The organism is Azospirillum sp. FG154 (assembly GCF_057809575.1).
In genome coordinates this window covers 1-54,842 of the sequence record NZ_JBMDKF010000027.1, presented here as the reverse complement: position 1 = coordinate 54,842, position 54,842 = coordinate 1, and the positions used below count along the sequence as shown (strand labels likewise).

Annotated in this window: 64 protein-coding genes (1 of these 64 running past the window's edge); 55 read left to right on the top strand and 9 right to left on the bottom strand. The window is 65.1% G+C overall.

The window, feature by feature from the left end:
* On the bottom strand, window positions 1–963 hold the 5' portion of the coding sequence (gene ocd / locus ACODS4_RS23485) for an ornithine cyclodeaminase (protein WP_488868097.1). 99 nt of this gene lie to the left of the window's left edge; only the first 963 of its 1,062 coding nucleotides appear in the window; its start codon is at window positions 961–963; the stop codon falls past the left edge of the window.
* A 3-nt stretch (window positions 964–966) separates the two neighbouring features.
* Entirely contained in the window at window positions 967–1,911 is a 945-nt protein-coding gene (gene rocF / locus ACODS4_RS23480) for an arginase (protein WP_488868096.1), read from the bottom strand.
* A gap of 99 nt (window positions 1,912–2,010) precedes the next feature.
* Here rocF and ACODS4_RS23475 point away from each other — a divergent pair, with 99 nt between their 5' ends.
* Both ACODS4_RS23475 and ACODS4_RS23470 read left to right on the top strand, forming a co-directional pair.
* Entirely contained in the window at window positions 2,011–2,493 is a 483-nt protein-coding gene (locus tag ACODS4_RS23475) for an Lrp/AsnC family transcriptional regulator (RefSeq protein ID WP_488868095.1), read from the top strand.
* A gap of 378 nt (window positions 2,494–2,871) precedes the next feature.
* Window positions 2,872–3,768, top strand: a complete 897-nt coding sequence (locus ACODS4_RS23470; protein ID WP_488868094.1) for a LysR family transcriptional regulator — start codon at window positions 2,872–2,874, stop codon at window positions 3,766–3,768.
* Between the two features lie 15 nt (window positions 3,769–3,783).
* On the opposite strand, the gene mmsB is transcribed toward ACODS4_RS23470, so the two are convergent.
* The 3 genes from mmsB to ACODS4_RS23455 all read right to left on the bottom strand — a co-directional run bounded on the left by mmsB (window position 3,784) and on the right by ACODS4_RS23455 (window position 7,952).
* Entirely contained in the window at window positions 3,784–4,674 is an 891-nt protein-coding gene (mmsB, locus tag ACODS4_RS23465; protein ID WP_488868093.1) for a 3-hydroxyisobutyrate dehydrogenase, read from the bottom strand.
* A 183-nt stretch (window positions 4,675–4,857) separates the two neighbouring features.
* Window positions 4,858–6,003 (bottom strand): acyl-CoA dehydrogenase family protein, encoded by a 1,146-nt coding sequence (locus ACODS4_RS23460; protein WP_488868092.1) that lies wholly within the window; start codon window positions 6,001–6,003, stop codon window positions 4,858–4,860.
* 449 nt (window positions 6,004–6,452) lie between these two features.
* Complete coding sequence (locus ACODS4_RS23455) at window positions 6,453–7,952, bottom strand: CoA-acylating methylmalonate-semialdehyde dehydrogenase (RefSeq protein ID WP_488868091.1); 1,500 nt, start codon at window positions 7,950–7,952, stop codon at window positions 6,453–6,455.
* Between the two features lie 190 nt (window positions 7,953–8,142).
* Here ACODS4_RS23455 and ACODS4_RS23450 point away from each other — a divergent pair, with 190 nt between their 5' ends.
* From ACODS4_RS23450 to ACODS4_RS23415, 8 genes are all read left to right on the top strand, one after another.
* Window positions 8,143–10,188, top strand: a complete 2,046-nt coding sequence (locus tag ACODS4_RS23450) for an NAD(+) synthase (RefSeq protein ID WP_488868090.1) — start codon at window positions 8,143–8,145, stop codon at window positions 10,186–10,188.
* A gap of 41 nt (window positions 10,189–10,229) precedes the next feature.
* Window positions 10,230–12,176 (top strand): DUF2491 family protein, encoded by a 1,947-nt coding sequence (locus ACODS4_RS23445; protein WP_488868089.1) that lies wholly within the window; start codon window positions 10,230–10,232, stop codon window positions 12,174–12,176.
* Window positions 12,177–12,192: 16 nt separating this feature from the next.
* Window positions 12,193–12,618 (top strand): DUF350 domain-containing protein, encoded by a 426-nt coding sequence (locus ACODS4_RS23440; RefSeq protein WP_488868088.1) that lies wholly within the window; start codon window positions 12,193–12,195, stop codon window positions 12,616–12,618.
* 149 nt (window positions 12,619–12,767) lie between these two features.
* A complete protein-coding gene (locus ACODS4_RS23435) occupies window positions 12,768–13,535 on the top strand; it encodes a hypothetical protein (RefSeq protein WP_488868087.1) in 768 nt (255 codons plus the stop codon).
* A 74-nt stretch (window positions 13,536–13,609) separates the two neighbouring features.
* Window positions 13,610–13,888, top strand: coding sequence for a type II toxin-antitoxin system RelE/ParE family toxin (locus ACODS4_RS23430; protein ID WP_488868086.1), 279 nt, complete (start codon window positions 13,610–13,612; stop codon window positions 13,886–13,888).
* A complete protein-coding gene (locus ACODS4_RS23425) occupies window positions 13,888–14,199 on the top strand; it encodes a HigA family addiction module antitoxin (protein WP_488868085.1) in 312 nt (103 codons plus the stop codon). Before ACODS4_RS23430 ends, ACODS4_RS23425 begins: the two co-directional genes overlap by 1 nt.
* 356 nt (window positions 14,200–14,555) lie before the next feature.
* Complete coding sequence (locus tag ACODS4_RS23420) at window positions 14,556–16,133, top strand: ATP-binding protein (protein ID WP_488868084.1); 1,578 nt, start codon at window positions 14,556–14,558, stop codon at window positions 16,131–16,133.
* Complete coding sequence (locus tag ACODS4_RS23415) at window positions 16,108–16,296, top strand: hypothetical protein (protein WP_488868083.1); 189 nt, start codon at window positions 16,108–16,110, stop codon at window positions 16,294–16,296. The genes ACODS4_RS23420 and ACODS4_RS23415 overlap by 26 nt, the downstream gene beginning before the upstream one ends.
* Window positions 16,297–16,356: 60 nt before the next feature.
* Here the strand turns inward: ACODS4_RS23415 and ACODS4_RS23410 are convergent, their stop codons facing one another.
* Together ACODS4_RS23410 and ACODS4_RS23405 are read right to left on the bottom strand one after the other, a co-directional pair.
* Window positions 16,357–17,730, bottom strand: coding sequence for a replication initiation protein (locus tag ACODS4_RS23410; protein WP_488868082.1), 1,374 nt, complete (start codon window positions 17,728–17,730; stop codon window positions 16,357–16,359).
* 660 nt (window positions 17,731–18,390) lie between these two features.
* Window positions 18,391–19,143: a TSUP family transporter gene (locus ACODS4_RS23405; RefSeq protein WP_488868081.1), complete on the bottom strand. Its 753-nt coding sequence runs from the start codon at window positions 19,141–19,143 to the stop codon at window positions 18,391–18,393.
* Between the two features lie 138 nt (window positions 19,144–19,281).
* On the opposite strand from ACODS4_RS23405, the gene gcvA reads away from it, so the two are divergent.
* Window positions 19,282–20,208, top strand: a complete 927-nt coding sequence (gcvA, locus tag ACODS4_RS23400) for a transcriptional regulator GcvA (RefSeq protein ID WP_488868080.1) — start codon at window positions 19,282–19,284, stop codon at window positions 20,206–20,208.
* Between the two features lie 137 nt (window positions 20,209–20,345).
* Here the strand turns inward: gcvA and ACODS4_RS23395 are convergent, their stop codons facing one another.
* Window positions 20,346–20,618, bottom strand: a complete 273-nt coding sequence (locus ACODS4_RS23395; RefSeq protein WP_488868079.1) for a hypothetical protein — start codon at window positions 20,616–20,618, stop codon at window positions 20,346–20,348.
* Between the two features lie 552 nt (window positions 20,619–21,170).
* Window positions 21,171–21,722, bottom strand: coding sequence for a hypothetical protein (locus tag ACODS4_RS23390; protein WP_488868078.1), 552 nt, complete (start codon window positions 21,720–21,722; stop codon window positions 21,171–21,173).
* A gap of 118 nt (window positions 21,723–21,840) precedes the next feature.
* Here ACODS4_RS23390 and ACODS4_RS23385 point away from each other — a divergent pair, with 118 nt between their 5' ends.
* The 44 genes from ACODS4_RS23385 to ACODS4_RS23170 all read left to right on the top strand — a co-directional run bounded on the left by ACODS4_RS23385 (window position 21,841) and on the right by ACODS4_RS23170 (window position 54,798).
* Window positions 21,841–22,155 (top strand): helix-turn-helix domain-containing protein, encoded by a 315-nt coding sequence (locus ACODS4_RS23385; RefSeq protein ID WP_488868077.1) that lies wholly within the window; start codon window positions 21,841–21,843, stop codon window positions 22,153–22,155.
* A gap of 257 nt (window positions 22,156–22,412) precedes the next feature.
* On the top strand, window positions 22,413–22,886 hold the full coding sequence (locus ACODS4_RS23380) for a hypothetical protein (protein ID WP_488868076.1): 474 nt from the start codon (window positions 22,413–22,415) through the stop codon (window positions 22,884–22,886).
* Between the two features lie 3 nt (window positions 22,887–22,889).
* Entirely contained in the window at window positions 22,890–25,055 is a 2,166-nt protein-coding gene (locus tag ACODS4_RS23375) for a Mu transposase C-terminal domain-containing protein (protein WP_488868075.1), read from the top strand.
* 77 nt (window positions 25,056–25,132) lie between these two features.
* A complete protein-coding gene (locus tag ACODS4_RS23370) occupies window positions 25,133–25,897 on the top strand; it encodes an AAA family ATPase (protein ID WP_488868074.1) in 765 nt (254 codons plus the stop codon).
* Entirely contained in the window at window positions 25,894–26,475 is a 582-nt protein-coding gene (locus ACODS4_RS23365) for a hypothetical protein (protein WP_488868073.1), read from the top strand. The genes ACODS4_RS23370 and ACODS4_RS23365 overlap by 4 nt, the downstream gene beginning before the upstream one ends.
* Window positions 26,472–26,822: a hypothetical protein gene (locus ACODS4_RS23360; protein ID WP_488868072.1), complete on the top strand. Its 351-nt coding sequence runs from the start codon at window positions 26,472–26,474 to the stop codon at window positions 26,820–26,822. The genes ACODS4_RS23365 and ACODS4_RS23360 overlap by 4 nt, the downstream gene beginning before the upstream one ends.
* A complete protein-coding gene (locus ACODS4_RS23355) occupies window positions 26,819–27,163 on the top strand; it encodes a hypothetical protein (RefSeq protein WP_488868071.1) in 345 nt (114 codons plus the stop codon). Before ACODS4_RS23360 ends, ACODS4_RS23355 begins: the two co-directional genes overlap by 4 nt.
* Entirely contained in the window at window positions 27,160–27,552 is a 393-nt protein-coding gene (locus ACODS4_RS23350) for a hypothetical protein (RefSeq protein WP_488868070.1), read from the top strand. Before ACODS4_RS23355 ends, ACODS4_RS23350 begins: the two co-directional genes overlap by 4 nt.
* Window positions 27,549–27,737, top strand: coding sequence for a hypothetical protein (locus ACODS4_RS23345; protein WP_488868069.1), 189 nt, complete (start codon window positions 27,549–27,551; stop codon window positions 27,735–27,737). The genes ACODS4_RS23350 and ACODS4_RS23345 overlap by 4 nt, the downstream gene beginning before the upstream one ends.
* A 3-nt stretch (window positions 27,738–27,740) precedes the next feature.
* On the top strand, window positions 27,741–28,553 hold the full coding sequence (locus tag ACODS4_RS23340) for a DUF3164 family protein (RefSeq protein ID WP_488868068.1): 813 nt from the start codon (window positions 27,741–27,743) through the stop codon (window positions 28,551–28,553).
* An 8-nt stretch (window positions 28,554–28,561) separates the two neighbouring features.
* On the top strand, window positions 28,562–29,143 hold the full coding sequence (locus ACODS4_RS23335; RefSeq protein ID WP_488868067.1) for a hypothetical protein: 582 nt from the start codon (window positions 28,562–28,564) through the stop codon (window positions 29,141–29,143).
* On the top strand, window positions 29,143–29,532 hold the full coding sequence (locus ACODS4_RS23330) for a hypothetical protein (RefSeq protein ID WP_488868066.1): 390 nt from the start codon (window positions 29,143–29,145) through the stop codon (window positions 29,530–29,532). The genes ACODS4_RS23335 and ACODS4_RS23330 overlap by 1 nt, the downstream gene beginning before the upstream one ends.
* Entirely contained in the window at window positions 29,529–29,687 is a 159-nt protein-coding gene (locus ACODS4_RS23325) for a hypothetical protein (RefSeq protein ID WP_488868065.1), read from the top strand. Before ACODS4_RS23330 ends, ACODS4_RS23325 begins: the two co-directional genes overlap by 4 nt.
* Window positions 29,688–29,691: 4 nt before the next feature.
* Entirely contained in the window at window positions 29,692–29,895 is a 204-nt protein-coding gene (locus ACODS4_RS23320) for a hypothetical protein (protein ID WP_488868064.1), read from the top strand.
* Entirely contained in the window at window positions 29,892–30,536 is a 645-nt protein-coding gene (locus tag ACODS4_RS23315; protein WP_488868063.1) for a hypothetical protein, read from the top strand. The genes ACODS4_RS23320 and ACODS4_RS23315 overlap by 4 nt, the downstream gene beginning before the upstream one ends.
* Window positions 30,533–30,769, top strand: a complete 237-nt coding sequence (locus ACODS4_RS23310) for a hypothetical protein (protein ID WP_488868062.1) — start codon at window positions 30,533–30,535, stop codon at window positions 30,767–30,769. The genes ACODS4_RS23315 and ACODS4_RS23310 overlap by 4 nt, the downstream gene beginning before the upstream one ends.
* Window positions 30,766–31,035 (top strand): hypothetical protein, encoded by a 270-nt coding sequence (locus tag ACODS4_RS23305; protein ID WP_488868061.1) that lies wholly within the window; start codon window positions 30,766–30,768, stop codon window positions 31,033–31,035. The genes ACODS4_RS23310 and ACODS4_RS23305 overlap by 4 nt, the downstream gene beginning before the upstream one ends.
* Complete coding sequence (locus tag ACODS4_RS23300) at window positions 31,035–31,304, top strand: hypothetical protein (protein WP_488868060.1); 270 nt, start codon at window positions 31,035–31,037, stop codon at window positions 31,302–31,304. Before ACODS4_RS23305 ends, ACODS4_RS23300 begins: the two co-directional genes overlap by 1 nt.
* Window positions 31,301–31,750, top strand: coding sequence for a regulatory protein GemA (locus ACODS4_RS23295; RefSeq protein ID WP_488868059.1), 450 nt, complete (start codon window positions 31,301–31,303; stop codon window positions 31,748–31,750). Before ACODS4_RS23300 ends, ACODS4_RS23295 begins: the two co-directional genes overlap by 4 nt.
* Window positions 31,747–32,325, top strand: a complete 579-nt coding sequence (locus ACODS4_RS23290) for a hypothetical protein (RefSeq protein WP_488868058.1) — start codon at window positions 31,747–31,749, stop codon at window positions 32,323–32,325. The genes ACODS4_RS23295 and ACODS4_RS23290 overlap by 4 nt, the downstream gene beginning before the upstream one ends.
* Before the next feature lie 73 nt (window positions 32,326–32,398).
* Complete coding sequence (locus ACODS4_RS23285) at window positions 32,399–32,938, top strand: hypothetical protein (RefSeq protein ID WP_488868057.1); 540 nt, start codon at window positions 32,399–32,401, stop codon at window positions 32,936–32,938.
* A gap of 11 nt (window positions 32,939–32,949) precedes the next feature.
* Window positions 32,950–33,438, top strand: coding sequence for a hypothetical protein (locus tag ACODS4_RS23280; RefSeq protein WP_488868056.1), 489 nt, complete (start codon window positions 32,950–32,952; stop codon window positions 33,436–33,438).
* Between the two features lie 11 nt (window positions 33,439–33,449).
* A complete protein-coding gene (locus tag ACODS4_RS23275; RefSeq protein ID WP_488868055.1) occupies window positions 33,450–33,650 on the top strand; it encodes a TraR/DksA C4-type zinc finger protein in 201 nt (66 codons plus the stop codon).
* Complete coding sequence (locus ACODS4_RS23270; protein ID WP_488868054.1) at window positions 33,650–33,955, top strand: DUF2730 family protein; 306 nt, start codon at window positions 33,650–33,652, stop codon at window positions 33,953–33,955. The genes ACODS4_RS23275 and ACODS4_RS23270 overlap by 1 nt, the downstream gene beginning before the upstream one ends.
* Window positions 33,952–34,251 carry a VpaChn25_0724 family phage protein gene (locus tag ACODS4_RS23265; protein WP_488868052.1) on the top strand — a complete coding sequence of 100 codons (300 nt, stop codon included), beginning with the start codon at window positions 33,952–33,954 and terminating at the stop codon, window positions 34,249–34,251. The genes ACODS4_RS23270 and ACODS4_RS23265 overlap by 4 nt, the downstream gene beginning before the upstream one ends.
* A 3-nt stretch (window positions 34,252–34,254) precedes the next feature.
* Window positions 34,255–34,812: a DUF3486 family protein gene (locus tag ACODS4_RS23260; RefSeq protein ID WP_488868050.1), complete on the top strand. Its 558-nt coding sequence runs from the start codon at window positions 34,255–34,257 to the stop codon at window positions 34,810–34,812.
* Window positions 34,809–36,407, top strand: coding sequence for a hypothetical protein (locus ACODS4_RS23255; protein WP_488868048.1), 1,599 nt, complete (start codon window positions 34,809–34,811; stop codon window positions 36,405–36,407). Before ACODS4_RS23260 ends, ACODS4_RS23255 begins: the two co-directional genes overlap by 4 nt.
* A gap of 2 nt (window positions 36,408–36,409) precedes the next feature.
* Window positions 36,410–38,014 (top strand): DUF935 domain-containing protein, encoded by a 1,605-nt coding sequence (locus ACODS4_RS23250; RefSeq protein WP_488868046.1) that lies wholly within the window; start codon window positions 36,410–36,412, stop codon window positions 38,012–38,014.
* Window positions 38,015–38,163: 149 nt separating this feature from the next.
* The gene (locus tag ACODS4_RS23245) at window positions 38,164–38,340 is read left to right on the top strand and encodes a Com family DNA-binding transcriptional regulator (RefSeq protein ID WP_488868044.1); all 177 of its coding nucleotides are present in this window, start codon (window positions 38,164–38,166) and stop codon (window positions 38,338–38,340) included.
* On the top strand, window positions 38,324–39,100 hold the full coding sequence (locus tag ACODS4_RS23240) for a DNA-methyltransferase (RefSeq protein WP_488868042.1): 777 nt from the start codon (window positions 38,324–38,326) through the stop codon (window positions 39,098–39,100). The genes ACODS4_RS23245 and ACODS4_RS23240 overlap by 17 nt, the downstream gene beginning before the upstream one ends.
* The gene (locus tag ACODS4_RS23235) at window positions 39,101–40,402 is read left to right on the top strand and encodes a phage head morphogenesis protein (protein WP_488868040.1); all 1,302 of its coding nucleotides are present in this window, start codon (window positions 39,101–39,103) and stop codon (window positions 40,400–40,402) included.
* A gap of 346 nt (window positions 40,403–40,748) precedes the next feature.
* Window positions 40,749–41,894: a phage protease gene (locus tag ACODS4_RS23230; protein ID WP_488868038.1), complete on the top strand. Its 1,146-nt coding sequence runs from the start codon at window positions 40,749–40,751 to the stop codon at window positions 41,892–41,894.
* Window positions 41,895–41,897: 3 nt separating this feature from the next.
* Window positions 41,898–42,305 (top strand): hypothetical protein, encoded by a 408-nt coding sequence (locus ACODS4_RS23225; protein ID WP_488868036.1) that lies wholly within the window; start codon window positions 41,898–41,900, stop codon window positions 42,303–42,305.
* A gap of 14 nt (window positions 42,306–42,319) precedes the next feature.
* Window positions 42,320–43,219, top strand: a complete 900-nt coding sequence (locus ACODS4_RS23220; protein ID WP_488868034.1) for a Mu-like prophage major head subunit gpT family protein — start codon at window positions 42,320–42,322, stop codon at window positions 43,217–43,219.
* A 14-nt stretch (window positions 43,220–43,233) separates the two neighbouring features.
* On the top strand, window positions 43,234–43,464 hold the full coding sequence (locus tag ACODS4_RS23215) for an HI1506-related protein (protein ID WP_488868032.1): 231 nt from the start codon (window positions 43,234–43,236) through the stop codon (window positions 43,462–43,464).
* Between the two features lie 64 nt (window positions 43,465–43,528).
* Window positions 43,529–43,954: a gp436 family protein gene (locus ACODS4_RS23210; RefSeq protein WP_488868030.1), complete on the top strand. Its 426-nt coding sequence runs from the start codon at window positions 43,529–43,531 to the stop codon at window positions 43,952–43,954.
* Complete coding sequence (locus ACODS4_RS23205; protein ID WP_488868028.1) at window positions 43,954–44,553, top strand: phage virion morphogenesis protein; 600 nt, start codon at window positions 43,954–43,956, stop codon at window positions 44,551–44,553. The genes ACODS4_RS23210 and ACODS4_RS23205 overlap by 1 nt, the downstream gene beginning before the upstream one ends.
* Window positions 44,550–45,017, top strand: coding sequence for a phage tail terminator protein (locus tag ACODS4_RS23200; RefSeq protein ID WP_488868026.1), 468 nt, complete (start codon window positions 44,550–44,552; stop codon window positions 45,015–45,017). Before ACODS4_RS23205 ends, ACODS4_RS23200 begins: the two co-directional genes overlap by 4 nt.
* A complete protein-coding gene (locus ACODS4_RS23195) occupies window positions 45,014–45,187 on the top strand; it encodes a hypothetical protein (RefSeq protein ID WP_488868024.1) in 174 nt (57 codons plus the stop codon). The genes ACODS4_RS23200 and ACODS4_RS23195 overlap by 4 nt, the downstream gene beginning before the upstream one ends.
* 6 nt (window positions 45,188–45,193) lie before the next feature.
* The gene (locus ACODS4_RS23190; protein WP_488868022.1) at window positions 45,194–46,492 is read left to right on the top strand and encodes a hypothetical protein; all 1,299 of its coding nucleotides are present in this window, start codon (window positions 45,194–45,196) and stop codon (window positions 46,490–46,492) included.
* A gap of 26 nt (window positions 46,493–46,518) precedes the next feature.
* Complete coding sequence (locus ACODS4_RS23185; protein WP_488868020.1) at window positions 46,519–47,022, top strand: hypothetical protein; 504 nt, start codon at window positions 46,519–46,521, stop codon at window positions 47,020–47,022.
* A 230-nt stretch (window positions 47,023–47,252) separates the two neighbouring features.
* Window positions 47,253–47,426: a hypothetical protein gene (locus tag ACODS4_RS23180; protein ID WP_488868018.1), complete on the top strand. Its 174-nt coding sequence runs from the start codon at window positions 47,253–47,255 to the stop codon at window positions 47,424–47,426.
* Between the two features lie 89 nt (window positions 47,427–47,515).
* Window positions 47,516–53,236: a tape measure protein gene (locus ACODS4_RS23175; RefSeq protein ID WP_488868016.1), complete on the top strand. Its 5,721-nt coding sequence runs from the start codon at window positions 47,516–47,518 to the stop codon at window positions 53,234–53,236.
* A complete protein-coding gene (locus ACODS4_RS23170; protein WP_488868014.1) occupies window positions 53,233–54,798 on the top strand; it encodes a hypothetical protein in 1,566 nt (521 codons plus the stop codon). The genes ACODS4_RS23175 and ACODS4_RS23170 overlap by 4 nt, the downstream gene beginning before the upstream one ends.
* Window positions 54,799–54,842 lie beyond the last annotated feature (44 nt).

Genomic DNA, 54,842 nt, shown 5'->3' with positions numbered 1-54,842 from the left:
CAGGCCGGTGCCGACGATCTGGTCGCGGACGTAGCGCAGGGCGGAGAAATCCTCCGTCGCGAAGCCCACGGAATCGAACAGGGTGATCTGGCGGGCGTCGCGCCGCCCCTCCGCCGCGCCGGTCAGCACCTGCCACAGCTCCGTCACCGGGTAATCGGCGGGCAATTGCTGGATTTCGCCCTCGATCCGGGTTTGCGGCGGGTATTCCACGAAGATGTCGGAGCGCAGCAGGATGTCGCGGTGCAGCTCCGTCTTGCCGGGGCAATCGCCGCCGACCGCGTTGATGTGGACCCCGGCACCGACCATGTTGTCGGTCAGGATGGTGGCGTATTGCTTGTCCGCCGTCACCGTGGTGATGATGTGGGCGCCCTCCACCGCCTCTTGCGCGCTGCGGCAGGTGGTGATGGAAAAGCCCAGTCCGGCCAGATTGCGGGCGCATTTCGCCGTGGCGTCGGGGTCGATGTCGTACAGGCGCAGCTCGCGGATCCCCAGCAACGCCTTGAAGGCCAAGGCCTGGAATTCCGATTGCGCGCCGTTGCCGATGATCGCCATGCAGGAGGCGCCGCGCGGGGCCAGCGGCTTGGCCGCCACCGCCGAGGTCGCCGCCGTGCGCAGCGCCGTCAGGATGGTCATTTCCGTCATCAGCACCGGATAGCCGGTGGCGACGTCCGACAGCACGCCAAAGGCGGTGACGGTCTGGCGGCCTTCGCGCGTGTTCTTCGGGTGGCCGTTGACGTATTTGAAGCCGTAATTGCGGCTGTCGCTGGTCGGCATCAGCTCGATCACGCCGTCGGCGCTGTGGGAGGCGACGCGCGGGGTCTTGTCAAAGGCGTGCCAGCGGCGGAAATCCTCTTCGATGCAGACCGCCAGTTCGGTCAGAAAGCGTTCGACGCCGATTTTCAGAACCAGCTTCATCATGTGATCGACGCTGACGAAGGGAACGATGTTCAGATTGGGGATCATGATTCAAAGGCTCCGCGCGGGGTAATCCAGGATGCGGCGGCCCAGCAGGCTCGCCACGAGATCGACCAGCGCGTGGGCGCTCTTGCCCCGCTCGTCGAGGATGGGGTTCAGTTCGACGATGTCCAGCGAACCGACCACGCCCGAATCATGCAGCATCTCCATGATGAGATGCGCCTCGCGGTAGGTCGCCCCGCCCGGCACGGCGGTGCCGACGGCGGGCGCGAAGGACGGGTCGAGGAAATCAATGTCCAGGCTGACGTGCAGATGGCCGTTGACCGCCTGGACCTTTTCGATGATCCGGCGCAGCAGGGCGGCCACGCCATACTCGTCGATCAGCCGCATGTCGGCGACGTCCACGCCGCGTGCCCGCAACAACACCCGTTCGCCATGGTCGAGCGAGCGGATGCCGAACAGATGGACTCGCGTCGGATCGACCGGCGCGCGGAAGGCGTCCGGCACGATGCCGTCGAACCCCTCCTCCCCGCACAGAAAGGCGGCGGGCATGCCGTGGATGTTGCCCGACGGCGAGGTCGTCGGCGTGTTGAAATCGCCATGCGCGTCGAGCCACAGCACGAACAGCGGACGCCCCGTCTCGTTGCAATGGCGGGCGACGCCGGAGACCGAGCCGATGGACAGGCTGTGGTCGCCGCCCAAAAAGATCGGAAAGGCGCCGTCCCGCATCATGCCGTAGGAGCGTTCGGCCAGCGCGTGGCACCAGCCGGTGATCTGGGCGCGGCGGTCTTTCGGATCGGTTCCCTCGGGCAGCGGCTTGGGCGACAGATCGCCCAGATCGCGCACGGCGAAGCCCAATTCCTCCAGCGTGTCCAGCAGGCCGACCATGCGCAGGGCCGCCGGTCCCATGGAGGCGCCCTTCTGCCCGGCCCCGACATCCACCGGGACGCCAAGAAGCTGGATCGGGGGGCGCGTCGCGTCGTCCGGCATGGTCATCCTCGTCTCTCCTCCGCGCCGCAGGGCTGGGCGCTTGATTGGCCTGCCCTACAGTATCGCGGGCGAAGGAGGCGATAAAAAGCCAGGAAACTGCCAAAAATGAGCAGGCTTTTTGACATTCTGAGAAGCCTGATTTATCAGATTGGCATGGACGATCTTGATTACCGTCTGCTGTCGCTGCTGCGCGCGGATTCCCGCCGCTCCGTCGCCAGCCTCGCCGACGAGTTGGCCGTGTCGCGCGCCACCGTGCGCGCCCGCATCGACCGGCTGGTGGCGGAGCATGTCATTCTGGGCTTCACCGTCACCGTGCGGTCCGGCGCGCAAGGCCAGGCGCTGCGCGCCATCACGATGATCGAGGTGGAAGGCCGCGCGGCGGAAAGCGTGGTGGCGCGGCTGAACGGCTTCCCGGAGGTGCGGACGCTCTACACCACCAACGGGCGCTGGGACATCATCGCGGAGATCGAAACCGACACGCTGGAAGGCTTCGACGACACCCTGCGCCGGATGCGGCAAATCCCCGGCATCGCCTCCACCGAAACCAGCATCCTGCTGTCCGCCCGCAAATCCACCGTGGGGGGATGACGGGCTGGCCCTCTCCCTCTCCCTCTCCCAGAGGGAGCTACGGCATTCACACATCTTTTTCTTGCTGCAATCAATTGAAATGAAATGGATTTTCCGTCATCCCCGCGCAGGCGGGGATCCAGAGTTTGCCAGACGAACCCTATGGGTAAGTCTGGATTCCCGCCTGCGCGGGAATGACGGAGAAAAGTTCTTTTTCTTCCAATGAGTTGCCTAAACCGAAGATGTGTGAATGCCGTGGCGCAAAGGGGAGAGGGCGGCGAAGCTTGGCGCCCCCAAGCCGCTGCGATGCGCCGCACTTGTCAGGCGGGCGGGTTGGTGGGACAGTGCGGCCCGCCGCCGACCAGGGGGCAACCGCCAGGAATCGCGTCGCCGCCGGACATGTCAGATTTCAACTGGAACGATCTGCGCTATTTCCTCGCCGTCGCCCGCGCCGGGACCTTGACCACGGCGGCGCAGCGGTTGCGGGCCGATCACACCACGGTCAGCCGCCGGGTCAGCGCGCTGGAAGAGGCGTTGCGCGTCACCCTGTTTGAACGGCGGCCCAGCGGCCTGACCCTGACCGCCCAAGGCGAACGACTGAAACAAACCGCCGAGGCGATGGAAAGCGCCGCCTTTCTCGCCCAAAGCATGGTGGCCGACGGCGATCTGTCGCTGTCCGGCGCGGTGCGGATCGGCGCGCCCGACGGGTTCGGCAGTTGCTTCCTCGCCCCGCGCATCGGCGCGCTTTGCCAGCGGCACCCGGATCTGGAGGTGCAGCTCGTCGCCATGCCGCGCGTCTTCAGCCTGTCCAAGCGGGAGGCCGACATCGCCATCAGCCTGTCCTGCCCACAGGAGGGGCGGCTCTACGCCCGCAAGCTGACCGATTATCGGCTGGGCCTCTACGCCTCGGCGGGGTATCTGGAGTCCCATCCGCCCATCGCCGACCGGGCGGATCTGGCGGGTCATTCCTTCATCAGCTACATCGACGATCTGATTTTCGCGCCCGAACTGGATTACGTCCAAGCCATCGGCGACATCGCCCCGCGCATCAAAAGCAGCAGTCTGGTGGCCCAGGTCAACGCCACGGTCGCCGGGGCGGGCCTGTGCATGCTGCCCGCCTTCATCGCGCGGGCCGAGGCGAACTTGCGCCCCGTCTTGCCCGAACAACTGTCGATCACCCGATCCTTTTGGCTGATCGTGCATGAGGACATGCGCTCGCTCGCCCGCATCGCCATGACCGCCGATTTCATCGCCGACGCGGTGCGGCGGGAACAGGCGCTGTTCCTGCCGCAATGACGTCGATGATTTGGCTCAGCCCTCGCCGCGCAGCATGCGGATGACGCCGGAGAAGTCGGTTCCGCCTTCGCCCGCCGCCGCCATCATGGCGTAAAGCTGGGTCGCGGCGGCCCCGAGCGGCGTCGGGGCGCCCGCGCTTTGCGAGGCTTCCTGCGCCAGCTTCAGATCCTTCAGCATCAGCGCGGCGGCGAAGCCCGGTTGGTAATCGCGGTTGGCCGGGCTGGTCGGCACCGGGCCGGGGACCGGGCAATAGCTGGTCAGCGACCAGCATTGACCCGACGCGGTGGACGCCACGTCATACAGGGACTGGTGCGACAGCCCCAGCTTTTCGGCCAGCACGAAGGCCTCGCACACGCCGATCATCGAAATGCCGAGGATCATGTTGTTGCAGATCTTGGCCGCTTGACCGGCCCCGGCCCCGCCGCAATGGACGATCTTCTTGCCCATCGCCTCCAGGATCGGGCGGGCGGCGTCAAAGGCCGCCGCTTCGCCGCCGACCATGAAGGTCAAGGTTCCCGCCGCCGCGCCGCCGACGCCGCCCGACACCGGGGCGTCCACCGCCGCCGCGCCGCGCGCGGTCGCCAACGCGTGGGCCTTGCGGGCGGAATCGACGTCGATGGTCGAGCTGTCAATCAGCAAGGTTCCCGGCTTCACAGCCGCGACGACGCCCTCGGCCCCGTCATAGACGCTCAGCACATGCTTGCCGCTGGGCAGCATGGTGATGACGATTTCGGCCTCGCGCGCCACGGCGACCGGCGAGTCGCCGATGGTCACGCCCGCCGCCTTGGCGGCGTCGATGGCCGCCGGGGACAGGTCGAAACCGTGGACGCTGTGCCCGGCCTTGACCAGATTGGCCGCCATCGGCCCGCCCATGTTGCCCAACCCGATGAACCCGATGACAGCCATGGTCGTTTCTCCCGTTGCGTTTGGTTTGGTTCTGTCTCCCTCTCCCGTTTCGGGAGAGGGTGGCGCCGCAGGCGCCGGGTGAGGGGGAAGCCAAGGATCAAAGGCTGACGTCGTGGTGAACCCCTCACCCTTCCCATGCTGCGCATGGGCCCCTTCCCTCTCCCGAAGCGGGAGAGGGAGATTTCAGGCCATCCGGGCGATTTCGCTGCGCGCGACGATCAGGCGCATGATCTCGTTGGTGCCTTCCAGGATTTGGTGCACGCGCAGATCGCGGACGATCTTTTCCACGCCATAATCGGACAGATAGCCGTAACCGCCGAACAGTTGCAGGGCGTTGTTCGCCACCTCGAACCCGGTGTCGGTGCCAAAGCGCTTGGCCATCGCGCACAGCCGGGTGGCGTCATTGCTCTTGGCGTCAAGGGCCGACGCGGCGCGGTGAACGAAGGTGCGCGCGGCCTCCAGCTCCGTCGCCATGTCGGCGATGCGGAATTGCAGGGCTTGGAAACGGTCGATGGTCTGGCCGAACGCCTTGCGCTCGCCCATGTATTTCAGCGCGGCGTCCAGCGCGGCCTGCGCCCCGCCGATGGAGCAGGCGGCGATGTTGATGCGCCCGCCGTCCAGACCCTTCATGGCGAATTTGAAGCCCATGCCCTCCTCGCCCAAGCGGGCGGAGACGGGGACGCGGGCATCCTCCAGGATCACCGCGCGGGTCGGCTGGGCGTTCCAGCCCATCTTGTGCTCGTTCGCGCCAAAGGACAGGCCGGGCGTGTCCTTGGGGATCAGAAAGGCGCTGATGCCGCCGGGGCCGTCCTCGCCCGTACGGGCCATCACCAAGTAAAGGTCGGAGCTTCCCGCCCCGGAAATGAACTGCTTGGCCCCGTTCAGCACATACTCGTCACCGTCACGCACGGCCCGCGTGCGCAGGGCCGCCGCGTCGGATCCGGCGTTGGCCTCCGTCAGGCAATAGCTGGCGAGCCATTCCATGCGCGACAGATTGGGCAGCCAATGGGCCTTCTGCTCCTTTGAGCCGAAAGCGTCGATCATCCCCGCCACCATGTTGTGGATGGAGATGTAGGACGCGATGGTCGGGCAACCCTGGCTCAGCGCCTCGAAAATCACCACGGCGTCGAAGCGCGACAGGGCCGACCCGCCATACTCGTCCGACACATAGATGCCGCCCATGCCGAGTTCGCCCGCCGCGCGGAGTTTGTCGACCGGGAAATGCTTCTTCTGGTCCCATTCGACGGCGTTCGGGGCCAATTCGTCGCGGGCGAAGGACAGCGCCATGTCGCGGATGGCGCGCTGGTCTTCGGAGAGTTCAAAGGACATCGGTGCACCTCAGAGGGATCGGTACCAAGATTACCAGCCACAGACGCGACATGCCGAGGCAATCCGACAATCGGAGAGGCGCGCGAGAAGCCCCTCTCCCGCGAGGGGCTACGGCATTCACACATCTTTTTCTTGCCGCAACCAATTGAAACCAAATGACTTTTCCGTCATCCCCGCGCAGGCGGGGATCCAGAGTTTGCCAGACGAACCCTATGGGTAAGTCTGGATTCCCGCCTTCGCGGGAATGACGGAGAAAAGTTCTTTTCTTCCAATGAGTTGCCTAAACCGAAGATGTGTGAATGCCGTAGCCTTTGCGGGAGAGGGGTTGGGGTGAGGGGGTGTGAATCTTTCGCCGTTGGCGAAATACCCCTCATCCCAACCCTTCTCCCGCAAGGGGAGAAGGGCTTCCAATCACCCGATCGCCCGGCCCAACGCGTTTGCGACGGCGATCAATCCATCGTCGGAATGGCGAAGCTGGCGCCTTCCTTGATGCCCGAGGGCCAGCGCGAGGTGACGGTCTTGGTCTTGGTGTAGAAGCGCACCGAATCCGGGCCGTGCTGGTTCAGATCGCCAAAGCCCGACCGCTTCCAACCGCCGAAGGTGTAGTAGGCGAGCGGAACCGGGATCGGCACGTTGATGCCGACCATGCCGACGTCCACACGGGCGGCGAAGTCGCGGGCGGCGTCGCCGTCGCGGGTGAAGATCGCCACGCCGTTGCCATACTCGTGCTCGTTCGGCAGGCTCAGCGCCTCCTCATAGGAATCCGCGCGGACGACCGACAGCACCGGGCCGAAGATCTCTTCCTTGTAGATGCGCATTTCCGGCTTCACATGGTCGAACAGGCAGCCGCCCATGTAATAGCCGTTCTCGTAACCCTGCATCTTGAAGTCGCGGCCATCGACGGCCAGCGTCGCGCCCTCCTGCACGCCGAGATCGACGTAGGATTTGACCTTGGCCAGATGCTCGCGCGTCACCAGCGGGCCGAAATCGGCGGCGCCGTCGGTGGACGGGCCGATCTTCAGCGCTTCCACGCGGGGGACCAGACGCTCCATCAGGGCGTCGGCGGTCTTGCGGCCCACGGGGACCACCACCGAAATCGCCATGCAGCGTTCGCCCGCCGCGCCAAAGCCGGCGCCGATCAGCGCGTCGGTCGCTTGATCCAGATCGGCGTCCGGCATGATGAGGGCGTGGTTCTTCGCCCCGCCAAAGCACTGGACGCGCTTCCCGGCGGCGGTGCCGCGCGTGTAGATGTATTCGGCGATCGGGGTGGAGCCGACGAAGCCGATCGCCTTGATGTCGCGGTCGTCCAGGATGGCGTCCACCGCCACCTTGTCGCCGTGGACGACGTTCAGCACGCCGTCGGGCAGACCGGCTTCCAGCATCAACTCGGCCAGACGCATCGGCACGGACGGCGTGCGCTCCGACGGCTTGAGGATGAAGGCGTTGCCGCAGGCGATGGCCGGGGCGAATTTCCACATCGGGATCATCGCCGGGAAGTTGAAGGGCGTGATGCCCGCGACGACGCCCAGCGGCTGGCGCATCGAATAGATGTCGATGCCGGGACCGGCGCCGTCGGTGAACTCGCCCTTCAGCAGATGCGGGATGCCGCAAGCGAACTCGACCACCTCAAGACCGCGCTGGATGTCGCCCTTGGCGTCCACGATGGTCTTGCCATGCTCCAGCGACAGCATCAGCGCCAGCGAGTCATACTCGCGCTGGACCAGATCGAGGAAGCGCATCAGCACGCGGGCGCGCTTTTGCGGGTTCTGCGCGGCCCAACCGCGCTGGGCGATCTTGGCGTTTTCGACGGCGGCGCGCATTTCCTCCACGCTGGCGAGCGGAACCTTGGCCCGCACCTCGCCGGTCATCGGCGAGAAGACGTCGGCGAAACGGCCCGACGCGCCCGCGACCTTCTTGCCGCCGATCAGGTGATGGAGTTCGGTCGTCATTGGTGGTTTTCCTCCCGGATGATGTTGGCCTTCATGTGCGCCATCGCGCCTGTGGGTATCGACAGGAAACTTTGCGCATCGGTTGTGCAAGAATGCGCATGATGCGGCGCGGAAAAGCTGCTTTGTCCGATCTGGAAAAAATCCTGCTATGCTGGCCGCGACGCAAGGGCAGGATTGTCGGGGCAGGGTCATGAGCTTCACCTCCATCTATCGGCATGGTTTCGCGCGGGTGGCCGCCTGCACGACGCGCTGCGCGCTCGCCGATCCGCAGGCGAACGCCGACGCGATTCTGGCGACGGCGCGCGCCTGCCACGATCAGGGGGTGGCGGTCGCCCTGTTCCCCGAATTGTCGGTGTCGGGCTACGCCATCGACGATCTGCTGATGCAGGATCCGTTGATCGACGCGGTGGTCCAGGCGATTGAGCGTCTGGTCGCCCAATCGGCGGATCTGCTGCCGCTGCTGCTGGTCGGCGCGCCGCTTCTGCATGAGGGGCGGCTGTACAACACGGCGGTCGCCATCCATCGCGGGCGGCTGCTGGGCGTCGTGCCGAAAATCCATCTGCCGAATTACCGGGAGTTTTATGAACGCCGCCATTTCGCCTCGGGCGAGGGGATGGCGGGGGGAAGCGTCCGGGTCGGCGGCCTGACCGCGCCCTTCGGCCCCGACCTGCTGTTCGAGGCGACGGACGTCCCCGGCCTGATCGTCCACACCGAGATCTGCGAAGATGTCTGGGTCGCGATGCCGCCCAGCGGCGTGGCGGCCTTGGCCGGGGCCACGGTGCTGACCAACCTGTCGGCCAGCAACATCACCATCGGCAAGGCCGACACCCGGCGGTTGCTCAGCCAATCGCAATCGGCGCGCTGTCTGGCCGCCTATCTCTACGCCTCCGCCGGGGTGGGGGAATCGACCACGGATCTGGCCTGGGACGGGCAGGCGTCGATCTTTGAAAACGGCGCGGTTCTGGCGGAGAGCGAGCGTTTTCCCGACGGCGACCAGATGGCGGTCGCCGACATCGACCTGGATCTGCTGCGGCAGGAGCGGCTGCGCCAAGGCAGCTTCGACGACAACCGCCGCCTGCACGGGGCCGCGACCGACGGATTCCGCCGGGTGGCCTTCCGGCTGGAGCCGCCGCGCGGCGACGTCGGCCTGCGCCGGGTGGTGCCGCGTTTCCCCTTCGTCCCCGCCAACGCCGAACGGCTGGAGCAGGATTGCTACGAGGCCTACAACATCCAGGTGGCCGGGCTGGTCCAGCGGCTGCGCGCGGCGAAGGTCGAGCGGCTGGTCATCGGCGTGTCGGGCGGGCTGGATTCCACCCACGCCCTGATCGTCGCCGCCCGCGCCATGGACCGGCTGGGGCTGCCGCGCAACGGGATTCTCGCCTACACCATGCCGGGCTTCGGCACCAGCGACGGCACCAAGACCAACGCCATCCGGCTGATGGACGCGCTGGGCGTCACCGGGCGGGAGTTGGACATCCGCCCCGCCGCCCGCCAGATGCTGGCCGACATGGAGCACCCCTTCGCGCGCGGCGAGGCGGTTTATGACGTGACCTTTGAAAATGTGCAGGCGGGCTTGCGCACCGATTACCTGTTCCGGCTGGCCAACCACCACAACGGAATCGTGCTGGGAACCGGCGACCTGTCGGAGTTGGCCTTGGGCTGGTGCACCTACGGCGTCGGCGATCAGATGTCGCACTACAACGTCAACGCCGGGGTGCCGAAGACGCTGATTCAGCATTTGATCCGCTGGGTGATCGGCGGGCGTCAGTTCCCCGACCCGGTGCTGGAGACGCTGGACGCCATCCTGAAGACGGAAATTTCCCCCGAACTGGTGCCGGTGCAGGCCGGGCAGACGATCCAAAGCTCCGAATCCGTGGTCGGGCCGTATGATTTGCAGGATTTCACCCTGTATTACGTGCTGCGCCACGGTTTCCGCCCGTCGAAAATCGCCTTTCTCGCCCGCCACGCCTGGGGCGACGCGGCGGCGGGGGATTGGCCGACCGGCTACCCGCTGGACAAGCGGCGCGGCTATTCCCCGGCGGAGATTCGCGATTGGCTGCGCGTGTTCCTGCGCCGCTTCTTCGGCTTTAGCCAGTTCAAGCGCTCGGCCATGCCGAACGGGCCAAAGGTGTCGGCGGGCGGCTCCCTGTCGCCGCGCGGCGACTGGCGCGCGCCGTCCGACGGCAACGCCCGGATCTGGCTGGAGGAGCTGGAGCGCGAGGTTCCGGCGGAGTGACCAAAACCCTGGCCCACCGCCGGTTTCGTGACCGTAAAACGATGACAAGTTTGACAGAATCGGGCGAATCGCTCGCCATGCGAGCGGCCTTCTGGCATGGTGGCCCCAACATTCCGGCGGTGGGTGGAGCGAAGGGCGGGCATGACGGCGCTGTGGGCCTCTCAACGAACGACCGTCCGGGCGGCGCGCTCCCGGCGGGGAACGGCATGACCGGGCGTCGCTGGCGCGCGCTCGCCATGGCGGCGCTGCTGGCGTTGAATCCCGCCAGCCTGCCGCCGCCGTCCCTGCTGTTGGGCGCGGCTGCGGCCAGCGTGACGGTCGCCGCGCCGGGCGACGCCTGGGCGCGTTCGCCCTCCTCCTCACGGTCGTCGGGCGGTTATTCGCGGCCATCCAGTTCGTCGTCCTCGGTTCGCACCCCCTCGACCAGCCGCCCCTCATCCAGCGGGTCGTCCAGCGGCAGCGGCGGCTACAGCAAGCCGTCGGCTCCGCGCACGCCCTCGACCAGCGGCGGCGCGTCGAGCGGCGGCTACGTCCGCCCCGGCGCCAGCCCAAGCCTCGCCGCGCCCGCCGCGCCGCTCTCAGCGGGCGACCGCGCCCTGAGCCAGCAGGGATCCGCCGACGCGCTGAACCGTTACAAGGCCCAGCAGGACGCGAAAAAGGCCCCGCCGCCATCCGCCGCCCCGGCCCCCGTCGCCAACAGCGGCTCGGCGAGCAACAATTCGAGCGGCTCGTGGAATTGGGGATGGGGTGGCGGATCCAGCCGCACGCCCTCCACCCGTCCGGCCCCGGCCCCTTACCAGAACCCCTACAACGCCTATGGCTGGACGCCGCCGCCTTACAGCGTGGCGGCGCCCCGGCGGTTCGGGATTTGGGACGGGCTGTTCCTGTGGTTCATGCTCGACACGCTGACCAAGCCGAGCCACGCCTCCTTCTTCCACGATCAGGCCAACGATCCCGGCTACCGCGAATGGCGGGCCGAGGCCGACCGCATGGCCAAGGACAACGCCGACCTGCGCGCCAAGCTGGCCCAACTCGACCAGAGCCTGAAGGCGCAGGAAGGAACCCCGCGCGAGGCCGGACGGCTGCCGCCCGACGTTCCGCTCAGCCTGGCCCACGCCGACAGCGGCGGCGACAACGCGGCAGGCGCGGGCGACGCCGACGGCAAGGCGGCGGCCAAATCCGGCATGTCCAGCGTCGTCTGGTGGTCCATCCTGCTGCTGGGCGTGGCGATCCTGTTCCTGCTGTGGCGCGCCCGTCGGCGGATGGACGGCGCCAAACCCGGTCAACCCGCCGCATCCAGCGCCACCACCAACAAGGGAGGCTCCGACGTGCGCCTGTTCGGAACGCTCGGCAATTACGTGAACCAGAAGCTGTCCGGCCAGCGTTACAGCCCCTCGCTGTTCCGGCTGGGCATGGCCGTCACCATCGACCCCGCCCCCTTCCTGCTGGCGGAGGGCGTCACCAAGGTCCAGGCCCCGCACACCGGCGGCGACCGTCTGGTCTCCATCGACGGGGTTGGCACGGTGACGTCGGGCAACGCCACGGTGCACCGGCTGCGTCTGCCCGGCGGCGGCTTTTTCCAAATCCATCTCGGCCCCGACGGGCAGCCCGACGAATGCCGCTATTTCACCCCCATCGACAGCGTCGCCCCGGCGAACGAGGACGAATGGTCCTTCTGGTTGGACGAGGCTGAGGGGATGGTCGGCTGGCCGGAGTTCCAGACCAAGGACGGGAAGCTCTACCCCCGCGTCTGGTCGCCGGGATCGGCGCGGATCGCCCCCTTCATCCTGGCGGAATCCTTGCAGACCCTGCGCGGAACCGAAACGCTGACCAGCCACGCCATGCTGTATGGCGCCCCCACCGGCGCGCCGTCCCCCGCGCCGGAGCGGGAATACATCCTGGTGGCGGTGGTGGAGCGGAACGGCGCGGCCTCGGTCGAGATCGCCGCCGGAATCGACGTCAACCCCGCTTCCCTTTCCCTGTCCTGAGTCGAGTGGCGGCACCATGGAAAATCTGTTCGGTTCGATCCTCTCCGCGCTTGGCGCCGGCCTGCCGGTTCTGCTGCTGCAAATGGCCGTGACGCTGGCGCTGCTGGTCGCCGGGGTCGCCGTCTACACCCGCATCACCCCGTTCGACGAAGCCCGGCTGGTGGCCGACGGCAACCCGGCGGGCGGGCTGACGCTGGGCGGCTCCATCGTCGCGCTCGCCATTCCGCTGGCGGCGACGCTGGCGACCAGCACGGTCATCCTCGACATCATCCTGTGGGGCGTGGTGGCGGTGATCCTGCAATTGGTCGCCTTCGCCGTCGCCACCCTGCTGATCCGTGACCTGCGCGGCCAGATCGAGGGCGGCAACGTCGCCTCGGCCACCGCGCTGGTCGGCATCCAGATCGGCGTCGCCCTCATCAACGCCGCCGCCATGGCCGGGTGATTGTGCGCGGGGGGCAAAAAAATGCCCCCAAGAGGTAAGGGCAGGGGTCTGTACAGCGCCATGCCCCCACACCATCTGTGCCTGGACGCGCTGATGACGGCGCGCCCAATGAACCGTTCGCCAACCCGTTCGACAGGAAGAAAAGACCCATGCTCTCCTTCATCCGCAACCTTCTTGGCGTAAAGACCGACCAGGCCGTGCAGGGCGCCGTGGAGGCGCTGGTGCGTTGGGATCCCAAATCCGCGACCGAGGCGGAGTTGCGGACGATGGAGCAGCATCTCGACGATCTGGGCCGTCAGGTCGCCGAGGCCCGCGCCGTCTATGACCGCGAGCAGCGCGAGGCCGACGAAATCAAGACCCTGTCGGCCCAGCGCATGGCCGCCGCCGAGCATCTGCAACGCCAGTTGGAGGGCGAAAGCGACCCGGCCCGCCAAGCGGCGCTGGGCAAAAGCCTGGAGACCATCGTCGCCATGCTGGAAGAGATGGCCCCCGACATCGAACGCGAGACCAAGGACGCGGTGGACGCCCTGCAATTCCTGGAAATGCTGGAAAAGAGCTACGCCGACGCCGGGTCGAAGCTGAAATCGGCCCGCGCCGAGCTGGTGCGCGCGCAGCGCGACATGGGCCGCGCCGAACAGCAGCGCGACATGGCCGAGCGTCAGGCCGAAGCCGCCCGCCGCGCCGCCGGTCTGGCCAGCACCACCAGCGGCCTGACCGTCGCCCTGAAGGCGATGCAGGACAGCGCCGCCAAGGATCTGGCGTCGGCCGAGGCCGCCAACGCCAAGGCCAAGCTGCTGACCCCGACCGCCCCGGAAAAGGACGATCCCAACATCGCCGCCGCCATGGCCGCCGCGTCCGGCAAACCCGCCGCGACCAGCCTGTCCGACCGTCTGGCCGCGCTGAAGGCCAAGGGCTGAGCGTCGCACGTTTCCAACGGATCGCTTTTTCCCTCCCCCTTGACGCCATGTGTGTAAGGCAATACCTTACACACATGGTTCGTACCCTCCGAAACAAGCCGCTTCGGCATTTCTTTGAAACGGGCCATTCCGGCAAGCTCCCGGTTCAGGGAGCCGCCATCGCCCGCGTCAGCCGCGTTCTCCGGGCGCTCGACGCGGCGGGAAAACCGGAGGACATGAACCTTCCCGGCTTTTATTATCACAGCCTGGAAGGGGAGCGTCGTTGGTCGGTGCGCGTGACGGCCAATTGGCGCGTCACCTTCGGCTGGGACGGCGTGGACGCCATCGACGTCGATTTGGAGGATTACCACTGATGAGCGACGCTCCCATCACGCGGGGCCTCCCCGCCATGCACCCCGGCGAGCTGCTGCGCGAGGACATTCTCCCCGCGTTGGGCCGTCCGGTGTCGGACATCGCCAAGCTGCTGAAAGTCTCTCGCCAGACCCTGCACGCCATTTTGCGCGAAGAGGCGCCGGTGACGCCCGCCATGGCCCTGCGGTTGGGCAAGCTCTGCGGCAACGGTCCCGAATTGTGGGTGAACCTGCAAACCCGCCATGACCTGGACCGTCTCGCCCGCGAGTTGAGCGACGAACTCACCGACATTCCCACCCTCAACGCCGCCTGACCAGGGCGATCCTTACTCCTTGGGGGGCGCTCACCGCGCGTAGCAGGGCGCTGCCATAGCATCGGGCGTAGTCGTGGTGCCGTCCTCCATACCAACATGATTAAAAGCCGCGTCAGCATCTTCAAAGGTAGGATGAAGGGTGTGCGCAAGAGGCGCCTACACCGTTATCCGACCGAATTCGATTTCCGCTATAACGAGCGAATCATCAACGACATGGAGCGTACCGCCGCCATGCTGGACGGCGCCATGGGCAAGCGGCTAACCTATCGATCGCCTAACGCGTAACATCTGAGCAATTTTGCTAATAGTCGACGGGAGTCGAGCTTTACGAAAATTGCTACATTGGGAGATGATCGGTGGAAAAGGGGCACCAGCTTTCTCTGTTTGACCTGTTCGAGCGGCCATCCATCGATGCGTTGCTGAAGCCAGACCAAATATACGAGACGGACGACTACACCCTGTTCAACAGGCTTACCGAGGATGACCGGTACGACAGGAAGTCGTGCCGCGAAGATCCACGAGCTTTGGCCATCTGCCTATCCGCGTTCGGCAACGGGCCATCTATCGATGGCGGCGTCATTGCTATTGGCGTGGCCAATAACCGGGAGATCGAGGGGTGTAAGCATCTGCCAGAGAGTCGCCTCCAGGAGCTTGAGTCTGCTGGTGCGAATCGATGCCCATCAGCCAAGTTCCGTACCCGTCGCCTCGCAGTGAAGAACAAGAAAGGCGAAGATGACTTCATCATTCTTCTTAGGATTGTCTACATAGAAGATAGACTTTTAGAACTTACTGATGGAAGCGCCTATATACGCCGAGGGCATGAGTGCAAAGAACTGAAAGAGCATCAAAAGCAAGAGATCCGTATCGATAAAGGTGAGCGCGCATTCGAGCTAGAATTTTGCGGACTTCCGTATCCTGACGAGTTTCGGATTGATGAAATTCGCCGATTCGCAAGAATTGTGCGAGAGCGGAGAGATGGATCAGAGGAAACAAGCGATGAGCAAATTCTAGAGGTGATGCATCTTGGACGGCGGCGCGATGGCGCATTTTTTCCAAACAATGCCTGCGCTCTACTATTTTCTAAAGATCCACAACTGGTATTTCCTGGATGTTACATTCATTTTCTCCGATATGCTGGAGTGGAAGAAGGCACCGGGAAGAATTATAACGTCGTAAAAGACCGGATTATTTCTGGTAGCGTTCTTGATATAATCAAGGGTGCTGCAACTGTTGTTGATGCAAATTTACGAGAATTTACTGAGTACAGGAATGGGAAATTTCATTCCGTTTTAGAATATCCTTCTGATGCATGGTATGAATTAATTGTGAATGCTTGTGCTCACCGCTCATATCATAATAAAAACTCTCCTGTATTCGTTAAGATGTTCGACGATAGATTTGTAGTAGAGAGTCCAGGTGGATTTATGCCGCAAGTTAATTCGAAGAATATTTATGAAAGACACGATCCGCGCAATCCCTTCTTGATGCTCGTTCTACGAGAATACGGAGAAGTGCGTTGTGTGAATGAAGGTACCAAACGCATCAGAAAGGAGATGGCAGAAGCAAACTTGCCAGCTCCCGAGTTCTTTCAGGAAACGCATGGCGGAACTGCCGTTCGCGCTGTTCTTAGAAATGATATTGCTAATAGGACAAACTCGCTGGACAGCGAGGCCTATAAGATATTAGGTGAGGCAATCGCGCTTTCTCTAGATAACGATGACAGAAAAATTATAAATTTTATCATCGACAATGGCTCAATGAACTCTAGCGATGCGCTCCGCATCATGAAGACGACGCGCTGGCACACGGCAAAAAAGAAGATGAAAGATTTAGTGGATCGAGGAATTATTGACTTTGTTTCATCAAAAGATCGAGACCCGAATGCCAAATACTATCTCAGGAAACCATATGGAAAAACTGACAAAAAACTTTAACACGGATAATCAGCACCAACACTTCATGGATACCGCCCGCGAACTCGGTCGCGACGAAGATGAGGCCGCCTTTGAAAACAAGTTACGGCACGAAGCTGAAGCCGAAGGCTGGTACCAAGGCCGAAGACGGCAAAGCCCCGGAGTGACTTCCGGGACTTCTTGATTCCTACCAAACCCACCGCGTGGGCTTGTGAAACACGCAAAGATCCCTTTCCCCCCATCCTTACGCCTTGGGGGCGGTATCCTTCGCCGCGCGGCGGGTGGAAACGGTGAAGTCGACGTCTTCGATCAAGCCGCTGGTCAGCGACGACAGGGCCGATTTGAAGGTCGGCCAATGATTCATCCGCGCGGTGTCGGCCACCGCCGCCTTGCGCACCGTCAGAACCAGCCGCCGCCCGCCCTGGGGCGTGTCCTCGACCCGGTCCGGCGTCAACTCGCTCAGCAGCGGGGCGGGAACCTTGCCCTTCAGGGCGTGCAGCACCGCCGCCCACAGGGCGCTGACGTCGTCGGCGTCGGGCAGGGGGCCGAGATCGGCAAGACCCGTCTCCACCGGGCCGACGGGGGCCACCTGATCGACGGAGCCGATGCGGCGGGCGCGGCGTCCGGCGCTGTGGCGTTCGCGCTCCAGATAGGTTTCGGCGGCCTCCTCCTCGTCCTTGGCGAGGAAATCGAGCGTCACCGCCTCCACCTTGCGGCCCTTCCGCTTCATCTTGTCGTCGGGCATCGTCACCCGGAAGGGGGCCAACTGGTTCACCTCGGCGATGGCGCGGTCGATGGTGCGGGTGCGCAGGATGCCGAAATCCTTGTAGGCGCCCTCCGGCACGTTCAGCAGCTTGCGCAGCGTGTCGATGTCGAGTTCCAGCGAGGGGAAATCCATCTGGTAGCGCTGCATCCCGATCTCGTAGAGCTTCAGCGCGTAGGTGCTGGTGACTTTGACCATCGCCGGCCCCGACAGCTTGGCCCAAAGCTGGGAGGAGCGTTGGATCTCCAAAAAGGCGTCGGTGAATTGGAAATGGATGTCGGCGGCGTCGCTGTCTTCCTCCTCCTCCGGTCGGACGTAGCTGCTGAGGATGCGCAGTTCGGCGCGCGACCGCCGCCCGCGAAAGGGGCCGATGACGACGAGGCTGGAGTCGAAAATCTCCTTCAGCGCGTCGAAAATCCGCTCGTTGCCCTTGTGGTTGCCGCGCACCACCCGTTTGGGCAGCCGGTAGAGCTTGTTGGCGAAATTCTGGCTGCCCGCCAGATGAATCATGAAATTCAACATCTTCTGCGCCGGAAGCGACAGCCGCGTGCCGTTGGCCGGGTAGCTGTAAACCGCCTCCGCCGCCTTGATGAGATGCTTGTAGCCGTCCCGCTCGAACGTCGCGCTCGCCACCCGCGCGGTCAGTCCGGCGTTTGTCGGCGCCTCCTCGGGCGGTAAAACCGCCAGGCTGGGGACCGGCAGCGCGATGGCGGACGGCGGAGCGCCATCCACCGTTCCGTCAATGATCGCCCCGCCGCCGACCAGATCCTGGGGGCCAAGAACGGCAAGGTCGCCCGACGGCGGAGCGTCGCTCCCCACCGCGCCGCGCGCCTTCCTGCGTCCCGTCCCCGCCATGTGACATCCTCCGCCGCGATCACCGGAGGCTAGATCAATCCTTACATCAAAAACAAGTAAGGAAAGGGTTGGCCACGCAAATCCTCCCCACCCTTACCGCTTGGGGGAAACACCCTTACGCCCTGGGGCGTGGGGGAACCGCCCCCAAGCCGTAAGGTCCATTCCCCCAAGGGGTAAGGAAGATTCGCCCCGACTCGTGGATTCCCTTGGGCTTTTCACGCCATGAATCCTTTTAGAACTGGAACAGACTCCGGGCCGTGAAAGCGGATGGCGCAAACAGCGCCGCAAAACGGGTCATGGGTGGCTGGAAAAGCGTCCGATTGGCTGCTCAGGCCGCGAATCGGGCGATTCCTCCCTTACTCCTTGGGGGAAATCAGGGGATGGAACCCGTTGGAAAACCAATCCCATCCCGATCCTCCCACAATCCTTACTTCCTGGGGGCGCAAAACAGCACGATTTCGCCCCCAAGGGGTAAGGATTGAGTCCATCGTGGATTCCCGAGTCGCCAACACCCTACCATCAAGCCCTTCAAGACACACAAGGCCCCCGAGCGGTAAGGAATGAAACGGATTCATCCTTACCCCTTGGGGGCGATTCAGACGCACATCAACCGCACACCGCCAACATCCCCCAAGGAGTAAGGATCCGACTCCACCCCAATCAATGAAGGGCCAACAGAAACACCCCTTGGCTGAGATAGACGCTGGCGGTTCCCATCACCAGATAGCGGCTCCACCGGCGAAATTGAGCGTCGCTCATCCGATCCAGAACCCGACGCGACAGGTTGGTGCCAAGCAAGGCCATAGCGATCGACAACACGATCACCACGCTTTCCACCGCTTCACCGGGCAACTTCGCCACCATCGGGGCGAAGTAAGCGACCTTGACGGCATGGCCAAACACTTGGGTCGTCGCCTTGGTCGCCACCACGTTTTGACGGGTCATGGCCGAACGGACAAAAAAGACGTCCAGCAACGGGCCGGAAATCCCGGCGACCAACTGAATCCCCATGCAGAAAAAGCCCGCCAACCAACCATGCGCAGGCTTTTGCGCGTCCAACGCCCAGCGTTGCGGCACGGCCAAGGCCAGAAAGGGCGTCAAACCCAGGATCAACAACGACACGCCCCGGTCTGGAACCGCGCCAAACAGGGCGAACAGACCACCGGCGACCGCCGCTCCACCGGAAAAGCGCCCGACGATCCGCCACTCCACATGCTTGCGCCACAGCCACGCCCGCCAACCGTTGGAGGTGAATTGCGTGATTCCGTGCAGCAGCATGGCCGACGGCACCGGCAGCAGGATCAGCAACAGGCCCATCAGCACCATGCCGCCCGCCATGCCGAACAGGCCCGACAAAAACGAGGTCACAAGCACGGTGAGGCCAAGCCCCATCATCAGTGGAAGCGTCAGCATGGCGACCTCTCAAACGGCGTAAGGATGGATCAGAATCAGCGTCTGTTTCCCACTCATCGCATGGGACGGGCTTGCGGAACAAACGGCATTGTTCAATGCTCAGCCTCAGGAAAAATTGGGGTCAAGTAAGGATCGCCGATGCGGAAACTGCCCTCGTTGAACGGTCTGCGCGCCTTCGAGGCCGCCGCGCGTCATGGCAGCTTCACCGGCGCCGCCAACGAACTGCACGTCTCGCAGGCCGCTGTCAGCCGCATGGTCAAGCTGTTGGAGGAGCGGATGGGCTTTCCCTTGTTTGAACGGCGGGCCAACGCCTTGACCCTGACCGAACGCGGGCGGGCGCTGCGCCCGACGCTGACCGAGGCCTTCGACAGCGTCGCCCGCAAGATCGATCAGGTCTCTGCGATGCGCTCCGGGCCGGTGTTGACCGTCGGGTTGGGGGCGAGCTTCGCCGTCCGCTGGTTGATTCCCCGCCTGGCGCGCTTCCACATGGCCCACCCCGACATCGAGGTGCGGATCGCCACCGGCGGCGGCGGCGCGCCGATGAGCGAGGAATGGACCTGCGCGGTTTTGTTGGGCGACGGCCATTGGCCGGGCCATGAGGCCGAGCATTTGTTTTCGTCCACCATGCAGCCGGTCTGCGCGCCGCCGCTGGCGCGAAGCCTGCGCGACCCGGCGGATCTGCGCCACGCCACCCTGCTGCACGTCAGCCATTGGCCCGCTGATTGGCCCTTTTGGTTGAACGCCGCCGGGGTCGGGCCGCCCGACACCAACGGCCTGTCCTTCGGCAGCTACGCGATGACCTTGCAGGCGGCCATCGACGGGGTGGGGGTGGCCTTGGCCCCGCAGCCCTACATCATGGACGACATCGCGGCGGGACGGCTGGCCGTTCCCTTTCCGCTGGCGGTGCCGATGCAACACGCGTGGTATCTGGTCTATCGCGGCTCCCGCCGCGAGGCGGCGGGCTTCGCCGCCTTCCGCGACTGGCTGTTCGCCCTCGCCGCTGGGGAGCGCGTCACCCCGGCAAATGCCCCAACGGCAACGCCGTGCGGTAGCGCACCTGTTTGAGCGCGTGTGAAGAGAACCATGGTCTGACGTAGTGGAAACGGTGGGATTTGGTGGGATTATCGGGGATTTGGCGGGACGGACACCTTGCAAACGCTGAGTGTTTGGCCGTTGTCTCGCACCCGACGTCAAACCATGCGTCATTGGCCTGCATCGCCCTGATTCGCGGAATGGTTTGATGGCGATTGGCGGATCAGGCGCAGTTCGTAGACCACGTCCCGCAGGCCAGCGCACAGGCTGCCGAGGCCAAACAGCACAACCCCACCTATAAAGATCATGCTCCCATCTGCGACGCCGCCGGGTACAAGAAGAATGGTAGCAATTCCAGATAGAAAAAGAACGACCCCAATTATTCTTAAGAACCAAGATGAAATTGAAGGATAGCGCACAACTTCTTGATTTTCCTGTGTCATGTTGGTTCCCATTTTGGAAATTTGTTTTGCAAGTTGCGAAAATTGGCGAGCGGATTTTAGGAGACCACTTTCGCTTCATGGGCTGGTGGATAGGTTCGGTGGTAATCATTCTGAGCCGCCATGCGATGGGCTTTCCACGCGCATACCACTGTATGACATGACAAATCCTGTCGCCGCACACGATCCGCCGACAGGCTGCGCAAGATGGCGATCAGTTCGTCGGCCTCGGGCGGTTTGATGGCCGGCGGGTAAGAATACATTGGCACACTCCGTGCTATCCATCCCCTGCCGCGCGGCAAGAGCTGGGGGAGGGGCCTCATCGAGAGACCCTTGATGTTGCTTCTCAAACGGGTGTGCCCATACCCGCGACCGGGATTACCAGTCCCGGCCCCGCTCTTCTATCAGCATACTTACGTATGCCGATAGGTTGTGCGGAGCGAGAATTGTGCCATTGATAAAAGTGGATTTGCAAGAGTGCTGCGCGGCATCGTAGCAATGTTGCGCAAACGCGCCACCTATGCCCGCAATGCGGCCACGCCGCCATCGGCCAAGTCAGTCGATCAAGCTGACGATTTCAGACAAGATCGGGTGAGCGGCGATATCGACCGGATGACCGGCTTCGCGCAGGTGCATCGGCATGTCTGCGCCTGATTCGGCGAGCTGTTCCCGCCAGCGCGACAGGATCCGGTAAAACACCACCGTCATGCGAGCTTTTTGCTGCGGCATGGGCAGCAAGTCCTTGGCCGCCAAATACCGTTCCAGCCCCTCAACCAAGTTCGCCAACAGGGCTTCATCGAGAGACCCGCCGCCACCGGACGCGATGGCGTTCCGCTCTTTCACCAGCATGGCGCCCTGGCCCGTGGCGAGCCAATCCAATGACACGCCCTTCGGAGCGCATAACCGCGCGACGGTGTCCAAAAACGGTCGGTTCAGCGCTTTCAGCTGCCGTGTGAGCTGCTCGGGTGTAATGCCCGCCGTCTTTGCCGCCATAGTTTTCGTGTCATAGAGGCGGACCACCATATCTATGCGGGTTGCCAGTTCATCAACCGAACCGGAAACGCGGGGTTCCAGTTTGCCCCCTTGGCCCTGGCTCGGATTTTCCATTGATTTTCCTTAGTATTTTCGTGGCGACCCACTGGCCAAGGTTCAACCGAACCGGCAACTGTTTCCAGATCGAAAGTTTTCCTTGAAGCCAATAACTTTTCTGGGTAAGACAATATCCATGGAAATTGACGAGACAAGCATGAGAGCCAATCCTCACCCCATCCCCATCCCCATTCCCAACGACGCGGCGCGGCGCGCGCAGTGGATCATCGGCGAGTTGAAGTTGGCAGGCAGCAGCTTGGCGGCCATAGCCCTGGAACTGAATTGCTCACGGCAAGCCGGTGCGTTGGCGCTGCGCATGGGGTCGCAACGCTGGGAGGCCGCCATCGCTGCAAAGCTTGGGCGGTCACTGCATGAGTTGTTCCCGGATCGTTACGACAAAACGGGCCGCCGCCTGCGTCAGACAAGAGGGGTGACGCAGGTCGCCGCTTGAGAGCGCCGACCGTAAAGCCGACCGACGGCGGCTGACGCCTCAGCCCAGCCAAGATGGGCGGCGGCAACATCAACCAAAGCAACGGAGAAGGGGCCACCCACGGCCTGAACAGAGACCGACAAGCTGGCCAGAACGATCACAAGATGCCGCTTCGCCGCTGCCTCGAAAACATTCGGTCCCAGCTTCATTCGATCCTCCTCAGTCTTGTTGGGACGCACGGTCTCAAAGCAACAAACACACGCACAACGGGAACAGACATGGCTAAATCTCCCTATAAGCCTCGCCGCCCTGGCAGCCTGAAGGCGGCGGTCGCGGAATTGATCGAGCGCTGTGGCGGTGTTGTCCGGGCGTCGGAGCTGGCGCGGGTCAGTCGGTCACAGCTTTTCCGATACTCCAACGACAGTGATGACGACGCGAACACCCATATGCCCGCCGACATCGTCGCGGCTCTGGAGCGGTCCTGCGGTCACGCTTTCGTCACAGAATGGCTTGCGGTGGAAGCGGGCTGCACCCTGCTGCCAATCGAAATTGACCCGTCCGACGAAGCGATCCCACAGGATGTTGGATTGGTGGCGCAACACACGTCTGGGCTGTTTCGTGAGTTTGCGGTGGCCTTTTCTGACAGCCGCATTGATTCGATTGAGGCCGCAAAGATGTTGGCTTCGGGCGATGCGATGGTGCGCGCCTACATGCACATGCGTCCGGCGTTGACCGCGCGCATCCAGGGGTGACGCATGGGCGACGACTGGCATTCAGCGGCGGAATGGGCCGACATGGGGTTGCCCGGCGTTCCCGGCAGCAAGCAAGGCTTCCAAAAAAGGGCCGCGCGCGAGCAATGGGGGCCAAGTCGCCCTCGTCAAGATCAAGGCGGCGGCAGGGAATACCACGTCTCAGCGCTGCCCGAGATCGCCCGTCTTGAGCTGGGCCGCCGCGCGGCGTCCACGGCGACGGTTCCGGCTTTGCCCACCGCGACGGCGAAACCCACGGTTCCGGCCCTGCCGATCAGCACGGACGCGCAACTGCGCCAAGACCACAAGCTGGCGATCCTGGCCGCTTTCGACCGTTTCCACAGCGCCAGCGGCGACGCCTTGACGCCTGCCCGTCACAAATTCGTCGGTTTCTACAACGCCCGCCAGATCGACGTGCCGGATTGGTGCCGCGCGGCGTCCCCCACCATCAGCATGTCGTCGTTGGAGCGTTGGGCGAAGGCTCGCGATGCCGGAGACGCGGCGCGACTGGCCGGACGCTACGGCAACCGACTTGGAACGGGCGTTTTGGACAGCGCGGCGAAGGACATCCGGGGGTATTTGGTCGCGGTGCTGGTGGAAAATCCGCATCTGTCCATGCACCAAGTCCGCCGCCTGTTGGTCCAGCGCTTCGGCGACGATGTGGAGCTGTTTGACGGCACCAGCCGACCAATGCCCAGCGAACGCCGTCTGATGGATGTTTGGGCCGCTTGGAAGAAGCAAAACCGTCAACTGCATCTGGCGCTGACCAACCCGGATGATTGGAAGAACAAGCACCGCGCGGCGGTGGGATCGGCGTCCGAAGGGATCGAACGGCCCAACCAGTTGTGGGAGATCGACGCCAGCCCGTCCGACTGTCTGCTGACCGACGGTCGCCATTCGATCTATGTCGTGGTGGACGTTTACACCCGTCGCATCATGGTTTTGGTCACGAAGGTTCCGCGAACCTCGGCGGTCCTGCTGCTGATCCGCCGCGCTATCCTGGCCTGGGGCATGCCGGAGGCGGTCAAGACGGACAACGGGTCGGATTTCGTCAGCCGTGAAGCCGAACGCGCCTATTTCCTGCTTGGCGCGCGGCATCCGACCTGCACGCCCTACTGCCCCGAGCAAAAGCCGCATGTCGAACGCGCCATAGGCACGGTCCAGCATGGGTTCATGCCGCTGCTGCCCGGCTACACCGGCCACAACGTCGCCGCCCGTCAGGCGATCCGGTCGCGTGAAACTTTCGCGGCGCGCATGGGCGAAGCTGACGCCGACGTTTTCAAGGCCCGCCTGACCGGCCCGGAACTGCAAGCCTTGGCCGATGAGTGGGTGGGCAACGTCTACCAGCACAGCCCGCATGAGGGCTTGGGCGACCGCACCCCCTTCGCCCTGGCGGAAGCCTGCGCTGGTCGCGAAGCCCGGCTGGTTGATGAGCGCCAGCTTGACCTGCTGTTGATGCCTGCCCCGGATGGCGGCACCCGCACGGTCGGCAAAAAGGGCATCCGGGTGGAGGGCGCGGAATTCTGGGCGCCGGACCTGATCCCTTACATCGGCACCGGCGACCGTTTTGATGTGCGGCTCGACCCCGAAGACATGGGCCGCGTGTGGGTCTACCACGCCGACCCCTTCGCCTTCCTGTGCATTGCGGAAAACCCGGAACGCGCGGGTCTGTCGCGCGCGGCGCTGGCTGCCGAAGCGGTCGAACTGCAAAAGCGGCTCATCGCCGCAGGGAGGGCGGCGGTCCGCGCCGCAAAAACAAAGTTCCGGCCACAGGATTTGGCCGACGCCCTGATCGGCAAGCCGACGGCCAGCGTCACAGCCTTGCCCAGCGCCGCGCCGCCGCCGTCCACCGTCCAACCGTACGCCGGTCTGATCGCCGCGCAGGACGCCGCCCGCGCGGCCTTGCCCACGCCGCCTCGCCCGCGCGACGACCGCGAAGCGGCGCGCGCGGCGGACATCGCCCGAAGGATCGCCGCGCCGGTGGCGACGGTGGAAAAGCCCGAAGATCGCTGGTGGAGGCGCGCGCAGGACATCGAGGCGCGGATCGCCGCCGACGCGGAGGTAAGCGCCGAGGATCTCGACTGGCTCCACACCATCGAAACCGCCGCTTGGTATCGCGCCCGCAAGAACGACGCGGCGCGGAAGGCCGGGTTTATCCGGGCGGTCGAATGACCGGCCTGCAAAAACGAACGGCCCGCGCGTGGGGCGCGCGAGCCGTCCAAACCAAAACGAACTGAGAAGACCAGACCATGCCGAAAATCACCCGATCCCGCAAGTCCGCCTCGTTCGCCCCGCTGCGCAATCTGACGCTGTTGGAAGAACTTGTTTTGAAACTGAAGGGCCGCAGCCCGGACGTGCCCGGTCTTGGCGTCTTCCATGGCCGCTCCGGCGATGGCAAGAGCCGCGCCGCCGCTTGGGTCGGCGCGTCGGACCACATGGCCTATTATGTGGAGGCGAACGATTTTTGGACGCCACGCGCCATGCTGCGCGCCATCGTTGACGCGATGGGGCTGGCCTTGCCCCCACACGCCACCAACAACGAGCTGGCGGGAAAAATCTCCGAAGAGCTGGAGACCAGCCGCCGCCCGCTGATTATCGACGAAGCCGACCATCTGGCGAAAAAGGACATGATCGACAAGGTGCGGGCGCTGCACGACATGGCTGCCCCCGGCACCGCGTCCATCGTGCTGATCGGCGAAGAGGGCTTGCCGCAGAAACTGCAACGTTACGAGCGGTTCCACCGCCGCATTCTCGACTTCGTGCAGGCCGAACCCTGCGACATGGATGACGCGCGCCAGTTGGCCGCGCTCTACTGCCCCCGCGTGACGGTCGCTGATGACCTTCTGTCCCGCCTGTTGGAACAGACCTACAGCTCGACCGGACGTGTGGCCGTCAACCTGGTGGCCATCGCCGCCTTCGCGGCGGGCGAAGGTCTGAAAAGCATCGACTGCGCCGCGTATGAGGGGCAGCGGATCAACACCGGCGCGGCGCCAGCCGTTCGGCGGTTCGCATGACGAAACCTGCCAAGCTGGTTGGATCCGTCAAAACGCAACGACTGGTCAGCGCGCGCATCGTATGGGCCGAGATCCGCCGTTTGAAAACATTCCGGCTGGCCGACCTTGACGTGCCGAACCTGCGGTTTGCGGCGAATTTTGTCCAGAACGCCTACCGCGCAGGGCTGTTGACGGTTCTTGAACCGCGCCGCCGAGGGAAGACGGGTGCGCTTTACCAGTTGGTCCGGGACGTCGGGCGCCGCTGTCCCCGGTTCTCACGGGGCAACATTGATCCGATGCCCACGCCAGCTGAACGCATGTGGGCTGCTTTTAAGCCGTTGCGCGGTGGGTTTACGGTGCGTGAATTGGCCTCGCTAACCCGCGTCGGCGAAAGCGGCGCGCTCCAGTATGTCAACGCGCTGCGCCGCTATGGCTATCTGGAAGTCTTGGTCGCGCCGGTTGGGCGCAGCAAGCCCGTGGAAGGCCGCTTCCGCTTGGTCGCGTCGATGAACACTGGCCCCGACGCTCCACAGGTGTTGCGCAACAAAAGTGTCTGGGATCCCAACACGGGCGCGCTAGCCGTGATGGTGTCCGAATGACCGCGCACCTGACCAAAGCCAACAGCGCTTGGAACGGCGCGCCGCCGTCCTTTGTGATCGCTCTGGCCGAATTGGCCGACCGATCCGGCTTGGCCGCCGCCGGAGCCGCCATCGGCTACGGCAAGACCGCCATCTCGCTGGTCATATCCGCCCGCTACGGCGCGGGGCTGGGGCGGATCGAACAGGCGGTGGTCGAGAAACTCGGCGTGGTCGCCCCTTGCCCGGTCCTTGGCGAGATCGACGACGCGCGCTGCGCCAGAGAGCGGGAGGCGGCGACCCGCAACCGATCCCTTCTCGGCGGCCTGCTTAGAAACGCTTGCCGAACCTGTCAGCGGAGGAAGCCATGACCCACATCGCGCCAAATTCGGTCGCGAACACATTCGACGCGCTCGCCGACCAAATCGCATCAATGGTTGTGACCCAACAGGCCCCGGCGCAAACCGCCGCTCTGGCCGGTCGCATGGCTGAACTTGGCCGCATGCTCCGCATGTTGGATTTTCGGCGCGGCGTCCGGTTGGGCCAGCGGGCTGAAGCCGTCCAAGGCAGGGCGGTCGCTCGCCCCTATCAGCCCTACACCGCCGATGAGTTGGCTGGGCTGGTGACGGTGCTCCGCGAAAACGCCACTGCGGCCCGCGAGCTTGCCCGAAATCCGGGTGTGGCTGGCGCTCAAGGCGGAGACGCCGCGTGACCGCCCGCGTCCTGCCGCAGCCCGACGCGTTGGTGGAGATCGACATCCCCGCCGACGGACAGGCCGCTGGATATGTCATCACGCGTCGCGTGGTGACGATCCGCAACCACTCAGACGGGCGCTACACCTGCCTGCTGGCCGATCCCTGCACGGGCGATCTGTCCACCGCAACCATCGCCCCGGCGACGGATGGTCACTGGCTGTGCGTTGAGCCGCCGGTGTCGGTTGACGCGGCCATCCACGTCGCCCGGCTGGTGGCGGGCGGCGTCACCACCCACGCCAGCGTCACCAGCCAAATGCTGCTGTTGGCCCACGCGGTTCTGTTCCTGACGGGCCGTCACCGCCCCACCGGGCCGCTGTCGCCAACCCGCATCGTCGGTGGCCCATGAGCGCCGCCGCCATCCAGGCCGCCCTGTTCGGCGCGTTCGGGCTGTCATCGCCCCGCCGCCCGCCGGACCCGGCGACCGCCGACCGCTTTCCGATCTTCACCCGCCCGGCGGTCCCGCCGGTCGCGCTCAACCCTCTGCGTCTCGCCGTCGGCGGGACCGTCACCACCCGTTCCCCCAAGAGGTAAGCCATGCCCGATCAATCATCCGTTTTACCGTTCCAGGTGCCGTTGATCCCCCTGCCGTCGGGCGCGCCGACGCTAGCCAAGCATCTGCACGCGATGTTGAGCATCGTCCGCCGTCACGGGCGTCATGCGGTCATGCTGTCTGAGCAGGAGATCGCCGCCACCGACGCCGCCTTGGCGGCGCTGGCCGGGTTGCCCGCCGCCAAGCCCAGCGTCGAGGTGTTGAATGGCAAGGTGTACTGGCGCGACGAAGACGAGACTTTGACGCTGGAAAGCATGGTCAAGCCCCATCGCTTTTTGGAGGATGACTTCGTCCGCACCGTCGTCACCGCCGCTCTGTCAACGTCCATGACTCTGGCGCGGCTCAAAGCGCTCTCGTTCGCCGAAGCGCAGGCGCTGATCGACACCCTGGCGTCGGCTCATGGCGTGAAGGCGGGCGGCAAGGCCGGAAATGTCTCCTTCGTCAGTTACGACCGGGCCTTCAAGGTTCAGATCGCGGTTCAGGAACGGCTGGCGGTCAACGCCAACATCGTGACGGCCAAGACGGCGCTGAACGATTGGTTGGCCGACGCCGACGCGGGCGACGAGGTCCGCGCCCTCATCAACGCGGCTTTCGGGCTGGGCGATCAGGACGGGGTCCGTGTCGCCGAGCTGGTGCGGCTCAAGCGTCTGGTCATCGACCATCATCTGTGGAAGGCGGCCATGGCCGCGATTGACGACGCCTTGGAGGTGGCGGGCAAGGCCCAATACCTGCGGGTCTACCAGCGCGCGCCGGACGGCAAATACGTCCAAATCCCGCTCGATCTGGCCAGTGTGTGAGGCGCGCCATGGATCACACCGAAGCCGTAACCGATGGCCTGACGATCCAGGTCGAGTTGGTCCATTACCCACAGGCGCTTGACGGCTCATCCGGCCACGCCCTGGCCGCCCTGCTGTCGGAAGTCGCAAGCGCGATCCCGGCGACGTCGTCCGCCAACCCCACGGCGTCGCGCACCTTGGTGATCGACGCCGAACGTGAGGTCGATGACCTGCGGTCGCTGCTGTTCGCCCAGCCGCCCAACCCGGCGGCTCGCCGCTACGCGATCCGGCTGGCGGCCACGGCCATCGCCTTGGTCGTCGCGCTCGACGCCAGCGAGGCCGAACGGAGCGCCTCGCCGTCGCTGGAAAGCGAAGTCATGCATTGGCTCCGCCAGACCATCGGCGAGTTGATGGGCCGCACCGGCGAGGCGGCCATCGCCGCCGTCACGCCCCGGATGCTGGTCAGCGCCGTTCTGGTCGCCCCGACCATGGACGCCCTGGAAGCCAACATCCGGCTGCGCTGGGGCGTGTCTCTGGTCATCGCCAGCAACAACACCGTCGCCGACGTGGCCAAGGCCATTGTCGCCGTCCAAAAGAGGAGCGCCGTCTGATGGCGAAGCCCAAACCTTCCCTTGTCGTTGAGATCCCGCAATCCACAGGACTTTGGCTGAGTGACGCCGCTTGGATGGCGCTGGAAAAGCTGCTGGCCGACGTCGGCGTCATCCTGGCATCCGAATACCATGGCATTGACCGCGCGGGGCTGGCCCGGCGCACCGAAGCCGCACAGGAAGGGCTGTTCCGCGCGTTCAATCGGTCGCTGGACACCGCTCATCAAATCCAGTCGGCCCGTTCGGAGTTCATCGCCGGGGCGGCCTGCATGTTGGCGCAGGCCGCTTCGATTGATGCCGCCGCTCGTGACGCTGTGGCGGCGGGGAAACCCGCACCGAATTCAACCTTTGCTGACGCAAGGTTTGGTCAGCCGCCGGAGGGGTCCGCATGAGCAACCCTCATTCCGACATCCCGGCTTTGCTTGCCGAAGCCGACGAACTGCCCGACCCGCAAAAGTCGCTGCTGACCCACAACGAGCGAGTGCTGATCGAATTCTGCCAGCGGTTGGCGGCGGCCTTGCGGGCTTGCGCGCAAAAGGGGGACTGACGCCATGGCCCTGTACCCCATCCACACCCAGATCGCCGCCGTGGAGGCGGCGGCCAAAGCCGATCCGACCAACCGCGCGCTGGCGCAAGCCGCCTTGACCTTGCGCGCGGTGTCCGCCGCCTACTGGACCGTAAATCCCTGGGAAGTCGAACCGTCGTGGCCGGTCGATGACCGCCTGACCCGCGCCATGGAAGGGCTGATGCCATGACAGCCCCGCTGCCCCGCGACCTGATCTACGAGGCCATGTTTGCAATCCAGGAAGGCGACCGCTGTGTCCAGGCCAGCTTGTTCCTCTTGGAAGCGGCATCGTCTCGCCATCAGGAAGGTCACGCGCTGCTGCACGCCCTCGCCCGCGAGATCGCCAAGGGCGCGACGGTCGAAGCTTTGGCGCTGACCCTGGTCTACGAGCGTCAAATCTACGCCGCCCACAGCGACGACCTTGCCGAGATACAGGCGGACCTGGATCGCATCCGCGACCACCTCAAACCCGAAGTCGCGGCCTGGGCCGTCTTCGTCAAGGCCCGCAACTATCGCGCCCGGCTGGCTGATTGGAAGGGAAGGAAACCAAGGAAGCCGAAGATGGCGGGGAAAAAGACCCGCCGCGCGGTCTCTGGTCTGACGGTTTCTGAGGAAACTCTTCTGGTGGAGATGCTGAAGGATGCGGAGGTCGGCGATGTGACGTGGTTTTTCGACGAGTCAAGCCCGGCGTTGAAAGGGCTTCTGCGCCGTGGCCTTGCCGCCATGTTCACCCCAGCCATTGGTCTGCGCGAAGGCGTCCCCTACGCATTGACCGCCAAAGGTCGCGGCGACGCTCTTGCCGTTCTTCTTGAGATTGGAGAAGCGCCGTGACCATCGCCTTGTCCATTGATCTGTACGACGATGGGGCGGTTCCTGTGTTGCTGGTGGCCGGGTTGCCCGGCCACCACGGACAGATCGCCTTCCTGATCGACGGCGCCGCCGTTCGGACGCTCCGCCCGACGCGCGGGCTGCCCGCGCGTCTGCCCGAGCGCCCGATGGGCCGGGGCTTGCCAAGCCTCGCCGACATCCTGCGGCAAGCCGTCCAACCGGAGGGCCAGCGATGAGCGACGTCAAGCTGGCGATTGCCGCCGGAGCCGCTCTGCGCCGTCTGCGCCGGGGCGACGCGGCGGTGGGAAGCTTCCGGGCCGAGCTGGTCGGCGTGCTGTCGGGCGTCGTCACCAGCGCGGGCAACCGCCCGCAACCGCTGCGGCTCGACACGGATCCGTGCGCGCTGATCGACTTGGCGGTGGAGCTGTGCCGCGACGCGGGCGTGTCCGGTCATGACATGGCCGCGCGCTTCAACGACGCGGTTGAGCGGAGGCGGCGCTGATGGCCAAGCAACTCGACCTGTTCCCCAAGCCGCGCCGTCCAGGCACGCCCAAACCGCGCACCCTGCATGTGTGCGACGCGGGAAACGCCGATGGAGCGGGCCGCTATGGCGTCGTGACGCTGCGTTGTGGCGTTTGCGGCCACGAAACGGACTGGCTGCCCGCCCGCAGCCCCGCCGTCGAACTGAAAGGCCGCGTCTGCCCGAAGTGCAAGGGCGATCCGGCCAACGTCAAACCATCCGGTGGAACCGCCGACAAGGAGCCGACATGACTGAAAACGTCAAACCATCCGGCGTGAAGGATGCCCGGCGCCGTGACCTTGCGGCGATCCACGCGATGCGGAAGGAACTGGCGTTGACCGAAGAGTGTTACCGCGCGCGGGTCGCGCAGGTCTCCGGCGGTCGCAGCGACAGCGCGGGTGATTTAAGCCAGCGGGAGCGCGCCGCGCTCATCACCATGTTCAAGGGGTTGGGGGCTGGGGCGAAGCGCGGACGCCCGGTTCGCCCGACGCTGACCGCGCAACAGCGCAAGGTGCGGGCGATGTGGCTTGCTTTGGCCGCCGCTGGGTTGGTGAAGGACCGCAGCGAGGGCGGTCTCAGCGCCTGGCTGAAAAGCCGCTTTGGCGTTGACGCTCTGCAATGGCTGCAACCGCCGCACGCGGGGAACGCCATCGAACAATTGAAGCGCTGGAACGACCGCGCGGGGGAACCGTCATGAGCCAAATTCCGCGCTTGCCGATCCGCAATCTTCCGGGGGTTCTGGCCGAAGTGCAGCGGCTGTGCGGCGACGGCGTCGCCGTTCGTTTCGCGTCGGTCTTTGGCGACAGAAAGCTGTACATCCCCAAGCTGGCCCGACTGCGCGACGATCACCCGCTGGTGCAAGCGCTGGGACGTCGCGCGGCGCAGATGATCGCGTCCCGGCTTGGCGGCATGGAATACCCGGTTCCCACCGGGCGCTGGTCGATCACCCACCACAACGCCCGCCAGTTGCGTGTGGCGGGCTGGACGTCCCGTCCCATCGCGCGGGCCTTGGCGTTGAGTGGAAAAACGGTTGATCGGCTGATCGACGATCTGCGCCCAGCGTTCCCGGAACCGCAGGCGGTGTCGCTGCGTTGCCCCTGCTGCGGTCGCGTGTACAAGCTGACGCCGCCGCCCGCCGACCCTGTGGCGGTGGTCGAGAACGATGAGGCGTTTCTCGCCCGCCAACCGCCCTTGATGCTGGCCGCCGTCAAAACCGGCAAGCTGACCGTCGGCGATCTGCGAGAATTGGATGAGGAGGCGCGTCGGGTTTGACGCGCGCGAACCGGGCCACCCACCCGCAACTCCAGGGGTAAACCCGCCGTCCGTCATCGCGGATACTGGCGGCATGAACAACGCTTCCTCCGCCACCCCGCCCGGCCTGTCCGTCCGCCACCTCTCGCTGTTCGTGGTGCGCCCGACGCTTGCCGTCCTGTCCGGCCCTGATGTTCCAGGGATCGACGGCGAAGCCGCCGTCGAGCTGTTGCTTGGCACCGCCGCCGTTGAAAGCGGCTTTCGCGCCCTTGACCAGATCACCGGGTCCGGCGACCGGGTTCTTGGTCCGGCTTACGGCCTGTTTCAAATCGAACCGGCCAGCCTCGACGATCTGCACGACAATTTCTTGCGTTACCGCCCGTCGCTGGCTGCGCGGCTGCGGGGGTTGGCCGCAGATTGGCCAGCGCCAGCCATGCAGCTTTGCACCAACCTCGCCTATGCGGCGGCGGTGGCGCGCTTGCTTTACTACCGCTCGTCCGTCCGCCTTGCGGCGCCCGGCGATTTGGAGGGGCATGGGCGTGTTTGGAAGCAGGTCTACAACACGGCCAAGGGCAAGGGTCGCGCGGAGGATTTCGTCACCACCTACCGGCGCTTGGTTGCGCCCTTCCTGTAAGGAACACCGCTTTGCGCGCTTTCACACGGGCGCTGTGCGCCACTCCCGCCCTGATCGTTCTGGCCGCGCCGCTTGCTGCGGTCGCCGCTGACACGCTTTACAGCGTGGCTTTGCCCAAGGAGCTGTATGCGTCCCTGATCGACTATCTGTTCCTCGGCCTGTCCGGGCTGTTGGGCTGGGCGATCAAACGCGGCGCGGCCCTGCTGCACCTGCGCCGCGAAAGCATTCTGGTGGATCGCCTGGAACAGGGCATGACCTATGCCCTGATGTACGCGCGGGAAAAGGCGCTGGAGCAGGGCCAGACCCTGACCGAATTCAAAACCCGTTCCGAACTGGTGGCGGTCGCCGCCGCCTATCTGGCCCCGAAAATGCCCGGCCTGCTGAAGGAACTGAACATTGACCCCAACGGCTTGCGGGAACGCCTGACCGGGCGGGTCGATCTGGTCGCCCCTTTGGGCGCCGGTGGGAACATCCTGACGCAACCCGGCGTCGGGCTGTAAGGGCGGTCTCCGTGGATTTCGCCGACGAAGGAGAGGAGCGCAGCGCGCAGGACCGGACAGCGGGGATCGCCGCTGTCCGGGGGCGGCTGACGCAGCAAGGAACCGCTGACTGCATCGACTGCGAAACGGCCATTCCACCGGAACGGCGATCCGCCTACCCGGCGGCGATCCGCTGCATTGGATGCCAGGAACGATTTGAGCGGAGGCCGTGATGCTGGACGATCTGTGGAAATGGGGTTGGGGGTTGACCCTGCTGCTCAACCTCTTGCTGGCGTGGGCCTTGTGGACTTTGCGCACCGCCTTCGTCCCGCGCAAAGAGTTCTCCGACTTGGCGACGCGGGTCGCCTTGATCGAACAGGAAATCAAGCATCTGCCGACGCAACGCGATTTCATTGAATTGCGCGATCTGGTTCTGGCGGTCAAAGGGCAGGCCGACGTTCAGCAGCAGCTCTTGTCCACGGTCGCCGCCAGCCAGCGGCGCATCGAAGATTTCATGTTGGGGAGGACCAACGCATGAACGCTTTCGCCAAGCACCTGACTGAAGATTTGCGCCTGTGCGTTCTGCGCGTGCTGGCCGAAGCGCCGGGCGGGCGCGCGAACGCGTCGATCATCCAGAGCGCCGTCAACGCCCTGGGCCACCACGTCACCCGCGAACAGGTGGCGCAGCAGATCGCGTATCTGGCCAGCTTGAACGCCATCGGCACCGAAGAGGTCGGCCCGGTGCTGGTCGCCGAACTGCGAACCATCGGCGACAACCATTTGAAGCGCCTTGGCCCGCCGTTGCCCGGCGTCAAGCTGCCGTCGCTGGGCTGATCCATGGCCCCGCGCTCGACCATCGACCGGCTGCCGAAAGAAATCCGCGAAGAGCTGGGCCGCCTGCGCGAGGATGGTTGGACCATCGACGAGCTGCTGTCCAAGCTTCAAGCGCTCCGCACGGAGGGTCGCCATGACCTTGACGTGTCGCGCTCTGCGGTTGGTCGATACATCCAGACCATGGACAAGGTCGGTGAACGCCTGCGTCGGTCGCGCGCCATGGCCGAAGGGTTGGTCCGCCAGCTTGGCGATGAACCCGACACCAAGATTGCCCGCCTCAACATCGAAATGGCCCAATCGCTGGTTTTCGATCTGATGAGCGGCGAGGATGGCGAAGGGGCAAAACTGGACCCTGAACAGGTGATGTTCGTCACCAGTTCCATCCAGAAACTGACATCCGCCCGCAAAACCGACGCCGAACTGATCCTGCGCCTGCGGGCGGAAGCGGACAAGAACGCCATTGCCGCCATGGAAGCGACGGCAAAGCGCAAGGGGCTTTCCCAAGCGGTCATCGCCGACATCAAGGCCGATTTCCTGGGCATTCGGAAGGCCACGTCATGACCGCGCCGCTGGTTGAGCGCAAACGCCTGCCAACAGAGATCCCCAAGATCGGCCACAACGGCGGCCCACCGCTGGATCTTCTGCTCGCCTATCAGAAAGCCCTGTTGGAGACCACCGCGCTGTCAACCGTCGTTGTGGTCGAGAAATCACGGCGCATTGGCTACACATGGGCGATTGCCGCCGACGCGGTTCTGACCAGCGCCGCCGAGAAAGCGGCGAAGGGCATGGACACGCTTTACATCGGCTACAACTTGGATATGGCGCGCGAGTTCATCGACACGGCTGGCGCGTGGGCGCGGTTGTTCGACAGGGTTTGCACGGCGGTGCAAGAAGAACTGTTCGACGACGGTTCCGACGACGGGATCAAAGCGTTTCGCATCAGCTTCGCCAGCGGTTTTGAGATCGTCGCCTTGGCTTCGCGACCCCGCAGCCTGCGCGGTCGCCAGGGCTATGTCATCATCGACGAAGCCGCATTCCACGATGATCTGACCGAACTGCTGAAATCGGCCATGGCCTTGTTGATTTGGGGCGGCAGGGTGGCGGTCATCAGCACGCACAATGGCGCCGCCCACCCCTTCGCCCAACTGGTCGAGGATTGCCGGTCGGGCAAAAAGCCCTACGCCGTCCTGCGCGTCACCTTCGACGACGCGTTGAAAGACGGGCTTTTCAAGCGGATCCAGTTGGTCAAGGGCGAGGCTTGGTCGCAGGCCGCCGAAGACGCTTGGGCGGCGGATATTTACGCCAGCTATGGCGACGCCGCCGACGAAGAGTTGCGGGTGATCCCGAAGAACAAGGGCGGCGTCTGGCTGCCCCGTGATCTGATCGTCGCCCGCATGTCGCCCGACATTCCTGTGCTTCGCTGGGAATGCGAAGCGGGGTTTGTCGATTTGCCGGACTATGCCCGACGCGCCGTCGCGCTTGATTGGTGCCACCAAAACCTCAAGCCGCTTCTGGATGCGTTGGACCCCGCCCGCATGTCGGTCTATGGCCATGATTACGCCCGCTTGCGCGACGCGTCGGTTGGCTGGCCCGCCCAGATCATGTCCGATCTGACCTTGCGCGCCGCCTTCGTCTTCGAGCTGCGCAACGTGCCGGACGAAGAGCAGAAGCTGATCGTGCGTTATGTGCTGGACCGGCTGCCGCGCTTTGTCCGCGCGGCCATCGACGCGGGCGGCAACGGGGCCAGCTTGGCCGAACGGATGCGGCAAATATTCGGCCCGGATCGTGTTGAAGAGGTGAAATTTTCAACCGAATGGTATCGGGTCAACATGCCGCCCTTCAAAGCGGCGCTGGAAGGCGCGTCCATTCTGCTGCCCAAGGACGCCGACATCCTGGTCGATTTGGGCCAGTTCGAGATGCGCGACGGCGTCGCCCAGTTGAAGCGGCAACAGGCGCGCACCACCGGAACCGACGGCAACAAGCGCCATGGCGACGCGGGCATCGCCGCTGTGTTGGCCCATTACGCCAGCCGCCTGCCGCAGCAGGACTATGGCTATGCCCCTGTCCGCACTGGTCACGCCACCCGCCATAGCGACCTGCCGGACTTCCCCGACGACGATATGAATGGCCGGGGCTTCGCCGCCGGAGGGTATTGAACATGGCCACGATCCGCGTAACGTCCCCAATCCTTGACCCCGTCACCGGCAAGCCCATCGTGCGCGAGGTGCTGACCGAAGAGCTGTCCGGCCCCACCGTCACCGGCGTGCGCAGCGTTTTGGCCGACCATCCGTCCATGGGGCTGACGCCCACGCGATTGGGTTCGATCCTGCTGGCCGCCGAACAGGGCGACCCTGCCGCCTATCTGGCGCTGGCCGAAGACATTGAAGAAAAATTCATCCATTACCGCGCTGTTCTCAGCACGCGACGCCTGTCCGTGTCCCAATTGGACGTGACGGTGGAGGCGGCGAGCGACAAGCCCGACGACGTTGAGGCCGCCGATCTGGTTCGTCTGGCCATCGCCGACGACGCTTTCGCCGACGTCCTTTACGATCTTCTTGACGGCATCGGCAAGGGCTACGCCGTCGCTGAAATCGTCTGGGACACCGCCAAGCAACCGTGGCTCCCCGCGCGCATCGTCTGGCGCGACCCGCGCTGGTTCCAGTTCGACCGCGCCGATGGAACCACCTTGCGGCTGCGCGAGGCGGGATACGCCGAGGGCCGCGACCTTGATCCGTTCAAATACATCATCCACCGCCCCCGCACAAAATCGGGCATCCCAATCCGGGGCGGCTTGGCCCGTCCGGCTTGCTGGGCTTGGCTGTTCACCAGCCTTGGCACCAAGGATTGGTTGTCCTTCGTCGAAACCTATGGCCAGCCGATCCGGGTCGGTCGCTACGGCCAAGGCGCGTCGAAAGAGGACATGGCGGCGCTGCTGCGCGCGGTGCGGAACATCGCGGCGGACGCCGCCGCGATCATCCCCCAATCCATGAGCCTTGAGTTCGTCGAAGCCAGCAAGGCGTCCGCCAACGCCGCCGTCTTCCAAGGTCTGGTGGAGTTCTTCGAGCGCCAGACCAGCAAGCTGGTGCTGGGCCAAACCGCCACCACCGACGCCATCGCCGGGGGCCACGCGGTCGGGCAAGAACACCGGCAGGTCCAAGAGGACATCGAACGGGCCGACGCCCGTCAGTTGGCGGTGACGCTGAAGCGTGATCTGGTGACGCCGCTGGTCATGCTGAACATGGGCGCGCGCGCCGCCTATCCAACCATTCGCATCGGTCGGCCCGATCAGACCGATTTGAAACTGCGCTTGGACGCGTTGAAGGCGCTGGTGCCGTTGGGCATGAAGGTGTCGGCCAGCGAGGTGCGTGACGCTTTTGGCTTCGCCGACCCGGACGAAGGCGACGAACTGCTGATGGCCAACGGGCCGACGCCGGTTGCTTCACCCGCCGCGCCGCCCAGCGCCCCGCCTCTGGCCGAACCGCCCGCGCCGGACGTTCCGGCCTTGGCCGCGCAAGCCGCCGCCGCCGGTCCTGACGCGGTGGACGGACTGGTGGATGAACTGCTGGCTGATTGGCAGCCGCTGGCGTCGCCGCTTGTCGCCGCCGTCCTGGCCGCCGCCGAACAGGCGAGCGGGCCAGGCGACTTTGTGGCGCGTCTCGCCGTCGTCGCCGGTGAAGACCATATGGCCGCGTTGCGGGACGCCTTGGCGCGCGGCCAGTTCATGGCGCGGGTGGCGGCGAAGGTTGGCGCCGTCAATGGATGAGTTTTATTCCCTGTCGGACGACCGGCGGGGGCCGGGCTGCGTCAACAGCCCGAACCGCGAGAAAGAACCTCGCACGACCGCAATAGGCCGTCTTACGGTCATCCCGCCTCTCCAGCGCTGGAGGACGGGCACAATAGGCAGTAACTCCAATGGAGGAAATCCGTTGCGGTTCTTGCGCCAAGCTTTTGGCGCGTGGGACCGCAGAAATGCTGGAAATAAAGTGCTCGCGTTGCGGCACGATGAACCATGTGAGGGTCAAGAACCCCCCAAAAGAGCGCCCAAGAGCGTCCGACTCGAAAGGGAGACCTCATGGACGCCGCGCTTGACCGTTTCGCGCCTGTCGTTCTTGGCAACGGCGCAGCAATCTTACTGCGTGGTGACGCGCTCCACATCATCCCAGCGCTTGGATCTGGCGCGGTGGATCATGTCATCACTGATCCACCTTACTCCAGCGGCGGACAATTCCGCAGCGCTCGAATGGGCAGCACCAGCCAGAAGTACATCATTGGCGACAAGAAGGCTGGTCGTTACCCGGACTTTCTGGGGGATAATCGCGATCAACGGGGCTATACGTTTTGGTACACCCTTTGGGCGTCTCTTTGTTATCAAGCGCTCAAACCCGGTGGCCTATTTCTCGCTTTCACCGACTGGCGACAATTTCCAGCGTCATCGGACGCTATCCAAGCCGCCGGTCTCATCTGGCGGGGCGCGGTTGTCTGGGACAAAACCGAGTGCTGTCGGCCCGATAGAGGGAGATTTCGCCACCAAGCGGAATATCTCCTATGGGCCAGTCATGGACCGCATCGGCCACAACCTGACGCCCCATGCTTTCCGGGCGTTTTTCGCCATCCCATACGGCTCGCCGACAAGCACCACATCACTGGAAAACCAACGGCGCTCATGGTTGACCTGTTGAACGTCACCGGCTTGAATGACGTCATCCTTGATCCATTCATGGGGTCAGGAACAACTGGGGTGGCTGCAATAAAATCGGGCCGACGCTTTATCGGCATTGAAATGTCTTCTGAAATTTTTGACACAGCCGCCTCAAGAATTGCGGCGGCTTTAGCAGAGACGAAAGCGTAGATGACGCTCACGCTCAACCCCCTGCCGCCCGAACAGGCGATAGCCTTCCTGGAAGCCAAGGGCTACCGGGTCGGCTTCGCGTGGCAGGATGTGTGGCAGGCCGAGCATGCCCTGTCCTTCACCATCGCCAAGATGACGCTGGTCGATCTGCTGGCCGACGTTCACGCGTCGCTGGTCACGGCCTTGAAGGACGGCCAGTCCTTTGACCAGTGGCGCTTGGGGCTGGAGCCGCTGTTGAAGGCGCGCGGCTGGTGGGGCCGGGCGGCGGAAACCGATCCGCTGACCGGCGAAACCAAGATGGTGCAGTTGGGCAGCCCGCGCCGTTTGCGCACCATCTTTGACGTCAACGTCCGCATGGCGATGGCCGCCGGTCAGTGGGAGCGGATCGAACGGCTGAAAGCGGCGCGGCCCTTCCTGCGTTACGTCGCGGTCAAGGATGACCGGACGCGCGCGGATCATCGGGCGTGGAACGGCACCATCCTGCCGGTGGACGATCCCTGGTGGGACAGCCGCAGCCCGCCCTGCGGCTGGCATTGCCGTTGCACCTTGCAACAGCTTTCAGCCCGCGATCTGGACCGCAACGGTTGGACGGTCACGGCCAACCCGCCCGCGCTGGCCCCGCAGCCCTGGACCAACAGCCGCACCGGCGAGGTGATGGAGGTTCCGCAAGGCGTGGATCCCGGCTTCGCCTATCACAAGGGCAAGGCGGCGCGGGCGGCGGAGGCGGCGCGCCAGTTGATGGACAAGGCGGCGGTGTTGCCGCCCGACATCGCGCTTGCCGCCATCAACCCCAACCGTTACGCCGGGCCGCTCGCCGACAGCTTCGCCGCTTGGTATGACGGGATCGACCTGTTGCGCCCGCGTGGGGAGCAACGGATCGTGGGGATGCTGTCCCGTCCGGTCCTGGCCCATCTGGACGCCAAGGGGATCAAGCCGCAAAGCGCGGCCATCACCGCCAGCGATCACCAACTGGCGCACGCGCAACGCGAAGCCCACGCCATTGACGGCATTCGCATTGACGACGCGGCCATGCGCCGCCTGCCCGAACATCTGGCAAGGCCGCGCGCGATCCTATGGGATAAAAAGCTGGCGCAATTGATCTATCTTTTCGACGCGCCGTCGGGCGGGACGAAAAGCACAGGCAAAATCGTGGTGTTCGTCGATGTGCCGCGCAAAGGCCGGTCGGCGGATGGCGCGGCGCGCACAAAGATCGTGACCAATCCGGTTCATACGGCGTACCTGATGGATCCGCAGGCGCTGCGAAACTTGGGCGCGTATGACGTCATTGAAGGCGTGGTGTAGCCGCCGGGAGGTGACGCCACCCCACCCCGTATTCCGTACCCGCTCAAGGGCGGGATCGGCGAGCCGGTTGCGATGTTTGCCCGGTCGTCCGGCGGCTCCCTTGAATATAGGCATCCCGCTTATCCGGGTAAAGCCGTCAGACGGCCCCCTGATGCGTTTTGGCCCGGATCAGGTGCGCTGACACCCGACGCGTCCCGGATCGGTTTAAAAAACGCTTTAAATCTGCGCATGGGCCATTCCGCCGGGCGGGTCCGCCCCCAGATCGCCGATCACAGCCGGATTGCGGGAAAATCCCCCTGCAACTCGCACCGCTGCTTGAGGCGGCTGCCCACGCCAGAATGGCGGCATGACGACTTGCCCCTCCCCCCAATCCTCACAATGCGCCGCATCGTCGGACGTCGTCGCGACCTGCGGCGTCATCACCGATCTGGTCGCGACGACGGGAACGCCGCCCCGGCGCATCCAATTGTTGCCGCCCGGCGACGTCACGCCGAACGACGGGCGCGGGGCCTGGGTTTTGGCGGACGCGGGCGCGGTGGTTCGCGCCTCGTTGGCCGCCGCCCCGCATGGCGTTCTGCCCATCGACTATGACCACGCCGCCGATCTGGCCGCGCCAAAGGGTGGCGCCGCCCCGGCGGCGGGCTGGATCACTAAGATGGAGGCTGCGCCCGACGGCATCTGGGCTGACGTTGAATGGACCGACGCGGGCGCCCGCGCCATCGCGTCGAAAGAATATCGCTTTCTGTCGCCGTCCTTTCTGCACGGCGCTGACCGGGTCATCACCCGGATCCTTGGCGCGGCCCTGGTCAACCGCCCGGCGCTGCCGCAACTCACCGCCCTTGCATCCGCTGCTGTTGGAGAATTCATGGATCCCACCCTCGCCGCGCTTTTGGAGGCGCTTGGCCTGCCCAAAACCGCCGATCAAACCGCCGCCCTGGCCGCCGTGACGGCGTTGAAAGCCGCGCCCGCCCCTGCGCTGTGCGCCGCCGCCGGGGTGTCGGGCGGCGCGTCGGTTGACGAGATCGTCAACGCGGTCGCCGCGATGAAAGCCAACGCCGATCAGGTCAAAGCCATCGCGTCCGCCGCTGGTCTGGCCAGCACGGCCAGCGGCATCGACATCGCCGCCGCCGTCGCGACGTTGAAGGCCAACGCGACGGCGGCCACTCTGTTGGAAACGCAGGTCGCCACCCTGTCCAGCCGCCTGAAAACGCTGGAGGGCGACAAGCTGGCCGAGACCGTCGACGCGGTTATCGCCGCTGGCAAGTTCGTTCCGGCGCAGCGGGCGGAGCTGTTGGCTTTGGCGGCGGCGGATCAAGGGCTGTTCAACCGATTGGTTTCCGCCGCCGTGCCGATGCTCCAGCCGGGGCAGCGTGGGGTGAGCGCCCCGGCCCCCGGCGATTTGACGCCCGAACAAAAGGCGGTCTGCGCGGCCATGGGGATTTCGGAAGGCGACTATAAGGCGACGCTGGCCGCCACGCGGACGGGGGGCTGATCCATGACCGCGCTCACCAACGACCGCAACACGCCGCAAACCAACGGCTTCCATCATCTGGCGCGTGAACTGGCGCCCGCGACGACGGTCTACGCCGGGTCGCTGGTTGGTCAGACGTCGGGCGGGCTGGCCGTTCCGGCGGCGGCGCAGACGTCCATCACCATGCTGGGCTGCGCGCGGCATCGCGCCTCGACCGAATTGGCGGGCTTGCCGACCAGCGTCGCCATCGACCGTGGCGTGTTCCGTTTCGCCAACAGCGGCGGCGGCGACGCCATCGCGCTGGGCGACTATGGAAAGATCGCCTACGCCGTCGATGACCAGACGGTGGCCAAGACCGACGGTGGCGGGGTCCGACCCGCCGCTGGCGTCATCCGCAACGTGGACGCGCTCGGCGTCTGGATCGAGCTGTAAAGGAGCCGCCTCCCATGGACCTTACCCGTCCGAACCTTCAAGCCCTGTTCACCGGCTTCCAAACCGCCTTTCAAAGCGGTTTTAGCGCCACGGTTGGCGCTGACGCTTGGCGCACCGTTGCCATGGTGGTGAATTCGACGGGCGCAGCGGAAGACTATGGTTGGATGAAGGATTTGCCCGGCATCCGCGAGTGGATTGGGCCGCGCGTCATCCATTCTCTGGACACCGCCGATTACACGATCAAAAACAAGCCTTGGGAATTGACCGTTGGCGTTGATCGTTACAAAATTGAAGACGATAAGTATGGCATTTATATGCCGGTTATCAAGGAGATCGGGCAATCAAGCGCCCGCTTCCCCAACAAGTTGGTTTTCCAATTGTTGAAAGATGGGTTCTCAACCCGTTGCTGGGATGGTCAATATTTTTTCGACACCGACCATCCTGTCATCAACGAGGACGGCAGCATGGGGTCCGTCAGCAATATGCAAGCGGGCAGCGGAGCGCCCTGGTTCTTGATGGATCTGTCCCGCGCCCTCAGACCCATCGTCTTCCAGTCCCGCAAGAACTTCGACTTCACGCGTATGGACGCGCCCACGGATGAGGTGGTGTTCGACCGTAACGCCTACCGCTATGGCACGGACGGGCGTTGCAACGTCGGTTACGGCTTCTGGCAGTTGGCCTTTGGGTCAAAAGCGCCGCTCGACAAGGACAGCTACCAGGAAGCCCGCGCCGCCATGGGGCTGTTCAAGCGGGATTATGGCGACCCTCTCGAAACGAGCGGCACCCATCTGGTCTGCGGCCCCAGCAACGAAGCGCGTGGCTTGGCCATTCTTAAGGCGACGAACGCCGAGTTCGCTCAAACCAACGTTTGGGCAGGCACAGCCCAACTCGTCGTCGTGCCGTGGCTCGGTTGAAGGAACGCTCAAGAATGGACAAGGATCTCATCATCGTCGCGCGCCCGGCGGACGGCTTCCGCCGTTGCGGCGTTCATCACCCGGCGGTCCAGACCCATCATCTGGCCGGAACCTTCACCGAAGAGGAGTTGGAGGCGCTGATGGGGGAACCGCAACTCATTGTGATCGCGGTTGACCCGGTCCCCGCCCCGTCCGCCGAGCCGGAGGGCAAAAACGCGAAACCGGCCAAACCCGCCGCCAGTTAAGCCCCGCTGACGTGGGGCGGCGCGCCGCCCAACGTCAGACCATCCAGCGCAAGGCACGACGACCATGCCCTATGTGACCCGCGCCGATCTGACGGCCCGTTACACCGAAGCCCGGTTGCGTGAGTTGACCGACCGGACATCGCCCTACGCCGCCGCCATCGTTGACGCGGTGCTTGACCAAGCCATCGCCTCAGCCGACGGCGTGATCGACGGTTATCTGTCGGGCCGCTACAGCCTGCCCTTGGCCGTGGTCCCGTCATTGTTGACGGACATTGCCGCGCGGTTGGTCTTGGCCGCCCTGCACATCGACGCCGCGCCGGAAAAAATCATGCGCGATCAGCAGGACGCCATGCGCTGTTTGCGCGACATCGCGTCCGGCGCCGTCACCCTCGACGTTGGCGGCGCGCCGGTTCCGGCTGCCGCGCCGGTTGGGATCGTCGTGACGGCGTCACCGGCGCTCTATGGTCGCGACAACCTCAAGGCTTGGTGATGACCACCGCGACCGGCGCATCCCTGCGCATCGACGACGCCGACTTGCGCCGCATGCTGGACGGGCTTGAGGCTGCGGGCCGCAACCTGACGGGCTTGATGGAGCAACTCGCCGCGCAGGTCGAACAGGATGTCGCCGAACGTTTCGAGACACAAACCGACCCCGACGGCCACCCTTGGCCACCGTCCTTCCGGGCGTTGGCGGAACATGGCGAGACCCTGACCGACACGGCGCGCCTGCGCCAGTCGATCAGCAGCCGGGTCGATCCGACCGGCTTTGCGGTTGGCACCAACATGGTCTACGCCGCCATTCATCAATTCGGCGGCGCCATCCATCAGCCGGATCGGCAACAGACGCTGTACTGGCATCACCGGGGCGACACGACGAATGCCGATTGGCAGTCAAGCCGGACCTTTGCCGATTGGCGCTTCGCCAAGAAGGGAAAGGCCAATTACAGCGAAACCCACACCGTCAAGGCGCACGACGTCGCCATGCCCGCCCGCCCGTATCTTGGCCAATCCGAACGCGGCATGGCCGTGTTGGCCGAGATCGCCAGAGACTGGTTGGCGGACGCGGCGGGCATTGGGGGGACGGCATGACCTTCACGCCGATTGATCTGGCCGTCCGGGTGCAAGAACGTCTGCGCGACCATGTGCCCGAACTGATCGACGTCAAGGGCGACGTCGATTTCGCCAAGCTGGTGGCGGAACGCCGCCTGCCGACGCGGCTGCCTGCCGCCTTCGTTGTGGCAACCGGCCTGAACGCCCAATTCCAGCGACGGGTGGGGGCGGTCAGCCATGACGTCACGCAAGGCGTGTCGGTGGTGTTGGTGCAGGCGCACGCTGGTGACGCCTCGGGCGAAAAGGCCCGCGCGGCGGTCTGGCCGCTTGAACTGTCCGTCATCACCGCGCTGGCCGGGTGGTCGCCCGCAGCGGGTTACGCCGCCTTCGGCTTGACCGAAAGCCGCTTGCAAGGGCTTGGGGCGGCTGGAGCGACGGGCGCGGTCGCCAGCACAATCAGCTTCGTCACCGAATGGAAACTGCACAGCAGGGAACTCTCATGAGCCGCCAAGACACCATCACCCACGATCAGGCCATTGGGCCGGTTGCCGACCATCCGGCCCCCGCGCCGCCGCCTGTCCTGGCCGTCAACGAAGCCGAACCGCAAGGCCCGGTCGGCGACGATGACGCCCCGCCGCCCGTCCGTTCCAAACGCCGCCCGGTCGAGGAGTAAGCCGCCGTGACGACCCTGCCCAGCTATCCGGTCCATTGGGACCACAAGACTGTTCTCGCCGCCCTTGAAAGCGTCTTGGGCGAGGGCGCCGCGTCCCTGACCGGCGCGGACGCTGTCCGTTTGTGGGACGTCAACTGGACGCCGATGGAAGCGGACGTGAAGGAGCTGCCCTATGCGAAGCCCTTCAATGGCGCGAACGCGTCGATCCTTCTGAACCAGCGCTCCAAGCTGTCGGCCAAAGTGGCGTTGGTTGGCGCTGGAACCGCCGCAGCGCCTTGCTGGGACCGCTTCCTGCGCGCCGCCGGGGCGACCCGCGCGCAGGTTGTGGCGACGCCCGCCGCCACCATCGCCGACACGGCGGTGAAGGTCAGCGGCGCGGGCGCTTTCACGTACGCGCGCGCCTCCGCCTATGGTGGGGTCCATCCGGCCACGGCGACCCTGACCTGCACGACGGGCGGCGACAGCGGGGTGGCGGCCTTCACCGTGTCGGCCCCCGCCTTGGGTTCCGACGCAGCTTATTCGCAGACGGGCGTTGTGATGACCACGGCGGCCCCCTTCGCGTTGCCGGGCGGCGCGACCATCACGCCCGGCGCAATTGGCACGCCCTTTGTCGCCGGTGATGTGTTCACCATCGCCTTGATCCCGGCGGGTTGCACCTACACCCCGTCGAGCAACCGCGCCGGTCACAAAAGCCTGGAGGTGGTTCTTACATTGCCGGACCCTGAGGATGACACCAAGGTTCAGCGCTGGCGGATGTTGGGCGGGCGCTGTTCGATCAAGGGCAGCGGCACGGCTGACGACTACCCCTATTTCGAGATCGAGATCACCGCCGATTACGCGGCCCCGGCTTTGGTCGCGGCGGTTGAGCCGGACTTCACGGCTTGGCCTGATCCGCTGGTGGTCGGAACCGGCAACACGCCGCTGGCCCGCCTGTTCGGCCATGACGTGGTGCTGGAAAGCTTCGGTTGGGACGCTGGCAATACGGTCGAATATGCCTCGCGCGTCAATCGAAAGGGCGCGCGCATCAACGACGCGAAAGCCAGCTTCACCGCCAAGATCGAAGCGCCCAGCATGGCGTCGGTCGATTTCTTCGCGCTTTGCACCAGCCGGTCCTTTGGCGAGTTCCTGATCCAGCATGGTCCGACCGCCGGTTCCGCCGTCGTGATCCACACCAACCGCTGGCAGCTTGACGCGCCAAAACCGGGCGAAAGCAAGAAAGACTTCATGTTCGATTTGTCCGGCAAGGCTGTTCCGATCAGCGAGGGCGGGGATTGGTCGATCTTCGCCTCCACCGCCACCGCGTAACCGCTTCCAACTGTTAAGGAGCAACCATGGCAACCCCTGTTTTTATCCTTGATACCGATCACACGGTGACGTCGCCGGTCCACATTGAACAACCATCGTCTGTCCGACCGACTGGCGGCGTCTCCAAGCAGACCTTTGTTCGCCGCACGGCCTATGTGACGTTTCGTGTGCCCGCCGACGACGAGCTTGACGAGGTCTTTGACGAGGTTCAGCGCTTCAATGACAATCTGATGAAACAGATCGCCGCCGCTGAAGCGGAGCTTGCGCAGGCGGCCAGCGAGGAAGAGCGGCAAGGGTTGGAGCAGCGCCTGCGTGAATTGCGGCGCAGCGTCCGTTTGGGACAAGTCGAGCAGTTGAAGAGTTTCATCGTCGGCTTTCCCGATGGCCACGGCTTTGCGGAAAGCGACGGCAGTCCGTGCGTTTACTCAAAAGAGGTTATCGGTCGCCTGTGCCGATATCGACCTGTCCACAAAGCCTTGTGGGAAGCCTTTTTGTTGGTGGTGAACGGAGACCAGAAAAAGGGAAACTGATCGCCGCCGTTCGGCGCTGGGCTGGCGGCGACACCCCTTCCCAGCCGGGCCGGTTGTCCCCGCGACCGACGGCGGCGGATTGGGCGGAGTTGACGGGCGCGGCTGCGCCTGACGAAGAGCCAGACAGGAAAATCAACGCCTCAGAGCCGGACGTCGTCCGGGTTTGGTCCAGCGTGTGGCCCATTTTTGATCTGTTTGTGGCTTGCGAACGATGCTGGCGGTATCCACCGATGGGCGGTCCCGCCATTGGTTTGGATTGGGCGCAGGTCCGGCCACTGGCCGACGGGCTGGGCGTTGCCTGGGACCGTCAAACCATCCAGTTGATGCGGGCGGCGGAGGACGAAGCGGCGAAGATTTACATCGCCGATTGGAAACGGAAGAACCCGATCAAGGCCAGTCGCTGAGCCGTTTCCCTCCCGGCGTTACCCCGTAGAAAAGACCACGCGCGACGACCGACAATGGCCGTCGCGCGTTTCGTTTTTCAGGGGTTTCCATGGCGGGCATGAAGGTCGCGTTTCAGTTCGTCGCCGACGCCGTTGGGCTGATCGGCGGCGTGCGCGTGGCCCGCGAGGAACTCGACAAGCTTGGCGCGACCGCTGCGACCACAGGGGCCAACCTGCGACAAACCTCCAACAAGGATGGGGTGGCGGGATTGGACGCGCAGCGTCAGGCGGCAACTGGTACGGCGCAGGCGCTCAACCGCCTTGGCGACGCCGCCAACGACAGCGGCGCGGCTCTGCGCAAGGTGGCGACGGGCGACGAGGCGGCGGGATTGTCGGCGCAAGGCAAGGCCGCGAACGGTCTCGCCAACGATCTTGGGCTTGTCAGCGCCCGCACCGCCGCACTGTCGGTGGCGCATGGGGCCGGCGCCGCCGCCGCGCGCGCCCAGAGCGACGCCTTGCGCAGCTATGGCCGACAGGCATCGACCGCGAACGACAACACGCTGACCTTGTCCAGCGCCATAGGCGCGCTGAAAAGCGGTTTCAGCCTGTTGGGCGGCCTGTTGGGCGTCGAAGCGTTGCGCCATTTTGCGGGCGAAGCGCTGGAAACGCGCAAAGGGCTGGAACTGCTTGACGTCCGGCTGAAATCGTTGATCGGCACATCAGGTGACTACGCCGAGACCCAAAACTTTCTGGCCACGTCGGCAGATCGGCTGAGCGTCGATCAAAAGACGTTGACCAACACCTACGCGCAACTGCTCGACCTGAAAAAGGCCGATTTGGTCACGACCGGCCAAGCCCGCACGTTGTTGGAGGGCTTCGTCAACATCCAGAAGGCCACCGGGGCCAGCACTGACGAGTTGAAGCTGTCGATGGTCGGCATGGCGCAGGGCTTCAGCGCCGGGGTGTTGCACGCCGAAGAGTTGGCGCAGGTGACGGAGCCGTTGCCCGGCCTCATGCAGGCCCTGGATCGCGCTGCCGGAACCACGTCCGGCGGGTTCCGCCGCATGGTGAATGACGGCAAGGTGACGTCGTCAATGTTTCGCGACGTCCTCATCAAGGCCATGCAGGACTATGCGGGGGCGGCGGAAAAGGCCGCCAACACCATCGACGCGGCGGAAACACGCCGTCGAAACGCGCAAGCACGGCTGCTGAACGAGGCGGGGCGCCAGATCGCTCCGCATTATGTCGCCGCAAACGACAAGGCGACCAGCGTGTTGGATTGGGGAACCAGCTTCCTGCAAGACAACTCGCGGCAAAACGACTTCAACAAGTTGGTCCGTCTTTATAAAGATCGGAGCGCGGCCAACTATCAACTTGAGAATGCGAGCGGGGCGGCGGAAACGGCGCGTTGGACGGAAAAGCTTGAACGGCTGAACGCGCTGATCCTTGAGACGGAACGAAGCCTCACGCAACTCGGCGGAGCGACGGAAGACACCCGGCGCGGCATGGCCGAACTGTGGAAGGAAGCCGACAGCGGCGTCAAAATCACCGGCGACCAGATTGCCGCGTTCACAGAGGCGGCCAAAGCGGCGGGCTACAGCTACGAAAAAGGGAAGCTGTTGACATCCGCGCAGTCTGAACTTGGACAAGCGGTCTCTGCCGTCAACGCCTTGTTGGGAAAATCGCCCGACGCGCTCAAAGCCATGGGATTGGACGCCACCTCGCTGACACAAGTGCTGGATCAGCTCCGTGAAAAGCTGGATCCGGTGACGGCGGCCATCGTCCAACTCAAGCGTGAAGCTGAAACTCTGTCGGTCGGCCCCAAATACCGCGACCTGTACCAGACCCTTGACAAAGCCGAACAGGACAAAGGCAAGCCGCTGACCGCCGATGAAAGCGCGGACCTGACGGCGGGATGGCGCAGCAAAAAGACAGCGGAGGCGAACGACCAAATCCGAGCGTTGGGCGAACAGGTTAAGGCGGAGCGCGACTATCAGCAGGCGGTGGCCAGCGGGAACGTGGTGCAGATCGCCCGCGCCGAGGCCAAGAAGAAGGTGGCTGACGCCGTCGCCAACGGCTTTCCGGCGGCGCAAAAGGACAAGTTGCTGGAGCAGGAAACCGCCTTGGCGCTGGAGCGTGTCTCCGGGGCGGCGGGGGCGGCGGCCACTGATCTTGGCGCGGCCACCACAGCCACCATGCGGTTGGCGCAGGCGGCGGGCGCGGGGGAGGCGGCGCAGCGGGCGGCCACCTACGCGAACAAGGAGGCCGAGGCGACCCTGAAGGGCGGCATCGCCCTGTCGGCGGTGCGGGCCGCCAACGCGCAGGACGAAGCCGCCGCCATTCTGACGCTCCGCAACGAGACGGTGCGCGGCCTCGCCTTGGAAACCGCCAACACCAACGCCCTGACCTCCGCCATGGCGGCGGGCGGCGAAGCGGTGCGGGTCGCGCAAGAGAACGAATACAAGCTTGGCTTGATCCGCAAGCTTGGGACCGACGCGACGGTGGCCGGGACGGCGGCGCAAAAGGCGCTGAACGACGCGATGGACGCCTACCGCGCCAACCGCGCGGCCAACGACAACAGCGCGCTGGAGAAAGAGCGCCAAGCGGCCAACGACAATCTGGCGCTCGCCCAGCGCGAGTTGGCGTTGATGGGCGAGGCTGAGGGTGTGCGGTCGCGCGCGCTGGAGACCCTGCGCAACCAGCAAGAGGCCGCGCGCAAGGTCGTCGAATTGGGCGAAGAGGGCGCGCGGCAGTGGTTGGCGTGGCAAGAGCAGATCGCCGACACGCGCGCGCTGATCGACTTTCAGAAGGAGGTGAAGCAGACATCCAAGAGCATCGGCGACGATCTGGCCGCCAAGATGTTCGACAAAGGTGGCTCCATCCTCGACTGGTGGCGCAACCTTTTGAAGCGAATGGCGATTGAGATCGCCAGCACGCAATTCATCATGCCCATCGTCCAACAGGTGGTCGGCGCGGTCCCGCAGCTTTTCGGCATCCAGGCGCCCGCCAACGCCAGCGGCGGGCAGGCGGCGGCGGGCGGCGGCTTGACCAGCACGCTGACCAACACGGCGCTGTCCAAAGGGCTTGGCTGGGCGGTGGACAAGGCGGTTCCCGGCGGCCTGATGGGCGGCCTGGACGCCTGGGGCTATTCGACGCTGGGCGTCGGGACGGCGAGCTATGGCGCGCCGCTGGTTGGCGCGAACGGGATGCTGACGGGTGGCGGCGCGACCAGCCTTGCGACGCCCACCGGCATCACCGGGGGCCTGTCGGGCTATCTTGGCGCGGCGAGCGCGGGCGCGTTCGGCGGGATGCTGGGCGGGATGATCGGGACGGCTGCCAACAGCAAGGCCATCGGCGGGTTGTCCGGCGCGGCGCTGGGGGCTGGCTCCGCCTATCTCGCGTCGGCGTTGGGCTGGGGCGCGCTGGGTGGGCCGGTCGGTCTCGCCATCGGCGCGGTCGTTGGCGGCATACTGGGTCTGCTTGGCACCGCCAAAAAATCGGTGGGGCCGAACTCCGCCGCCAACGTCAAATTCACCGGCGGCGTCGCCGGGTTGGGCGACGCGGCGGCGGACAACGGCGGCGACGTGACCAAGAGCAGCAGCGCCGCGACCGCCGCCGCCGCCCTGGTCAACGGCATCGTCACCGCCGCCGGGACGTCGCTGCCCAAGTCGGTCAGCGGCCCCGTTGGGGGAATTGAGTTTTTTGAGTCCAGCAACAAGTGGATCTCGCTGGTCAGCAACGTCCGCAAAGAGTTTGGGTCCGCCGAAGAGGCCGTCACCGATTTCGGCAAGCGGTTGATCGGCGTTTTCCAAGGCGACGGCACGCTGACCGGCGTCAACGCCGACGTCGCCACCGCCCTGAGAAACAGCAAAGCGACCAGCCCGGACAAGCTGTTGGAAGACGTCAACTTCGCCAGCGGCTTCCGCGCGACCTTCGACCAGATGCGCGGCGCGCTCAACCCGCTCGACAACGACATCAAGACTTGGACGGACAGCAGCAAGGCGCTGGGCGAGCAGATCAAGACCAACATCCTGGATTGGCGCGACAAGGCGGCGGGGTTGGGGCTGGCGACCGACAGCGAGCTGAAGCCCGCGTTGACGTCGGCGCTGAACGCGATGATGGGGCTTGGCCCGGCGGTGGAGCCTTTGCGCGGCATGGCCGCCGTCACCAAGCAGGCCGAGATCAATTTTGAAGCGTTCCGCCCGGCGCTGCTGTCGCTTGGGCTGTCCGCCGATCAGGTGTCGGGAAAGCTGACGGCCTATGTGGCCGCGCAGAAGGCCGCCGCCGAGGCGCAGATCGCCGAGGTGGAGCGCGTCGGCGGGTTGAGCCTGCGCGGCGCGTTGGACCCGTCGGCCCGGCTGTCCGTGACCGACGCGCTGAAAAACCTGTCGTTGGACCCGAACACTTTGACGCCGCTGCGGCTGGCGTTGGAGGCGCTGGATGGCGCGGCGCGTCAGGGCGCGGCGGCCACGGGGCAGGTGACGACGGCGCAGGCGGCGCTGGGGGCGGCGCTTCGCGCGGGCTTGGTGACGGGCGACCAGTATCAACAGCTCATCGCCGCCATCGCGTCCAGTTGGACCAGTTCCGCCGAGACGGCCAAGGCGCTGCTGTCCGGTCGGTCGGCCATTGAGACGGCCATCAACCCGTCCTGGCAGGCCAGCCCCGACGACGCCCTGCGTCTGGCCGGGCTGGACCCGGCGCGGGTGGGTGGATTTGCGGCGAGCTGGTCGGCGCTGTCGGCGGCGTTGACGGCTGGGGCGGCGTCGGCGGACGGGCTGCGGTCGGCGCACGACGATCTGGTGGCGGCCTACCGCGCCGGGACGATCAGCGTGGCCGAGTATCAGGCGGGCGTCGGCCTGCTGACCAGCGGTTGGGACCGCCAGCGGCAAGCCGCCGCCGACGCCGCGACGGCGGCCAACGCGCAAGCTGCCGCCGCTGACGCGCAAATCAGCGCGCAGCGCGCGATTGCCGACGGCTGGACCCGCATCCGTGAGCAGGCGCTCGCCGCCGTCACGTCGTTGCGGCTGGACGCCAACCTGTCAACGCTTGGGGCCAAAGCCCGCCTTGATCTGGCCGAAAGCGAAATGTCTGCGGCTTACAACCGCGTCCTGAACGCGGCCAACGACAACGACCGCGACAAAGCGGCCAGCGATTTCAATTCGCTCTGGCGGCCCTATTTGGAGCAGTCCCGCGCCTATTACGCCGACCAGCCCGAATATCAGGCGCGTCAGGACCGCGTGCTGGCGATGCAGACCACCCTGGCGTCGCGGGCAGGCGAGCAGGTGGACGCCGCCGGGCGGGCGCTGTCGGTGGCCGAGGCTCAACGCGACTATTTGGCGAGCATCGACGCGCGTCTTGCCAACGGCTCGACCGGCGGCGGTTCGGGGGCGACGACCACCAGCGCCGCCGGGAGCTTCGCCACCAGCGCCTCGGGCAATTGGAAGCTGGTCCAGCATGCTGACGGCAATTGGAGCGCTGAGAAGTACGCGACCGGCGCGGCGGCGCTGGGCCAGGGCGTCTACCATCGCCCGACGAAGTTCCGCGAATTGGCCGAGGACGGACCGGAAGGGATCTTGCCGCTGGCCAACGTTGGCGGGCGGCTGGGCGTCCACGCGGTGCTCTCATCCGGCAGTGACGCCCCGCCAGTTGACATGACGCCGGTGGTGGTCGCGGTCGGCGGGACATCGGGCGCGGTGCTGGAGATCGGCGCGATGATCGCCGCGCGGCTCGACACGATGATCGGCCAAAATGCGGCCATCCTGCGGGAATTGACCGAAAGCCGCCGGATCAATCGGGATTTGGTGACGGTCCTGGAACGGAGGGGCGGATGACCGATGAAATCGCCTGGATCGCAGAGCTGGATTACCGGCGACCGTCTGGGGTGGTGGAGACGCTGCATCTGTCCCACGGAGCGGTGCGTCCTATGCCTTCGGACTGCCCAGACAGGCCGAACCAGAAATACAGAAATCGTCTGACTGAGGTGCCGAGCTATCAGACCCGCGCGCTAGGCGATCCGTCACGGTTAGGCGGCTCAATTGGCGTCGGCAACTTGACCGCGTCGAACGGCGACAGCGCGCTCTCGTATTTGCGCGGCTGTCGGCCTGTGGCGGCGCGGTTGTGGCGCGGCGTGTCGGGCCGACCCTTGGCTGACTGGACGCCCGTGACCTCCGGCGGCGCGGGAGGTTGGCGTTGGGAAATCGGCGGCGAACAAGTTGGGCGACTGGGGGTGCCGTTGCTCGACGCACGCGGCGATTTGGAGGATTTGATCCAGGAGGCGACCTATGTCGGCTCCAACAGCGGCGCGACGGGCTATGAAGGCGAGGCGGGCGGCATCAAGGGGCAGGCCAAGCCTTTGGCGCTGGGCGATCTGACCGACGCACAAGTTCCGGGAATTTGGGTCAATCAGGTGGCGCGGGTCGTGCAACTTCACGATGGGGCTGGAGCGGGCGCTCTGGCCGCCGTCACGACGATCTGGGACCGAGGCGGCGCGGCTGGGTTGACGCTGTCGGCTGACAGCACGGGCACGGTTTTTGACGCTGCAACCCCCTCGTCAACGCAATACGCCACGGATTTGACGCGCGGCTATGTGCGCGTCGGCGGGACGCTGGGGGCGCAGCCGACGTTCGGTTTGCGCGGCGCGGCGGCGGCGGGCGACACCGCGCCGTCGATCCTGCGCTGGTTGCTGACCCGGCGGGGGCATGGCGCGCGGATCGGGGCCAGCCTCGCGGCCTGGACGACGACGGCAAAGGTCGGGGTGTGGTTGGGTCAGCCCAGCAGCTACCGCGAGGCGTGGGACGCGGTGGCCGCGTCGGCGGCGGTGTGGGTGTTGCCCGATGCCGCTGGTATGTGGCAGGTCGGCGCGCTCGCCGCTCCGGTTGGCGCGCCCGTTTTGGCGCTGTCTGAACGCAAAATTAAAGAGCTGTCGGAGGCCGACGCCACCATCGCCCGGCCCGTTTGGAAAGTCACGGTGCGCTGGGGTCGCATCTACAAAACCTTCGCGCGGTCTGACTTGGCGGGCGCGCTGGTCGGCACTGCCGCTGAAGGTCGGCTCGCCGAAGAATGGCGCTCCGCCGAAGTCAAGGACATCGCCGTCAAGGCGCTCTGGGGCGACCAAGCGCGCGAGATCAAGATCGACACCGCGCTGCGGTCGGAGGCCGACGCGTTGGCGCTTGCCAACCAACTGTTGGTGCTCTTTGGGCTGCGCCCCGATGGCTCGCCCCGCCAGCTCCTGCGCGTGGCCGTCGAGATGACCGACGCGGTTCTGGCGTTGGGTCACGGCCAGGAAGTCGCCCTGTCTTACCCACCGGAAGGTATCACCGGCTCTTGGGTGGTCTGGGGCAAGCGCCCCGCCGCGCCAGCGGAACACCTGATCGAATTGGAGTTGTTCGGATGAGCGGGCAAGATCGTAGCGCGCTCTGCCGCATCCTGGACCGCAAT

Coding starts and splice junctions, on each gene's coding strand:
- rocF (WP_488868096.1), bottom strand. CDS start 1,911: ATGACCATGCCGGACGACGCGACGCGCCCCCCGATCCAGCTTCTTGGC.
- ACODS4_RS23475 (WP_488868095.1), top strand. CDS start 2,011: ATGAGCAGGCTTTTTGACATTCTGAGAAGCCTGATTTATCAGATTGGC.
- ACODS4_RS23470 (WP_488868094.1), top strand. CDS start 2,872: ATGTCAGATTTCAACTGGAACGATCTGCGCTATTTCCTCGCCGTCGCC.
- mmsB (WP_488868093.1), bottom strand. CDS start 4,674: ATGGCTGTCATCGGGTTCATCGGGTTGGGCAACATGGGCGGGCCGATG.
- ACODS4_RS23460 (WP_488868092.1), bottom strand. CDS start 6,003: ATGTCCTTTGAACTCTCCGAAGACCAGCGCGCCATCCGCGACATGGCG.
- ACODS4_RS23455 (WP_488868091.1), bottom strand. CDS start 7,952: ATGACGACCGAACTCCATCACCTGATCGGCGGCAAGAAGGTCGCGGGC.
- ACODS4_RS23450 (WP_488868090.1), top strand. CDS start 8,143: ATGAGCTTCACCTCCATCTATCGGCATGGTTTCGCGCGGGTGGCCGCC.
- ACODS4_RS23445 (WP_488868089.1), top strand. CDS start 10,230: ATGACAAGTTTGACAGAATCGGGCGAATCGCTCGCCATGCGAGCGGCC.
- ACODS4_RS23440 (WP_488868088.1), top strand. CDS start 12,193: ATGGAAAATCTGTTCGGTTCGATCCTCTCCGCGCTTGGCGCCGGCCTG.
- ACODS4_RS23435 (WP_488868087.1), top strand. CDS start 12,768: ATGCTCTCCTTCATCCGCAACCTTCTTGGCGTAAAGACCGACCAGGCC.
- ACODS4_RS23430 (WP_488868086.1), top strand. CDS start 13,610: ATGGTTCGTACCCTCCGAAACAAGCCGCTTCGGCATTTCTTTGAAACG.
- ACODS4_RS23425 (WP_488868085.1), top strand. CDS start 13,888: ATGAGCGACGCTCCCATCACGCGGGGCCTCCCCGCCATGCACCCCGGC.
- ACODS4_RS23415 (WP_488868083.1), top strand. CDS start 16,108: ATGGAAAAACTGACAAAAAACTTTAACACGGATAATCAGCACCAACAC.
- ACODS4_RS23410 (WP_488868082.1), bottom strand. CDS start 17,730: ATGGCGGGGACGGGACGCAGGAAGGCGCGCGGCGCGGTGGGGAGCGAC.
- ACODS4_RS23405 (WP_488868081.1), bottom strand. CDS start 19,143: ATGCTGACGCTTCCACTGATGATGGGGCTTGGCCTCACCGTGCTTGTG.
- gcvA (WP_488868080.1), top strand. CDS start 19,282: ATGCGGAAACTGCCCTCGTTGAACGGTCTGCGCGCCTTCGAGGCCGCC.
- ACODS4_RS23395 (WP_488868079.1), bottom strand. CDS start 20,618: ATGACACAGGAAAATCAAGAAGTTGTGCGCTATCCTTCAATTTCATCT.
- ACODS4_RS23390 (WP_488868078.1), bottom strand. CDS start 21,722: ATGGAAAATCCGAGCCAGGGCCAAGGGGGCAAACTGGAACCCCGCGTT.
- ACODS4_RS23385 (WP_488868077.1), top strand. CDS start 21,841: ATGGAAATTGACGAGACAAGCATGAGAGCCAATCCTCACCCCATCCCC.
- ACODS4_RS23380 (WP_488868076.1), top strand. CDS start 22,413: ATGGCTAAATCTCCCTATAAGCCTCGCCGCCCTGGCAGCCTGAAGGCG.
- ACODS4_RS23375 (WP_488868075.1), top strand. CDS start 22,890: ATGGGCGACGACTGGCATTCAGCGGCGGAATGGGCCGACATGGGGTTG.
- ACODS4_RS23370 (WP_488868074.1), top strand. CDS start 25,133: ATGCCGAAAATCACCCGATCCCGCAAGTCCGCCTCGTTCGCCCCGCTG.
- ACODS4_RS23365 (WP_488868073.1), top strand. CDS start 25,894: ATGACGAAACCTGCCAAGCTGGTTGGATCCGTCAAAACGCAACGACTG.
- ACODS4_RS23360 (WP_488868072.1), top strand. CDS start 26,472: ATGACCGCGCACCTGACCAAAGCCAACAGCGCTTGGAACGGCGCGCCG.
- ACODS4_RS23355 (WP_488868071.1), top strand. CDS start 26,819: ATGACCCACATCGCGCCAAATTCGGTCGCGAACACATTCGACGCGCTC.
- ACODS4_RS23345 (WP_488868069.1), top strand. CDS start 27,549: ATGAGCGCCGCCGCCATCCAGGCCGCCCTGTTCGGCGCGTTCGGGCTG.
- ACODS4_RS23340 (WP_488868068.1), top strand. CDS start 27,741: ATGCCCGATCAATCATCCGTTTTACCGTTCCAGGTGCCGTTGATCCCC.
- ACODS4_RS23335 (WP_488868067.1), top strand. CDS start 28,562: ATGGATCACACCGAAGCCGTAACCGATGGCCTGACGATCCAGGTCGAG.
- ACODS4_RS23330 (WP_488868066.1), top strand. CDS start 29,143: ATGGCGAAGCCCAAACCTTCCCTTGTCGTTGAGATCCCGCAATCCACA.
- ACODS4_RS23325 (WP_488868065.1), top strand. CDS start 29,529: ATGAGCAACCCTCATTCCGACATCCCGGCTTTGCTTGCCGAAGCCGAC.
- ACODS4_RS23320 (WP_488868064.1), top strand. CDS start 29,692: ATGGCCCTGTACCCCATCCACACCCAGATCGCCGCCGTGGAGGCGGCG.
- ACODS4_RS23315 (WP_488868063.1), top strand. CDS start 29,892: ATGACAGCCCCGCTGCCCCGCGACCTGATCTACGAGGCCATGTTTGCA.
- ACODS4_RS23305 (WP_488868061.1), top strand. CDS start 30,766: ATGAGCGACGTCAAGCTGGCGATTGCCGCCGGAGCCGCTCTGCGCCGT.
- ACODS4_RS23300 (WP_488868060.1), top strand. CDS start 31,035: ATGGCCAAGCAACTCGACCTGTTCCCCAAGCCGCGCCGTCCAGGCACG.
- ACODS4_RS23295 (WP_488868059.1), top strand. CDS start 31,301: ATGACTGAAAACGTCAAACCATCCGGCGTGAAGGATGCCCGGCGCCGT.
- ACODS4_RS23290 (WP_488868058.1), top strand. CDS start 31,747: ATGAGCCAAATTCCGCGCTTGCCGATCCGCAATCTTCCGGGGGTTCTG.
- ACODS4_RS23285 (WP_488868057.1), top strand. CDS start 32,399: ATGAACAACGCTTCCTCCGCCACCCCGCCCGGCCTGTCCGTCCGCCAC.
- ACODS4_RS23270 (WP_488868054.1), top strand. CDS start 33,650: ATGCTGGACGATCTGTGGAAATGGGGTTGGGGGTTGACCCTGCTGCTC.
- ACODS4_RS23265 (WP_488868052.1), top strand. CDS start 33,952: ATGAACGCTTTCGCCAAGCACCTGACTGAAGATTTGCGCCTGTGCGTT.
- ACODS4_RS23260 (WP_488868050.1), top strand. CDS start 34,255: ATGGCCCCGCGCTCGACCATCGACCGGCTGCCGAAAGAAATCCGCGAA.
- ACODS4_RS23255 (WP_488868048.1), top strand. CDS start 34,809: ATGACCGCGCCGCTGGTTGAGCGCAAACGCCTGCCAACAGAGATCCCC.
- ACODS4_RS23250 (WP_488868046.1), top strand. CDS start 36,410: ATGGCCACGATCCGCGTAACGTCCCCAATCCTTGACCCCGTCACCGGC.
- ACODS4_RS23245 (WP_488868044.1), top strand. CDS start 38,164: ATGGAGGAAATCCGTTGCGGTTCTTGCGCCAAGCTTTTGGCGCGTGGG.
- ACODS4_RS23240 (WP_488868042.1), top strand. CDS start 38,324: ATGGACGCCGCGCTTGACCGTTTCGCGCCTGTCGTTCTTGGCAACGGC.
- ACODS4_RS23235 (WP_488868040.1), top strand. CDS start 39,101: ATGACGCTCACGCTCAACCCCCTGCCGCCCGAACAGGCGATAGCCTTC.
- ACODS4_RS23230 (WP_488868038.1), top strand. CDS start 40,749: ATGACGACTTGCCCCTCCCCCCAATCCTCACAATGCGCCGCATCGTCG.
- ACODS4_RS23225 (WP_488868036.1), top strand. CDS start 41,898: ATGACCGCGCTCACCAACGACCGCAACACGCCGCAAACCAACGGCTTC.
- ACODS4_RS23220 (WP_488868034.1), top strand. CDS start 42,320: ATGGACCTTACCCGTCCGAACCTTCAAGCCCTGTTCACCGGCTTCCAA.
- ACODS4_RS23215 (WP_488868032.1), top strand. CDS start 43,234: ATGGACAAGGATCTCATCATCGTCGCGCGCCCGGCGGACGGCTTCCGC.
- ACODS4_RS23210 (WP_488868030.1), top strand. CDS start 43,529: ATGCCCTATGTGACCCGCGCCGATCTGACGGCCCGTTACACCGAAGCC.
- ACODS4_RS23205 (WP_488868028.1), top strand. CDS start 43,954: ATGACCACCGCGACCGGCGCATCCCTGCGCATCGACGACGCCGACTTG.
- ACODS4_RS23200 (WP_488868026.1), top strand. CDS start 44,550: ATGACCTTCACGCCGATTGATCTGGCCGTCCGGGTGCAAGAACGTCTG.
- ACODS4_RS23195 (WP_488868024.1), top strand. CDS start 45,014: ATGAGCCGCCAAGACACCATCACCCACGATCAGGCCATTGGGCCGGTT.
- ACODS4_RS23185 (WP_488868020.1), top strand. CDS start 46,519: ATGGCAACCCCTGTTTTTATCCTTGATACCGATCACACGGTGACGTCG.
- ACODS4_RS23180 (WP_488868018.1), top strand. CDS start 47,253: ATGGGCGGTCCCGCCATTGGTTTGGATTGGGCGCAGGTCCGGCCACTG.
- ACODS4_RS23175 (WP_488868016.1), top strand. CDS start 47,516: ATGGCGGGCATGAAGGTCGCGTTTCAGTTCGTCGCCGACGCCGTTGGG.
- ACODS4_RS23170 (WP_488868014.1), top strand. CDS start 53,233: ATGACCGATGAAATCGCCTGGATCGCAGAGCTGGATTACCGGCGACCG.